Source organism: Vibrio sp. ZF57 (assembly GCF_001691235.1).
GTDB classification, from domain to species: domain Bacteria; phylum Pseudomonadota; class Gammaproteobacteria; order Enterobacterales; family Vibrionaceae; genus Vibrio; species Vibrio crassostreae_C.
On sequence record NZ_MAKD01000099.1, the window covers coordinates 1 to 57,671 of the forward strand.

At 44.8% G+C, this 57,671-nt stretch carries 44 protein-coding genes and 1 pseudogene (1 of these 45 running past the window's edge); 16 read left to right on the forward strand and 29 right to left on the reverse strand.

Features of this window, described 5'->3' with window-relative positions; translation table 11 throughout:
• The first annotated feature begins 194 nt into the window (after window positions 1-194).
• Window positions 195-1,178 carry a hypothetical protein gene (locus A6D97_RS15500; protein WP_065584740.1) on the forward strand — a complete coding sequence of 328 codons (984 nt, stop codon included), beginning with the start codon at window positions 195-197 and terminating at the stop codon, window positions 1,176-1,178.
• Between the two features lie 113 nt (window positions 1,179-1,291).
• On the opposite strand, the gene A6D97_RS15505 is transcribed toward A6D97_RS15500, so the two are convergent.
• Complete coding sequence (locus tag A6D97_RS15505) at window positions 1,292-2,485, reverse strand: benzoate/H(+) symporter BenE family transporter (protein WP_065584741.1); 1,194 nt, start codon at window positions 2,483-2,485, stop codon at window positions 1,292-1,294.
• 97 nt (window positions 2,486-2,582) lie between these two features.
• Between A6D97_RS15505 and A6D97_RS15510 the strand changes: the two genes are divergently transcribed.
• Entirely contained in the window at window positions 2,583-3,149 is a 567-nt protein-coding gene (locus A6D97_RS15510) for an XRE family transcriptional regulator (protein WP_065584742.1), read from the forward strand.
• A 113-nt stretch (window positions 3,150-3,262) separates the two neighbouring features.
• Here A6D97_RS15510 and A6D97_RS15515 read toward each other — a convergent pair whose 3' ends face one another.
• Complete coding sequence (locus A6D97_RS15515) at window positions 3,263-4,312, reverse strand: cysteine synthase A (protein ID WP_065584759.1); 1,050 nt, start codon at window positions 4,310-4,312, stop codon at window positions 3,263-3,265.
• A 217-nt stretch (window positions 4,313-4,529) separates the two neighbouring features.
• On the opposite strand from A6D97_RS15515, the gene A6D97_RS15520 reads away from it, so the two are divergent.
• Complete coding sequence (locus tag A6D97_RS15520; RefSeq protein WP_017062447.1) at window positions 4,530-4,697, forward strand: hypothetical protein; 168 nt, start codon at window positions 4,530-4,532, stop codon at window positions 4,695-4,697.
• Between the two features lie 428 nt (window positions 4,698-5,125).
• On the opposite strand, the gene A6D97_RS15525 is transcribed toward A6D97_RS15520, so the two are convergent.
• From A6D97_RS15525 to A6D97_RS15555, 7 genes and pseudogenes are all read right to left on the reverse strand, one after another.
• Entirely contained in the window at window positions 5,126-5,902 is a 777-nt protein-coding gene (locus tag A6D97_RS15525; RefSeq protein ID WP_065584743.1) for a hypothetical protein, read from the reverse strand.
• 338 nt (window positions 5,903-6,240) lie between these two features.
• Window positions 6,241-13,281, reverse strand: a complete 7,041-nt coding sequence (locus tag A6D97_RS15535) for an RHS repeat-associated core domain-containing protein (RefSeq protein WP_240492703.1) — start codon at window positions 13,279-13,281, stop codon at window positions 6,241-6,243.
• On the reverse strand, window positions 13,278-13,811 hold the full coding sequence (locus A6D97_RS15540) for a hypothetical protein (RefSeq protein ID WP_065584745.1): 534 nt from the start codon (window positions 13,809-13,811) through the stop codon (window positions 13,278-13,280). Before A6D97_RS15540 ends, A6D97_RS15535 begins: the two co-directional genes overlap by 4 nt.
• Window positions 13,812-13,834: 23 nt before the next feature.
• Window positions 13,835-15,340 carry an apolipoprotein N-acyltransferase gene (gene lnt, locus A6D97_RS15545; protein WP_065584746.1) on the reverse strand — a complete coding sequence of 502 codons (1,506 nt, stop codon included), beginning with the start codon at window positions 15,338-15,340 and terminating at the stop codon, window positions 13,835-13,837.
• Between the two features lie 555 nt (window positions 15,341-15,895).
• A pseudogene (ltrA, locus tag A6D97_RS15550) lies at window positions 15,896-17,418 on the reverse strand (group II intron reverse transcriptase/maturase).
• 234 nt (window positions 17,419-17,652) lie between these two features.
• Complete coding sequence (locus A6D97_RS22060) at window positions 17,653-17,796, reverse strand: hypothetical protein (protein ID WP_162497971.1); 144 nt, start codon at window positions 17,794-17,796, stop codon at window positions 17,653-17,655.
• A 258-nt stretch (window positions 17,797-18,054) separates the two neighbouring features.
• On the reverse strand, window positions 18,055-18,846 hold the full coding sequence (locus A6D97_RS15555) for an MBL fold metallo-hydrolase (protein WP_017068423.1): 792 nt from the start codon (window positions 18,844-18,846) through the stop codon (window positions 18,055-18,057).
• 114 nt (window positions 18,847-18,960) lie between these two features.
• On the opposite strand from A6D97_RS15555, the gene A6D97_RS15560 reads away from it, so the two are divergent.
• Window positions 18,961-19,926, forward strand: a complete 966-nt coding sequence (locus A6D97_RS15560) for a helix-turn-helix domain-containing protein (protein WP_065584747.1) — start codon at window positions 18,961-18,963, stop codon at window positions 19,924-19,926.
• 267 nt (window positions 19,927-20,193) lie between these two features.
• On the opposite strand, the gene A6D97_RS15565 is transcribed toward A6D97_RS15560, so the two are convergent.
• Complete coding sequence (locus tag A6D97_RS15565; protein ID WP_017064366.1) at window positions 20,194-21,387, reverse strand: acetate/propionate family kinase; 1,194 nt, start codon at window positions 21,385-21,387, stop codon at window positions 20,194-20,196.
• A 743-nt stretch (window positions 21,388-22,130) separates the two neighbouring features.
• Window positions 22,131-24,200, reverse strand: coding sequence for a DEAD/DEAH box helicase (locus tag A6D97_RS15570; protein WP_080582207.1), 2,070 nt, complete (start codon window positions 24,198-24,200; stop codon window positions 22,131-22,133).
• 309 nt (window positions 24,201-24,509) lie between these two features.
• Here A6D97_RS15570 and rnb point away from each other — a divergent pair, with 309 nt between their 5' ends.
• Both rnb and A6D97_RS15580 read left to right on the forward strand, forming a co-directional pair.
• Window positions 24,510-26,516, forward strand: coding sequence for an exoribonuclease II (gene rnb, locus A6D97_RS15575; RefSeq protein ID WP_065584748.1), 2,007 nt, complete (start codon window positions 24,510-24,512; stop codon window positions 26,514-26,516).
• Window positions 26,517-26,719: 203 nt separating this feature from the next.
• A complete protein-coding gene (locus A6D97_RS15580; RefSeq protein WP_017064362.1) occupies window positions 26,720-27,550 on the forward strand; it encodes an AraC family transcriptional regulator in 831 nt (276 codons plus the stop codon).
• 184 nt (window positions 27,551-27,734) lie between these two features.
• Here the strand turns inward: A6D97_RS15580 and A6D97_RS15585 are convergent, their stop codons facing one another.
• Entirely contained in the window at window positions 27,735-28,097 is a 363-nt protein-coding gene (locus A6D97_RS15585) for a DUF3024 domain-containing protein (RefSeq protein WP_017059495.1), read from the reverse strand.
• 264 nt (window positions 28,098-28,361) lie between these two features.
• Here A6D97_RS15585 and A6D97_RS15590 point away from each other — a divergent pair, with 264 nt between their 5' ends.
• A complete protein-coding gene (locus A6D97_RS15590) occupies window positions 28,362-29,177 on the forward strand; it encodes a phosphate ABC transporter substrate-binding protein (RefSeq protein ID WP_017068410.1) in 816 nt (271 codons plus the stop codon).
• 91 nt (window positions 29,178-29,268) lie between these two features.
• Here the strand turns inward: A6D97_RS15590 and A6D97_RS15595 are convergent, their stop codons facing one another.
• The 3 genes from A6D97_RS15595 to A6D97_RS15605 all read right to left on the reverse strand — a co-directional run bounded on the left by A6D97_RS15595 (window position 29,269) and on the right by A6D97_RS15605 (window position 34,590).
• Window positions 29,269-29,955: a MaoC family dehydratase gene (locus tag A6D97_RS15595; RefSeq protein ID WP_017059493.1), complete on the reverse strand. Its 687-nt coding sequence runs from the start codon at window positions 29,953-29,955 to the stop codon at window positions 29,269-29,271.
• Window positions 29,956-30,289: 334 nt separating this feature from the next.
• Entirely contained in the window at window positions 30,290-33,442 is a 3,153-nt protein-coding gene (locus tag A6D97_RS15600) for a multidrug efflux RND transporter permease subunit (RefSeq protein WP_065584749.1), read from the reverse strand.
• Between the two features lie 11 nt (window positions 33,443-33,453).
• Window positions 33,454-34,590: an efflux RND transporter periplasmic adaptor subunit gene (locus A6D97_RS15605; protein WP_065584750.1), complete on the reverse strand. Its 1,137-nt coding sequence runs from the start codon at window positions 34,588-34,590 to the stop codon at window positions 33,454-33,456.
• Between the two features lie 259 nt (window positions 34,591-34,849).
• Between A6D97_RS15605 and A6D97_RS15610 the strand changes: the two genes are divergently transcribed.
• On the forward strand, window positions 34,850-35,293 hold the full coding sequence (locus A6D97_RS15610; RefSeq protein WP_017059490.1) for a cytidine/deoxycytidylate deaminase family protein: 444 nt from the start codon (window positions 34,850-34,852) through the stop codon (window positions 35,291-35,293).
• Between the two features lie 86 nt (window positions 35,294-35,379).
• Here A6D97_RS15610 and A6D97_RS15615 read toward each other — a convergent pair whose 3' ends face one another.
• The 3 genes from A6D97_RS15615 to pepT all read right to left on the reverse strand — a co-directional run bounded on the left by A6D97_RS15615 (window position 35,380) and on the right by pepT (window position 38,119).
• The gene (locus A6D97_RS15615) at window positions 35,380-36,222 is read right to left on the reverse strand and encodes a mechanosensitive ion channel family protein (protein WP_065584751.1); all 843 of its coding nucleotides are present in this window, start codon (window positions 36,220-36,222) and stop codon (window positions 35,380-35,382) included.
• Between the two features lie 120 nt (window positions 36,223-36,342).
• Window positions 36,343-36,810: a DM13 domain-containing protein gene (locus A6D97_RS15620; protein WP_017064357.1), complete on the reverse strand. Its 468-nt coding sequence runs from the start codon at window positions 36,808-36,810 to the stop codon at window positions 36,343-36,345.
• Window positions 36,811-36,886: 76 nt separating this feature from the next.
• Complete coding sequence (gene pepT / locus A6D97_RS15625; protein ID WP_017059487.1) at window positions 36,887-38,119, reverse strand: peptidase T; 1,233 nt, start codon at window positions 38,117-38,119, stop codon at window positions 36,887-36,889.
• A gap of 348 nt (window positions 38,120-38,467) precedes the next feature.
• On the opposite strand from pepT, the gene A6D97_RS22065 reads away from it, so the two are divergent.
• From A6D97_RS22065 to A6D97_RS15635, 3 genes are all read left to right on the forward strand, one after another.
• Entirely contained in the window at window positions 38,468-38,614 is a 147-nt protein-coding gene (locus A6D97_RS22065; RefSeq protein WP_017059486.1) for a hypothetical protein, read from the forward strand.
• A gap of 372 nt (window positions 38,615-38,986) precedes the next feature.
• Window positions 38,987-40,039, forward strand: coding sequence for an aldo/keto reductase (locus A6D97_RS15630; protein ID WP_032545660.1), 1,053 nt, complete (start codon window positions 38,987-38,989; stop codon window positions 40,037-40,039).
• A gap of 175 nt (window positions 40,040-40,214) precedes the next feature.
• Complete coding sequence (locus tag A6D97_RS15635; protein ID WP_065584752.1) at window positions 40,215-40,949, forward strand: RNA methyltransferase; 735 nt, start codon at window positions 40,215-40,217, stop codon at window positions 40,947-40,949.
• A 96-nt stretch (window positions 40,950-41,045) separates the two neighbouring features.
• Here A6D97_RS15635 and fdxA read toward each other — a convergent pair whose 3' ends face one another.
• Entirely contained in the window at window positions 41,046-41,369 is a 324-nt protein-coding gene (gene fdxA, locus A6D97_RS15640; RefSeq protein WP_065584753.1) for a ferredoxin FdxA, read from the reverse strand.
• 253 nt (window positions 41,370-41,622) lie between these two features.
• Between fdxA and A6D97_RS15645 the strand changes: the two genes are divergently transcribed.
• The 4 genes from A6D97_RS15645 (at window position 41,623) to A6D97_RS15660 (ending at window position 45,876) form a co-directional block, all read left to right on the forward strand.
• Window positions 41,623-43,254, forward strand: a complete 1,632-nt coding sequence (locus A6D97_RS15645) for an NAD(P)/FAD-dependent oxidoreductase (protein ID WP_048606003.1) — start codon at window positions 41,623-41,625, stop codon at window positions 43,252-43,254.
• Window positions 43,255-43,450: 196 nt separating this feature from the next.
• On the forward strand, window positions 43,451-44,647 hold the full coding sequence (locus A6D97_RS15650) for a DEAD/DEAH box helicase (protein ID WP_065584754.1): 1,197 nt from the start codon (window positions 43,451-43,453) through the stop codon (window positions 44,645-44,647).
• A gap of 133 nt (window positions 44,648-44,780) precedes the next feature.
• A complete protein-coding gene (locus tag A6D97_RS15655) occupies window positions 44,781-45,182 on the forward strand; it encodes a PPC domain-containing DNA-binding protein (RefSeq protein ID WP_017059481.1) in 402 nt (133 codons plus the stop codon).
• A gap of 70 nt (window positions 45,183-45,252) precedes the next feature.
• Window positions 45,253-45,876, forward strand: a complete 624-nt coding sequence (locus A6D97_RS15660) for a 3'-5' exonuclease (RefSeq protein WP_017068401.1) — start codon at window positions 45,253-45,255, stop codon at window positions 45,874-45,876.
• Window positions 45,877-45,941: 65 nt separating this feature from the next.
• Here the strand turns inward: A6D97_RS15660 and A6D97_RS15665 are convergent, their stop codons facing one another.
• Window positions 45,942-46,778, reverse strand: coding sequence for a DUF6279 family lipoprotein (locus tag A6D97_RS15665; RefSeq protein WP_017071600.1), 837 nt, complete (start codon window positions 46,776-46,778; stop codon window positions 45,942-45,944).
• A gap of 303 nt (window positions 46,779-47,081) precedes the next feature.
• Between A6D97_RS15665 and A6D97_RS15670 the strand changes: the two genes are divergently transcribed.
• Window positions 47,082-47,255, forward strand: a complete 174-nt coding sequence (locus tag A6D97_RS15670; RefSeq protein ID WP_017064349.1) for a hypothetical protein — start codon at window positions 47,082-47,084, stop codon at window positions 47,253-47,255.
• A 140-nt stretch (window positions 47,256-47,395) separates the two neighbouring features.
• Here A6D97_RS15670 and dbpA read toward each other — a convergent pair whose 3' ends face one another.
• The 9 genes from dbpA to A6D97_RS15715 all read right to left on the reverse strand — a co-directional run.
• On the reverse strand, window positions 47,396-48,775 hold the full coding sequence (gene dbpA / locus A6D97_RS15675; RefSeq protein WP_017064348.1) for an ATP-dependent RNA helicase DbpA: 1,380 nt from the start codon (window positions 48,773-48,775) through the stop codon (window positions 47,396-47,398).
• Window positions 48,776-48,923: 148 nt separating this feature from the next.
• Window positions 48,924-49,832 carry an aldo/keto reductase family oxidoreductase gene (locus tag A6D97_RS15680; protein WP_017064347.1) on the reverse strand — a complete coding sequence of 303 codons (909 nt, stop codon included), beginning with the start codon at window positions 49,830-49,832 and terminating at the stop codon, window positions 48,924-48,926.
• 217 nt (window positions 49,833-50,049) lie between these two features.
• Window positions 50,050-50,637: a hypothetical protein gene (locus A6D97_RS15685; RefSeq protein WP_017071598.1), complete on the reverse strand. Its 588-nt coding sequence runs from the start codon at window positions 50,635-50,637 to the stop codon at window positions 50,050-50,052.
• Window positions 50,638-50,847: 210 nt separating this feature from the next.
• The gene (locus tag A6D97_RS15690; protein WP_065584755.1) at window positions 50,848-51,792 is read right to left on the reverse strand and encodes a substrate-binding domain-containing protein; all 945 of its coding nucleotides are present in this window, start codon (window positions 51,790-51,792) and stop codon (window positions 50,848-50,850) included.
• Window positions 51,792-52,430, reverse strand: coding sequence for an OmpA family protein (locus A6D97_RS15695; RefSeq protein ID WP_017059473.1), 639 nt, complete (start codon window positions 52,428-52,430; stop codon window positions 51,792-51,794). The genes A6D97_RS15690 and A6D97_RS15695 overlap by 1 nt, the downstream gene beginning before the upstream one ends.
• Window positions 52,430-53,743 carry a TolC family outer membrane protein gene (locus A6D97_RS15700; protein WP_065584756.1) on the reverse strand — a complete coding sequence of 438 codons (1,314 nt, stop codon included), beginning with the start codon at window positions 53,741-53,743 and terminating at the stop codon, window positions 52,430-52,432. Before A6D97_RS15700 ends, A6D97_RS15695 begins: the two co-directional genes overlap by 1 nt.
• A 34-nt stretch (window positions 53,744-53,777) precedes the next feature.
• Window positions 53,778-55,103 (reverse strand): HlyD family type I secretion periplasmic adaptor subunit, encoded by a 1,326-nt coding sequence (locus A6D97_RS15705; RefSeq protein WP_065584757.1) that lies wholly within the window; start codon window positions 55,101-55,103, stop codon window positions 53,778-53,780.
• A complete protein-coding gene (locus tag A6D97_RS15710; RefSeq protein WP_065584758.1) occupies window positions 55,096-57,255 on the reverse strand; it encodes a type I secretion system permease/ATPase in 2,160 nt (719 codons plus the stop codon). Before A6D97_RS15710 ends, A6D97_RS15705 begins: the two co-directional genes overlap by 8 nt.
• A 33-nt stretch (window positions 57,256-57,288) precedes the next feature.
• Window positions 57,289-57,671, reverse strand: part of the annotated coding region (locus tag A6D97_RS15715) for an RTX toxin (protein WP_240492704.1) (this coding region is incomplete at its 5' end). The annotated region continues 8,105 nt past the right edge of the window; 383 of its 8,488 annotated nt are in view.

A 57,671-nucleotide genomic window follows, 5' to 3' on the forward strand; every position in this document is an offset into this window, starting at 1 on the left:
TGAGGTGATGATATCACCTCTAACTAAGTGACCAAATTCAGCGTACCACTACATACTTAACTACTTAGCTACTTAGCTACTTAGCTACTTAGCTCGGATTTGTTTGAAGTAGCTTTGTTTTCAATTAACTTACTTGCACTTCGCTTATTTTGAACCACGCTTATTTAAATCAGCCCTTCTCGGATACCCAATCAATGCTCATCACAAAATATCAAGCCCTTGCCCTTTCATCAGTTGCTTTGCTCGTTTTAGGTTGCTCTCCATCATCAGATACACCCTCGGTCAGTAACATCAGTGATTACCATGGCTCAGCGAGTATTACTCAAGGGTTGGCGAACACCGTTGAATCGAATCTCTTTGAGTGTGCAAATGGACGTAGCCGAGTGGCGGGCGTCGGGGAAATTACGGACTCCGAAGGAAAGGTTTGGACGGTTCCAGCCAAGAACAACTTTGCGACAGGGCCAAAAGCCTTTGATCTTTATGAAGAGTGCTCAAACACCACGCCAAGTAGCCTAGCCGAAGTCGATCAAAGCTCTGTACCTGTAGCGATAGTGGATCAAGACGGTGAGGAAATAACAGGCTATATTTTTGCCGATAACTATTTCGAACTTTATATCAACGGCAAGTTAATCGCGGTAGACACCGTTCCTTTCACACCGTTTAACTCAAACATCGTCAAATTTAAGGTGAAGAAGCCTTACACGATTGCCGTGAAAGTGATTGATTGGGAAGAAAACCTAGGTCTTGGCAGCGAAGATAACCGCGGAAAGGCATACCACGCTGGTGATGGTGGCTTTATCGCGAGCTTTAGTGACGGAACCGTGACAGGACCAGACTGGCAAGCACAAACCTTTTATACCTCACCGATTTATGACCTGACTTGTTTGAGTGAAGTGGACGGGAAGCGTCTTTCTGAAAGTTGCACCACGGAAGGAACTGACCACGGTCAAGATGCCTACGCCGCTCATTGGGAAACACCAACCAACTGGATGAACCAAGAGTTCGATTCAACATCTTGGCCTCAAGCATCGGTATATTCAGAAGACGATATTGGCGTGAACAATAAAAAAGCGTACATGAACTTTATCGAAAAATTCAGTGGTGCTGGCGCAAGCTTTATCTGGTCGACAAATGTCGTTCTCGATAATGAAGTGCTACTGAGATACGAAGTTAAGTAGCTTTATTCCTTTGTAAGCAAGCCCAGTCACGAGTATGACTGGGCTTACTACTCAAACAACTTGCTGATGTTTCTAATTCACAGCGAACCTGATCCTAATCTTGAGTCGTTTGATTACGACGAAGTTTGCGAAGTCTTGCTTGCTCCACGTGACTTAGCTTTGTAATTGTGTAACCAGCAACAAAACAACCCGATGCACAAACCCCAAAATGCGCTACCGATTCCCAGTAAATTGGTGCCAGAAGCGGTGAATAAGAAAGTAAGCAGTGCGGGTTCTCTGTAGTGACTGTCTGCCATTGATACCGCAAGGCAATTCATCAAGGTGGGCATCACCGCTAAGCCAGCAACCGCAATGACAATCTCGGAGGGTACGGCGCTAAACAGCGACACAAATGACATCCCCATCACACCAGCTAACAAGTAAAACCCGCCCATACAGATCCCAGCCATATAACGTGTCTTGGGGTTACTATCCGCATTCGGGCCCATACAAATAGCGCCCGTAATCGCTGCAAGGTTATACGCAAAGCCACCAAACGGTGCGAAGATCAAACCTGTTACCCCGGTGGTGGTAATGATCTTCGATGAATCAACTTGGTATCCATTCGCTTTTAGAACCGCAAATCCCGGTAAGTTCTGTGAAGCCATCGTCACTATAAACAATGGGATACCAACACTAAACAACGAAAAGAACTCAAAATCGGGCGAAATGAACACTGGGGTCGTTAATCCCATAGTTACCTGACTAACATCGAGTTTGCCAAAACCCACACACATGACCAGTGCGATGATGAAAATGCTTGGGATCAGTAAATTTCCTAACCGCGCTTTCGCCAGAATAAATACAGCAAGCATGACCACTACGACTTGTGCCTCTTCCACTAGCGACGTGAACAAACCCAAACCGAATTGCAATAGAATCCCCGCGAGCATCGCAGAGGCAATCGATGTTGGGATCTGTTTTAGGACTTTCTCAAATATCCCCGCTAATCCAACTAACGTGATCAACATCGAACTGAACAAAAACACGGCTACAGCCTGATTCATTGTCAGCCCTTCAAGCGATGTGATTAACAACGCCGCTCCAGGCGTCGACCACGCTGTAACCACAGGCTTCTTGTAATGAAACGAGAGCAGTATTGTGGTTACGCCCATGCCAATTCCCAACGCCCAAAACCATGACGCCACTTGTTCTTCGGTTGCTCCAGCACTCATTGCCGCTTGGAAAATAATCGCCGCAGCGCTCGCATAACCAATGAAAACAGCGATAAAGCCGGTACTGACGTGAGAAAATTTTAGCTTAGTCATGTTAATCTCTTCTTGCGTGCGTTATAACGTCCATAGACCAAACCTAGCACTGTGCGCTATAACGCACAACTTATTTGTAAAAACTTTTAGAGAAAATATGCAAACAGAAATTAAAGTTGGTGTTAATTTGAAACGCCTTCGCCAACAAAAAGGCTGGAGCTTAGACAAAACAGCGAAAGCAACAGGCGTGAGTAAAGCAATGTTAGGACAAATTGAACGTGGAGAATCCAGCCCGACAGTCGCTAAGCTCTGGCAGATAGCTTCTGGATTCGAGGTGTCACTTTCGAGCTTTATCGCGGCTAGCCCAAACAGTGAACTGACGAGTTTATTCAGAGATGCAAACGAACTAAGGCATGAAGAATACAACATTGGCTTTTTCGTCAGTTTGTTGTTTCCTTTTGAGGAAGCACTAGGATTTGAAATATTCGAACTCACCCTAGCACCCGATTACCAGCATGAATCCGCCCCACATAACGCAGGCGTCACTGAGCACATCTTATGCATTTCAGGAGAGATGGCCGTGATGTTTGATGATGAGTGGCATACGTTACGCGCAGGACAAGCCGTTCGCTTCAATGCCAACCAGACCCATGCCTACAAAAATATCGGTGAAGGAAACGCCGTATTTCATAATGTGATTCACTACCCTAATAACAAGCAATAGTGCCGGTTCTGGCGCTAACAGATGTTTAGCTCTAACCGGATGCTTAACGCTAACGGATATTCAGCGCTAACGAAAGAGCTGGCAGACCACTGGCTGTTACTAACTTAAAGCGACTATACGTTGACGACCATACTGCCATCTTCGGCTTGATAACGAGCCCATAGTTGAGAGAGGTTTTCTTTATTAAGCTGTATCTCTTTTTCTTTCAGAAACGTTTCGTTGTGCAGCTTCGAATACGAGCGCTCAGCAAGGTCACAGCTAAATGTAACGATGGTTTTCCCTTTCCCCATTCTAGCCGCAGCGTATAGCGCACCTGCTACGTTCAACGACGAACTGCTTCCTAGAAGAATACCGTCATGTTCCGCAACAAGGCGGGATATCGTCACCAAATCCTGATCGGGAAGCGTGATGGCACGATTGATTTTTGCCTGCCTGAAATTTTCAACCGTTCGCATGATCCCTATGCCTTCCGTGAACGAACTTCCCGTTGATTGATAGTGTCCATTACGTAGAAACGAATAAATGCCGGACCCATTTGGGTCAACTAACCAAGTTTCGAGATTGGGTTGCTGCTCAGATAGATAGTGTGAGTTTCCGGCAATGGTTCCACCCGTCCCCACCACTGAAACTAGAGCATCAATATTCCCCTGTGTTTGCTGCCAGATCTCAGGTCCAGTATTTAAATAGTGCGCTCGATAATTACTGAGATTTTCAAACTGATCTGCCCACCAATAACTCTCATTTTCGACACCAATCCGCTTAGCTGTGTGGTAAAAATGTTCAGGGTTTGCAAAAGGACAAGGGTCGACCAATAACAGTTCAGCATTATAAAGCGAGATCATGCGCTCTTTCTCTTGTGCCTGCCCTTTTGGCATCACCACCAACATGTTGTAACCGAGGGATTTAGCGACCAGAGCAAGTCCTATTCCCGTATTACCAGCAGTACCTTCAACGATTGTCATTCCCGGCTTAAGCTTACCGGCTTCTATTGCATCCATAACCAACTGAAGTGCCGCTCTATCTTTAATCGAACCACCCGGGTTCTGGTGTTCGCACTTAATAAGAATCTCACAACCTGATATCTCTGAAAGACTGTTGATTCTAACAAGATCGGTATCGCCAATCAGTTCACTGAGATTGTTTGCAATATGGGCAGATGACATCGCGACTCCATTTATTTGTTGAGGATAAGTTTGTTCATCGATTGGGTTGTCGATGATCATAAGCGTAGCTCTGGGGTCTGCTTAGTCAAGAAGTGCCGGAATTGAAAAGACTCTCATTTTCCAAATAGCAATTATAATTAGGGGTGACCGATTAGATTGAGGGCAAAAAAATGTTTCTAAAAGAGAAAAAACCGGTGACCTCGTTGATGTAACTGAAATGACCAAATTAACCAACTTATTTCAAGACAGTATCGAAGGTCGGTTTCAAGCAGGCGAAGAACAGCAAGACCCTGAGATGTTTAAAAAGTCCGAACTGATGTTTATGTCAGGGGAAGAGTTACCTCGATGCTGGACAGATCCAAACTACCGCTCAGGGACTAAATAACCTTAGCGCTTCCAGATCACCCGATGAGTCGCAATTTAAGCTCTGTTCTAAAACTGTTTCACGATCGCCTTGTAGGCTATCCCCCTGTTAAAACATTCAGACGCATCTTTACTAGACACAAAAAGCGAGCCACTTGGGCTCGCTTTTGATTGTCTTTTTCTTGCTTAGACTTCAGTTCAGATTACAGAAGTTCTACCGACTGTTGAGCAATCACGAATTCTTCGTTGGTTGGCAAGCTATTATAATCGCACCTATTAACACGGGTTTGGACAATTATGATTTAGAGTATTAGCTTCAAGGCCAGACTAGCACGGGAATAAATCAAACCTTGGGGTGAGTTTTTATTCAAACAATAACGCCTCTCTCCTGTTAAATCATTCAACAAAGAGAAAGGCGTTAGATTACTAGACAGGTTCTCTATAACAAGACTAAAGCTCTATTTTGATCTTTCTTTTTTGAACAACATCAAGAGTTAATTGTCCATTGGTTTGCGATGGTAACGAGTCCTTGCTCGCTATAATATCCATCTCAAATATACAGCTATCAAAACCTTGAGTTAACTGTGCTTGCGTTTGACCAAACACTTCACTCAAGCTCTTATTGTAAGAGCCTGAATTAAGTAGATGCTCACCAGCGTTAATATCTGGTGACACAGTTCTGATATTGGTCTCAATACTATTTTTACAAGTTAGCGTTTCCACTAGGTAAGAGTATGTATGGTCTGCCTCAGGAGCCCATGATACATCTATCACTTCGCCTGCAAAGCTTGTCGTTAATGTAAAGGGTAACGGTAGTTCATTCACTGCCAGTGAACTTTGAACAACATCCCCTCTCAATAACTTTACAATGTACTCTGAGGCGCTTGCTGAAACATCTCCACCATAATAGTAAACACCTCCTTCCGCCGATGTTTCAGCTAACGAGAAGTTTAGGCTATCAACTTCAGCAACTAGCTGGTCACCGCCATTAATTGCAACATAGTTAAACGAACTATCTTGAACATATCCTTCGATTTCAGCCTCGGATGGGCTTGTTACCGATAATGCAAAGAACACTCGTAAATCAGAAGCTGCATAATCACTACTGTAACGAGTGACAGTATCCTCTGAGTTTGCAGAGGAAGAGCTACCGCCGCCGCTTCCTCCACCGCAACCTACAAGTAACGTTAACATCAGCGCACAGTATAATTTCTTAAAATGACCCACTTTTATTCTCCTTCAAAATAGGTCGTACTTTACGTGTACCAAACCAGTAGCCCAAGCACATTAAAGGAAACATTGCTAATGTCCGCCATAGGTTATTTAAACCGACTAACTGGAATAAATATACAATCCCAAAGAAATATAAAAACGATACAGCTATACACAAAGTGAAGTACGGATATTTATTGCGTACAGGCCTCAGCACTGGTGCGAATATGATCGTAATCGTATAGACAACACTTCCGAGAGCAGCCAAAAGATAATCACCTTTAAAAAAAAGAATCCCTACTCCACACCAAAGCACACTACATATAGCAGTTACATCCCATTTATCATCTCTGTTAGTCACATCTCACCACCGTATTACAACCGACTGACGCGGCATCGTTAATTGTCCCTACATTTTCTACAGTTTGCTTGATAACCGGAGCCCCAAAATACACGGTATCATCTATCATTCCAGCAGCCTTTCCTGCAGGACCAATCATCATACCAATAAAATTAGGCCAACTGGAGTCTAAACCCCATGCAGCCGTTGCCAAGTACCCCCCCGCAACAGGGTTCAATGCACCAACCCCAATCGACATCGTAGATAAAACATTCGCGCCGATTTGAGCGGTTTCTTCAGCTGTAGTTTCAAGATAATCAGACATTGGCTGTCCAGCTTCTTCCGCTAAATATGCATTTGCAGCATTTTTCTGAAATGTTTCTTTATCCACATATATACGCTGTCCTCGGTAATTTACCCAGCCCATCTCGTTATAAAGATAGATAGTAATCACACTCATAGCAGAACGCATCACTGCATCTCGACTATTCGCTCCGCTCGCAGCTGCCGCAATACCCGACACAATTATCATACCTCCAGCTTCCTGAAGCGTCAGCGTTTTATCACCGTCATGAACAATGCCACCGCCAAGCTTACCAATGACACCACTGATAAAGCCTTGCTTGAAGCTGCCACCTTGCAGCTCATGGAAGCCGCCTTGCACCACACCATGAGCGACGGGCAGAGCGGCGCCAAACGGACTTGTGCCACCCGCAGCACCATGAGCTACCCCATAGGTGACACCCGCAGACAGCCCTCCTAACACGCCAGCTTGCATCGAGTCACCAAAGTCACCTGTCGTGATATAAGTTGTAGTAAAAGAGGTACTAGCCCCTGAAGCCATCACTGCTCCTATAGTTTCTGTTCCAAAAACTCCAGCGGCTCCATACCCCATCGCGATAGCGCCAACCACCATCCCTGCCATTTGTATTGCCGGGTTTTCAAAGGTTTGACTCACCACAAAAAAGGCCATGGCCGCGGCCCACCACACCCAATGCCCCGTCGGGTCCGTATATTTTAACGGGTTGTTATAAACGTACGCGTAACGGTTGTAACTTTGGCTAAAGCTTGGTTCTGGTACGAACGTGTCCGCACTCAAGAATCGACCAATGGCTGGGTCGTAAAGTCGAGCGTTCATGTTGATAAGACCGCTGCTGTTACCGACATTTTCATGCCCAGTGAAACCGCGCATCTCAGCGTTGGTAAACATCGGTGTGGCTTGTAACTCTGCCGACGCTAAAAGCTCACCAAACGGCGTATAACCACGTTCTATTTGCACTTGCCCATTCGGGTCGGTGATTAAATCTGCCGTCCCTAACGCATCTCGATGGAAGTAAGCGGTTCGGTCAATTTGCTTTTCACTGCCAATTAACGTTTTCACGTGCTCAGCGACCGCCTGACTGTCTGCCATAAATCGGTGGCGCATCGCTGTTACAACCTTACCGTCCGCGTTGGTCGACACCTCTAACTGGTACTCAGGGCTGATGTAGTAGGTTGTGACACCATCAGACGTCTGTTTTACACGCTCTCGCTCACTGCCATACTCATACTGAGCAACCGCGCCATTGTCATTAATGTGCTTGGCCTTGTTAAACGAGTTCCAAGCGATGGTTCTTCCGCGACCTGAAACCATATTGCCGTTGGCATCATACGTGTAATCGCCAACCAATTGCCCGTTGGCATTAACATTAAACTGGCCTTGTCCGGTTTTATACGTCAAGTTTCCATACACATCATAACGGTAATCGCGTTCGACCTGAGCAACGCTGCGGTTATCGCTGTAGTGCCATTGTGTTAAACGGTCAAAATCATCGTACTGGTAGTACTCTTGTTGATTTCGGACAGCACTGACTTTGCGCAGAACGTTACCACGCTCATCGTAAGTATAATGAATGTCTCGAAGGTAGTTATCTCCCATTCCCGTCGTTATGCGTTGAACCGTTCCGCGAGAGCGGTCAATATCACGCCTTGTCAACATTCCATTACCAAAGAGTTCCCCACCAATTCGTCCAAAGTTATCACGACTGGTCGCTACCCAGACAATTTCCGCCGTATCATCGTCTAGACGTTGGTCCATTATCTCTTGAAGCTCTGCCTCCGCAACCACCAAATCATCGAGTTCATCGGTTAAGTTAGACAGTAAATCGGTTTCTTGTCTGGCTAACGCGGCATTTTGCTGAGCTTGCACAATCAATTCATTCGCGCGACGCTCTGCATTATCAGAGGCGGCTTGATAGTGGTTAGCCTGACTCTGCTTTTGGTTTGCCTGAGCACGCTGACGATTCGCAATCGCTTGATAGTGGTTTGCCCATTGATTATAAACTTGCGTTAAGTTAATACTGGCTTGAGCACCATTGAAGCAAAACTTATTGCCTTTCCACGTCGTACAGCGGTGAGTTTGAACCATCCATAATGGTACTTTAGCGGTAAAATACTCTTTCTTTTTACAATTTCCTTTCCAATCTTTCTTAGTACATCGGTCATATTTGTAATACGCGTAGCCATTTTGTGTTTTGTAGTTACTGAACACTCGATTACCAAAAGCTCGCCAGTAATATTGTGCGCTACGACGATAACTCGCGGCGCGGTTAGCATTAATATTGGCACTTCGAAATAACGAACTCGCGCTGGCGCTGAGTTTGTTGGCGGTATGTTGGTAACTATTACTTTTGGCAAACAACTGCGCTGCCGCTTGACGTAAACGCTCAGACTCTTCGATATAAAATTGCGCACTTTTCTCAAGCTCATAAGCCTGCATCTCGAGTTCAACAATGCGTTCTGAGGTGGCTTTTAACGCTTCCTCAATTTGCAGGTATTGGCTATCCCAAATATCAGAATAAGGGATACTCATTCGCTTAAGCAGACCATTCACATCGTAATCTTTATCTAAGTTCATCCCCGACGGGAAAGTCACCCGACTGAGACGACCTTCTTCATTGTACTCGTAGTAGGTCGTGTACTCTGAGCCATCAATGGATAGGGTCATCGATTGAGTGCGTCCCAACGCATCGTACGTATAACGACGTTGGCTACTGTCACTGCTGGAGGCATCCAGTCCGCCTTTCAACGATTGGTCATACTGCCATTGATTGATTTCATCTGGGCGAGTTTCATTGATTTTACGACCGAGTGCATCATAAGTGAACGTGGTGCGCTGTCCTTTCGCATTCTGTTGCCAAACCAGCTCCCCCCACGCGTTGTGACCATACGTCCAAGTGCCCATCGCAGGGTCAATCATCTTGGTTTTATAACCGAGCTGGTCATAACTCAGCTCCGTTATCAGCCCATTGGTATCGGTTTGTGTGAGGTTACCGACTGCATCATAGGTATAACGTAGGGTTGACTGACCATTTTCTACGATTTGGACCGTTTGTCCCAAACCATTGGTTTGCTCAACCTTCTCAAATGTACCGGGGCCCGTTATTGTTGCGGTTAAACCTTGATAGCGAGTGGTCGCAACAAGGTCACCGACATCTTCCGTTGGTTGAGTTTGAGCAGTAGGTCGACCTAGCGCGTCATAAGTAGTTTGTAACCAGTACGTCGCATCCCCTGCAAAATACCCCTCGAAATAAGGCACAGTTTCCCCAACGAGCTGCCCTTTAACATCGTAAGCCTTATCAACCATCACGGTCTTACCATCACCGTTCAATTGCTTGGTGCGTACTTCACGCCCCAACTTGTCAAAATACGTGGTCGATAAACCGCCCTGAGAGGTTTGCGTGGTCACCATGAAGACACTGCGGTCACCCAGCGTCAATCCGTGTTGGTCTAGGCCGGCATCGGCGCCATCGCTCCATTCATAAACTTGCTCAACCCAGTTACCATCGGGCAAAGTTTTCTTAATTTCTCGACAATAATCGTCATAAGTAAACCGGGTCATCAACCCATTCGCATCGGTGACGGTGTCGGGCAATCCACACGAGTTGTTATAAGTGGTCGTGACAAAGTGACCAAGGGCGTTGGTATGTTTCGTCACTCGACCTAAAGCATCGTACAGGGTCGTCGATTGACGCGTTTCACCACTGCCAGTCGTACGCTCTAAGGTGCGAAATCCGCTGGCATTGTAGTCAAATTGCGTCGTTAACGAGAGTGCATGTCCAGGCTCGACGGTTTGCTTAACCAAAGCCCCGGTATTTGCATCATAAGAAAAGGTCGTATTTCTCGTTTGAGAATCGTGACCATTGGATTTGGTCACAGATACATCACGAGGTTTTCCGATTAACCAACGCTGCGTATCATGCTGATAGCGTGTGCTCGTTTTTTCAACAAATCGTTCACCATTACCATCCTCGACCGTTCGTGTGATGGTATCGGGGAAATTAAGCGCATCGTAACCTTGATATTGCGTAACCGTATGGGTCAAAAGGTTTCCTGATGTATCCCAAGCTGATTGACGGCTTTCAATCATTTGTGGCCAAGACTGCCCAGCGATAGGAGACGTCACCTCACGATAGTCAAATTCACTTTGAGCAATCTTTTGGTTATTGATTCGCGTTTGTGTACGCTCAGCATAGGGTGTCCAATCACTGCTGTAGCCGGTCACGGTGGAGGTGAGAGTGTGGCTCGCTAAGTCTTTGGTTTGTATTTCCCCAAATCCGAGCAGGCCCTTATCAGGGTGAGCGTGATACCCTCTATAGAAGTACTCAGTACGGTTCATACCGCCTATGCCATTACTGCGCTTAAGTGCCTTGACCACTTTGAAGTTTGGCTCAAGTGCAATGAGCCCTGAAGGCGCTTGCGCCTCTTGGAACACAGAGGCATTTCCTGTTAATCCATACTCAAACTCACTTTTCACACCTAACCCTGACGTCACCGATTTAAGTAAAGCCAGCGGCTCGAACTCATAAGAGAGGCATGTCAATCCATCGATAGAGCGATAACAGTCACCGATTAAACCATCTCCATTGGCGTCGACGCCTTTTTTGAACGGTCCGTAAACGTTATTCACAGCCATAGAGTAAATCGTGGTTTTAATACCAAAGAGTTTTTTGATGTAATTTCCAGAGAATGACATCTTGTCTTTAAGCAAATCAAGGTCGGCATTTAACGTGGCTAACACGGTCGGCGAATTAAAATGCTTACCGTTGCCATAAGCACAATAAACGCGCTCTCCAGCGATATAGCACAAGTCAGGCAATCCATCGCTGTTTCGGTCAGACAGCATGATGGACGCTTCAACCTGTGATACGTTATTCTCATTACCGGTATCGATTCTAAAATGGTCTTGTCCTAGCGTTAACCATGTTTTAGCGGCATCAAAGCCTTGCCCTGTATTCTGGTGGCAAACAAAATCGTTTCCTTGTCGGTAACATAGCTCCGCCAATCCGTCACCGGTGACATCAACAAGGTTCATGGTACGTTGCAATTGCTCAACCACCTTGACGTCTTGCTCGTGGGTATTATTATTCGGTGATTGTGAGGCGGTGTTTTTTAACCCAACGGGCAATTGACTTGCCCATCGTTGAGCAGCTTGAAAAGAGAGTGTACTGCTGTCGGATTTTTGACCCAAAGCGCAATAAAAATGGCCATCAAGCTTCACGCCACACAAATCAGCAAAACCATCTTGGTTAATATCAATAAATTGGCTTTGTGGCAGATTCACAGGGTCGAAATCAATACTCCCAAGACCAAAGGAGATTGACTGATACGTTTTCTCTAACGGGTAACCTTGGTCCATTAAGACATAATCGGCGCTCAGTCCTCGCCCTGTATTGTTGGCGCACACCACTCGGTTGGATTCCACTCGGCAAACATCCGCCAAACCATCGTTATTCGCATCCAGCAGCCTTACTGCATCATCAATGGTGTAGTTTCGGCTCCAGTAGCGCCCTGAATCAAACGAGCGTCCTTGGTTATTTAACGCGCAGAAAAAACCGGTTTCATTAAATGCACACAAGTCTTGAAAGCTGTCTTCATTAATATCAAGTAAGCTCAACGACGCGTAATTTTGAGCCTCCTCCCATGCGCTGCCTTGAAAGTCGTGACTCCACTTCGTCGCGAAGGCGTAGTTCCCTTGTCCTTGGTTAATTCCGCAATAAAGTCCATCGTCAAGGTAACATATGTCACTGAGACCATCTCGGTTGATATCACCCGCAACAAACCCTTTAAATTCATCGAGAGAATACAGTGTTTTTTGCTCAGGCTCTCCCTCTGCATATGGGTTACTTTCCCATTCAAAAGTGTGCGCAGGCATGCAATCGCCACCAGAGCCGCACACTCGAAAACTCTCCATTCGACTGAATTCAATGCCTTGAGAATTGACTTCACCGTATGCAAATTCAATGCGGCGAAGCCCATGGCCATCGCGGTTAATTTGAATATGGTCGAGCTTTTTTCCCAGTGTCTGCTTGTGGCCAAAACGATAGGCAGTAAGCACGTCAGGGCGGTTCGTATAGTTAAAAGCAAGGTTCACGTCGGCATATTGAATATTATCGAGGTAGCGCTGACCTTGGTGGGTGCGATAGCGAAAGTCGATACCATTTTCAAATCGGTCGGATTGTCTCGAGATGAACCACTCAAGGCCATGGCCATCAATGGTTAATTGAGCATCCTCTCTTGAGCCATAACGCGTCACATACCCATCAGACGAATAAATCGTCCAGCTTTCTGGTCCAGAAGATAATTGACCGTTTGCGACAATCTTGGTCTGCCATCCCCCTTTCGTTCGATATTCACTCCCCCCTTGGCCTTCGCTACCAGACACTAAAAAGAGACGTTGACCGTCTAAGCAATACACATCGGTATCATCAAATCGCATCCCACTATTGATGCCATCGTCTTGTTCGTTACGACTACAGCGAGTAATGCTCGACAACCCGTTTAAGGTCATTCCAAGCCCTAACGGACCATTGGCAGAGCCTTGCTGATACTGAACTGATAACGCGGGAACTAAGTCGTTAACGCCACTAGGCAGTTGCAAATCGACTTGATACCCAGATTTGCCTTGAGAAACCAACGCGCGTCCACTGAGTTCACCAACCGAAGCGGCAACCGTCGGCAATGAGACGCCAACCAACATAAGTAATGAAGCGCCTGCTTTCATGATATTCATCATAACGATTCCTTATTGTTGCCGAGGTTATTGAATCTTTTTTCAATATCAATCAGGTCCGTTTCCACGTCGACCACTTGTTGTTTAATGGCTTGTATCTTAGGTGAGGCGGCGTCTGGTGTTAAAAGCGTAGGGTCATAATTCAACACAATCCCTTCACTCTCTAGCTCAGACAAAATGACACTGGCCCTTGCTAGAACCAACTCTGGAGACTCCTCCATTGATTGCGCTTCGGCCGTGTCTTGGTCTAATCTTACTTTTTCATCCACAATGTCTTGGTTGAGCGTCTTTAGCTCTGACAACATTTCAGCTTCAATGCGTTCACTTTGAGATTCAAATGTTTGCTGTGAAGCCACTTTTTGGTCACCCATCTCGCTAGCCGAGTGAGATTTTGAGCTCTGCTCTGAGTCTACTGGGGGCGCCGAATAACCGATGCGTTGAGTTTGAATTGAATTATCGTAATTGAGAGCAATGACGCCTACTCCGAGCGTAAGGGTGATAAGCACCCCAATCGTTAGCCAACGATATACCATGACGTATCCTTGTATTATCCGTATTATTGCGCTCTAAATAGGCGCTTCTGAGTGAGAGAGTTGGTGTTAATGGGATGTCTTCGATTGGCAAGATGAATGAGTAGAAGGACGCCACCAGAAAGCCACAATAGCCACAGGTGTCCGTACTGCGTGTAAAGCGTTTGGCGCTCATTCAAAGGCACCAATACATCCATAACCTGCGTTGCTTGGCTTTCCACCTGACGAAGAACGGCCCCATCAGGACCAATTAAACTGGTTTTTCCTTGATTGGTTGCATAGACGACCGACTTGCCGACTTCGGCCGCCCTGACCTGACTAAGTTTCAATAAGAATTGTTTCACCCAAGGGGTATGGGTCCATTCAACATCACTTAATAAAAAGGCGACGTTGCCAGCGTGTAATTTGGAAGTAAAAACATCGGAATAGAGCGCTTCATAGCACACCGCTAACACCGCTCGAAGCGAGCCAAACTCATGCTCTGGGATCGAGTTAGAGAGCACCTGAATATCGCCGCCTCGAGAAAGTGTCACTTGCTCAACCCAGTCGATGAACCAAGCGGGTCGATATTCACCAAAAGGCACTAATCGTTGTTTAAAGTAAATCGGTGAGGGGTGGTCACTTCGGTAAATCACATTCTGTAAATGTTGACCGTTTCTCGCTTGCCCGCCCCAAACCACCACAACGCCTTTCTGTTTCAGCTTGTCTAAACTGTCCTTCGCGAATGGCTGTATCTCTTCATAAGGCAAGGACATAGAGGATTCTGGCCACACAACGATATCAGCCTTAGGGGCTTTTAGAGACAGGGAGACATAACGTTGAATACGCTCAATAACATCGTTCTTAGAGAGTTTATGTGGACCTGTGAAGTTGCCATGTAAAATACGAACAGAAGTGTTCGATTGACTTTGCTCAGGGAGTTGGGGTAATAAGAGCGCCTGATTTACCACCCCAAAACTCATCAACATAATGACTAATAGGGGCAAAGATTTAAGACGACTTGATTTATTGCATATCAGCCAAGCAAACGAACTGGCCAGTAGGTAAACAAGGAAGCTACCACCCAATGCACCAATAACACTTAACCAACCGGAAAAGCCAACATCGAGTAACAAGAGCCCTGGATGTAACCAAGCAAAAGAAAAGACGGTGTGTTCTCTTAATATATCAAGAGACACCAAAACAAAAGGAAGTGCTATAAGCGTGCGAGAAGCTGTCAGGGTTGCTAAAAGCCAAGGAATAATGAGAAAACTGGATGATAGAAGTACGACCAACAAAGGCCAAAGTCCCCATCTAATCCAACTCGCATCCCCATACTCTTGAGCCAAATAACCATTTATCCAAAATAAGCTGGTCGTGTAATAAGCAACACCAAACAAAAACCAAAGTGCACTTTTAGAACGAACGGTTTTTAAGTTCACATGAACGACAAATGCCAACACAAAGGCCACCACCGAGACACCAACTCCGAAAGAATCGACCCGATAAGATACGGCACTCACAACACCAGCAATTATCCCTAACCACCACATAAATCAACTCAACCAATATAATAACCAACACCAATAAGTGAAATTAGTAACATATTCACAATGCATTTTATAAAGCATAATTTAAGTAAAATATAAAATTGGGATAACTGTCATGCCACCCAGATTAATGAGTAATTTATTGATAACTGGTTAGTAATTTCATCAATTCAATAAAGTCGTGGCTTCTAAAGTTAACAAGGTGGGAATGTTAATTAAATGTACGATAATATGAATGAGTAAAGACTCTATATCGCTGGGCACATGTGAACACATGAAACCTAATTTGTAGAGTGAAAATTTACCCATTCAAAAAGTGAATAAAAATGCAATAAATTTCGAGGTTGGAGGTTGAATTTTCTATCGATTTATTCGTCAACGAAAATGATAATGGGGCACTTTCGAGTTAGAAAGTGCCACGGGTAAAAATTCAATCCGAGAAGCTTTTGTCGAGTAGACGACACTTGTTACCAAGTGCCGCCCCTCTAAGAACCGTACGTGCAACTTTCACTGCATACGGCTCAAGCCTCCACTAAGGCATCATTGATACCCAGCAACTTATAACGCAGTCGGGACAGGCTCTTTCCAAGAGTTACGAGCTAGCCTTTTAGATTTTCTCTTCACCAAATATTCTTGGTATTGAGGGTCAAAAGGGGTCGCTGCATTCCTGATTTTTACGTGTCGCTCGATGGGCACTTTAGCTATTTGGAACAGATTGAAGTGACAGTCCATGTCCATGATTTTCTGCCAACCGTGAAATTGCCACTGGCCTTTACGATTGAGAAAATACTTATGAACAACCCAGTCTTTGGACTTGGTTGGATGACGTCTAACTGCCCAGTGCCATAACGCTTGGAATAGTTTGTGGCCGACATACCCGAATACTTGTTTAGCAACACAGTGGCGATAGTAATTCGCCCACCCTCTAAGTTTCGGATTTATCAACTTGATAAGATCGTTAACAGGGATGGTTGCGTGCTTTTTAATAAGTTCACGTAGATTTCTAAGGAATAACAGCGTGTTAGATTTGCTCGGTTTAATGAGCAATTTCCCTTTGTACTTCCTGTGATTGAAACCCAGAAAGTCAAAGCCATCATCAATATGAGTGACCTTCGTTTTCTCTTCGGAGAGGGTTAACCCTCTTTCTGCCAGAAAGTCAGCAATCAACGGTTTGATATCGTTCACTAGCACTTCCTTTGAAGAGCAGGTGACCACGAAATCATCCGCATAACCAATAAAGTTGGCCCTAGCACCCATTTTCAGAGCTGTAGATTTTATTTGTTGCTCTATTCCCGCGAGAGTCATTAGCATCAAGGTTGGAGATATTATTCCACCTTGAGGTGTACCCTCATCGGTATCATAGAACAGACCCTTATCCACATAGCCAGACTGTAACCATTGCTCTAACATACGTTTATCTACCGTGATATTGTCCATAAGCCATTGATGCCCGATTTTGTCGAAGCAAGCCTTAATATCTCCCTCAAGAACCCATTTCGCTGATCGCTTTAGAGCCAAACATTTGAAACACTGACTGACGGCGTCAGCCGTACTGCGATTTGGCCTAAACCCATAGCTATTGAGGTCGGCAAGCGTTTCGGACACTGGTTCTAATGCTAGAAGGTGGAGGGCTTGTTGCGCTCTATCAATCATGCATGGAATACCCAATGGCCTGAGCTTACCGTTCTTTTTGGGGATGTAGATACGTTTGAGTGGTTTTGCAGAGTAAGCCTTGCGGCTCAGTTGATTGACTGCTTTCATACGGCGTACATCTGTGTTCCAGGTGACACCGTCTATTCCAGACGTTTTATACCAATTAAAGTAAAAATGTGATCTAATTAAGATTGATGAATTATTGTGCTGCCTTTATTCTGAGAGACTCGCTTAACCGCAAGAAGCTTGGCTGAGCGAGAATGAGTCAAGAGCCACTGTAAGGACTTCACCTTACCGTATTTCTTTTCTCTCGTTGCTTTTGCGATACGCATTTGAAGCTTCAATACGTGTGCTTCAACGGATTTCCAGTCGATGGACTGCCATTGAGCGCCGTCAGAAGATGCACTAATCTCTTTCGAGATCACCATTTGCTTTTCTCCTTGAATAAAGTTCTTCAAATTCTCTCGCAATGGGAGACCAGTCGGAAGTGGGCTCACTTTCGTGATCAGACATAAGTCTGTATCTGCATCATTACAATGCAGCTTTCGCTTTTTCCGACCTCCTATACCTGCATCACTATCGGCCACAAAGGCTTTCCCAAAGGGAGTGATACAGGCTTACCCTGTTCCGTATGTTACGTAAAATGTCAGCTTAGATGCCCACTATAGTGCGGAGAGTACGGCGACCACGAAAAAGTACTGTCCAACCTCTTTCCAACTCTCATTGCCTTTTGGCCACAGCGTATTAACCACTTCCGCTGCTTCATCATATAACGCACCTTGAATGGATTCACATACGTTCATCATACTGACTACCTAGCACTTACCCGAATTGTGGTTTTCAGGAGGAACGTCCTCTCACGATTCTTTTCCCACTCAGCCCAACGGCCAAGTTTCGTTACATTGTCCGAGCCGCTGCTTTATTCAGGCTCGTAGGTTCATCTGGTGATACAGATGGTTCACTCGTTAAGCGGTGAACAACGCTTCATACGACCTCAGGTCGCACGGACAGAAATCATTTAGACTATTTACTTAAATCGGGAGTCACCGGATTAGTTCAGGTATCTAAAACTCCAAGGTCTCACCATCAGCAGGAATAAGGACTTTATCTGACAAACCGTTTTTATCAATTGCTTCTTTAAGAATTGGTCGAGTCACTGCACAGTGATTGAGTGCCTCCATATGGTTCGCAACCACCTTATTAGGGGAAAGGCGAATAAACTCCATGACCTCATCAATAGACATCAATAACGGTTGACCAACGTCCATACGAGCACGACCTGCCGCGACTACTGTGATATCAGGTTTCAACTCAGTCAACGCTCGTTTTACATCATCGGTTAGAACTGTATCACCGCTAATGTAAATAGAAGGCTCATTGGGGAGCTCCAAGAAAAATCCAACACCATTAGCCATTACCTTGTGAATCCATCCATGGCCGTGCAAAGCCGGAACCGCGGTGAGCTTTCCGTCTAGAAAGTCGATAGTTTGCCAGTCTTCAATTCCCCAATTTACCGTTAAGTCATATTTTTCTAGGTAAGCCTTATCTTTGGCTGGTGTCGCAACTGGGATATTACGACTTGTTAAAAACGTCTCACCTGCCGGATCTAGGTGATCTCCATGTTGTAATGCCTTGATACCAAGTGTTTGACTGTGAGTAATTAAGGTATGAGTAACCTTGTTTAGTAGCTCATCGGCATTACTTGGCATCTCAACGGTTGGATTTTTCGCGGCCTTAGCCTTAATGACTGAAAACGGAGGCATAGAGCCTTTTTTCCCCAACATAGGATCAATAAGGATAAATTTTTCGCCAGATTCAATAATAAATGTTGCGCTACGTAGGTGGTGGATCTTCATAATGCCTCTCTAAACTCACTAACAAGCCATGTTCTCTATGAGATTTAGTATGCTTCTTTCTAGTTTCTTGTGATACTGTCTTGAAAGTCAACATTCGCGCAAATCGAGACACTTGTGAACAAATCAACCGAGCTAATTAAAATTACGATGGTAGCCTTTGAAGGCATCAGTGCTTTTCATCTCTCTGTGCCTTGTCTGGTGTTTCAAGATATCTTTTTCGGTCAGCCGGTTCGGTTTGACTTGAGGATCTGTTGCGAAAACAGCTTGCAGTTTGAAACAAGCTCTGGATTTGGTGTGGTGCTCGATAGAGATTTGAGCGCTATTAAAGAGGCGGATATTGTGATTGTTCCAAGCTGGCCAAATGACCTGCCAGAGCCAAGTGAGCGACTTATAGAGGCGCTAATAGAGCATCATGGGAAAGGTAAGCTACTAGTAGGACTCTGCCTCGGGTCTTATGTACTTGCATGTGCTGGCGTTCTCGATGGAAAACGTGCCACAAGCCATTGGGCGTTTTCCGAACAATTTCAGCAGCAATTTCCTAAGGTGGATTTTGACCCAAACCCTCTATTTGTTGAACATGAGACTATCATTACCTCTGCTGGAGTAGCTGCTTCACTCGATTGTTGTCTACATATAGTGCGCCGTTTGTGTGGTAGTGAGCTTGCGAATGATCTCGCACGTAAGATGGTGACTGCGCCATCTCGTACTGGTGGACAGCAGCAATACATACCAGCACCAGTCAACATAAAACCTCTTACAGAGACAAGTATTAGCCTTGTGATTGAGCTGGTGGAGCAGAGCCTTAATCAGTGTCACTCACTAGATGAAGTCGCTGAGCGCTGTGCGATGAGTAAACGTACCTTCACACGCCAGTTTAAATCCACCTATGGCTGTACATTTGGTGAATGGCTGCAAAACCGACGTTTGGTGCTTAGCCAACGTCTATTAGAAACCACGAAACTATCGATACCTCAAGTTGCAGAGCAAGCGGGTTTTGGCTCTGACAGTGTATTCAGAAAGCACTTTAAATCGGCTTTTCATGTATCGCCGATTCAGTGGCGCACTACATTCAAGCAATAGTCTTAATTTCATTGAGGGCGATGGGGCTAGATCGTCGCATCTATTACTTTTTGTATCTGAAACCTTGCAAGTTCAATTCTAGGCGTTTTTGGGGCATCACAAGCCAGCCCTAACATCACTAGTTTGAAGCTACAAAATGATTTGCCGAAATCAATAGAATGAGTTTTGACTATCTCGCTATAAGGCCACTTAGCGATGGTCTATCCAACATATAAGATCAAAAAAGCGAGCACTAAGCTCGCTTTTAACTATCTGTTTTTGAAAAAATTACAGCAGTTCAACCGACTGCTGGGCGATCACGAATTCTTCGTTGGTTGGGATAACCATTGCTACTGCGTCTAACATTTCAGACTTAGCGATGATCCCTTCAGCACCAAAGCGAGCAGATTCGTTACCTGCTACATCTTCAACGAAACCTAGAATCTTAAGGTTGTTTAGGATTTCACGACGAATTGGTAGAGAGTTCTCACCGATACCACCAGTGAAGATGATACCGTCTAAAGAATCTAGCGTTGCTAGGTAAGAAGCAACGTATTTCGCTACGCGGTAAGTAAACACCTCAAACGCAAGCTTAGCGCCTTCGTGGCCCTCTTCCATTGCTTCTAAGATGCCACGAGCATCGCTCGTAAGACCAGACACGCCAAGGAAGCCAGACTCCTTGTTTAGAGAGTTAAATACTTGCTCTTGTGACCAGCCTTTCTTAAGTAGGTATTCGATGATGCCTGGGTCTAGGTCACCACAACGTGTGCCCATCATTAGGCCTGAAAGTGGTGTGAAGCCCATAGAAGTATCAACACTGTTACCATCTTTAATAGCACATACAGATGCGCCGTTACCTAGGTGAACAGAGATGAAGCTCGATTTTTCGATTGGCTTGTTAACCATCTTCGCAGCTTCACGGCTAACGAAGTAGTGGCTAGTGCCGTGGAAACCGTAGCGACGTACGCCGAAGTCTGTGTATAGCTCTTTTGCGATTGCACCAGTGAATGCACGTTGAGGCATTGTTTGGTGGAAAGCAGTATCAAATACAGCGAACTGAGGTAGAGAAGGGAAAGCTTCAATTGCAGCACGGATACCGATAGCACCTGCTGGGTTATGAAGTGGAGCTAGGTCAGATAGGCTTTCAATTTCGTTCGTTACTTCTTCAGTAATGCGAACCGTTTGAGTGAACTTCTCACCGCCGTGAACGATACGGTGACCGATAGCCACGATATCAGCCGTGAAGCCTAGGTCTTCCATCAGGCCAACCAATTTGCCAATGGCAATTTTGTGGTGGTTATCTTCACCTTGAATGGCAATTTCAGTTTTCTCGCCTTGGAATTTCCAGCTCATACGAGCATCTTCAAGACCAAAACACTCCCCTAGGCCACTTAATACTGCTTCACCAGAAACAGAATCGATTACAGCAAATTTTAGGGATGAACTACCCGAGTTAATAACCAGAACAAACGAATTAGACATTGGATATGGATCCTGTTTCAGTACGAATTGGATGAAGTGTTTACTTCAATTTTAGTTAAGTCCATTATTCAATAATTTTTGAATCTTTCAACTTTTGTTTTGAAAAAATCACTAAATGAACACAATTAAGTTGATCTTGGTCATTAAATTATTTATTTCGAGAGCAGAATTAAAAAATAGTTGAATAAGAAAATTAATGAACAGGTGACGCAAACGAGTGCTCACGTTATTTTTAACTTGATTCAGTTAATTAAAGCGACTCGAACAAATGCAGGTGATCCGCTTGAAAAACAACCACCCTTCCCTTTCGTCTGCTTATCATTACCGATAACTTTTTGCTCGATTTCTCAATTGCTCAGTGTTTGCATCAAAAAGCTCACTGAAGTTGAGAATAGTGATCTGATCTTATTTTGATTGCCTTTGAGCACAACTCTACGAATAGATGCACTGTAACGACGCTTAGATAGCCTTCACTCTTTGTTTCAGCATCTTGTAGCACGTTCTTTTGGTATAGGCTTAGAACGCGATACAGCTAAGTTTTGGCACTAACATTCGTTCTAGGCGCGATGCTTAGTTTCATGGACGAAGCATAGTTACAGGAACGAAGCTTGATTAAAGTAAGTTATCTACGAATATCGAGCCGACCAAAGCTTAAGTTCAAATAGCAGGCACAAAAAAGCCGAGCATTACGCTCGGCTTTTAAATTCAGTGTCTAGACCTAAAGCGTCTAAGCGACAGGTTGATTAACCTTCGTTGCGCTCTGGACGACGACCACGGTTACCACCGCCATTGCCGTTACCATGGCCACGTTCGCCACGGAAGTTACCACGGTGATCGCCACCACGGTTACGGTCGAAACGACGTTCGCCATCACGTCCGCCAGCAGAGTTACCATCGCGAGCACCATCACGGTTGCCACGGTATCCACCACGACCGCCTTCACGGTTACCACCTTCGCGGTTGCCGCCTTCACGGTTACCACGGTAGCCTCCACCATCACGACCGCCACGGTTGCCACCACGGTTGCCATCACGACCGCCGCCGCCACGACGAGGCTCACGGAAGTCATTGAAATCAACAACTACAGCGCCAGCTTCTTTTTGACGAATGCGAAGTTTGCTTAGCTTACCAGCAGTTTCAGAGTTCATTGCTTTTGGCAGTTGAACGTAAGTAGAACCTTGGTCTAGCTTGATAGCACCGATAGAACCTTTAGTTAGGCCAAGTTCGTTTGCTAGTGCGCCAACGATGTCTTTAACCTGAACGCCTTGCTCACGGCCAACTTGTAGTTGGTAAGTATCCCAATCTTGAGTATTGAAGTTGCGACCACCACCGTCACGGCCGTTGTCACGATCTTCACGACGCTCTTTGCGACGGTTCTTATCACGCTCAATAGCAGCGATCATTGGGTCTTCGCCAACGTAGAATAGTGGGCTCTTACCTTGCTGACGCTTAAGAAGCATTGCAGCTAGAGTAGCAGCATCAACTTCTAGAGACTCTTGAAGAGTAGAGATAAGACCTGCAAAGTTTTCTAGTGCTTTGCTTTCTTTCTCAGTTTCAAGTTCAGCGCCAAGCTTAGCAACACGTGCAGCAGCAACTTGGTCACGTAGAGGAAGTTGGATTTCTTCCATTTGAGACTTAGTTACACGCTCGATTGTGCGAAGCATGCGAATTTGGTTAGTGCGAACTAGTAGGATCGCTTTACCTTTACGTCCAGCACGGCCAGTACGACCAATACGGTGGATGTAAGATTCAACATCGAATGGGATGTCGTAGTTGAATACGTGAGTGATACGTGGAACATCAAGACCACGAGCTACAACGTCAGTTGCAACTAGGATGTCGATAACACCTTGTTTGATGTGATCAACAGTACGCTCACGTAGAGACTGAGGAATATCACCGTGCAGTGCAGCAGCTTTGAAGCCACGTGCAGATAGCCAATCAGCTAGACGCTCAGTGTCTTGACGAGTACGTACGAATACGATTGACGCGTCAGTTTCTTCAGTTTCTAGAAGACGAGACATTGCTTCGTCTTTTTCTACGCCTTTAACAACCCAGAAGTTCTGCGCTACTTTATCAACTGTGTGGTTAGTACCAGCAACGTCAACTTTAGCCGGGTTACGTAGGTAACGGTCAACAATAGTCTTAACCATTGGAGGCATAGTTGCAGAGAAAAGTACACGTTGTGCAGATTCTGGAGCTTGCTCTAGGATCCAAGTAACGTCATCTACGAAGCCCATTTTCAGCATTTCATCTGCTTCATCAAGAACAAATGTGTGTGCTTCATCTAGGTGTAGACGGTCACGAGTTAGTAAGTCTTTAACACGACCTGGAGTACCAACAACAATGTGAGCACCGCGGCTTAGAGCACGCATTTGGTCAACAATTGAAGCACCACCGTAGATTTCAATAACTTTAAGACCTTTGATATCACGGCCAAGGTTTTTGATTTCCGCAGCAACTTGAATCGCTAGCTCACGAGTAGGAGCCATGATGATTGCTTGTGGTTTGTGTTGGTTCAGGTTGATTTTGTTAAGTAAAGGCAGAGAGAATGCTGCTGTTTTACCAGTACCAGTCTGTGCTTTACCTAGTGCGTCACGGCCTTCAAGAAGAAGAGGAATAGCTGCTGCTTGGATTGGAGTCGGAGAAACGAAACCCATGCTATCAAGAGCTGAAAGAATGTTATCGTTTAGGGCTAATTCATTAAATTGAATTACAGATTCGGACATTGGGATCCCACTATATATAAGTAAACAAAAGGTCCCGGGAGCTCTATCAATTCCAATACTGATCCAATCAGATACTGATTCCATTCAGAGTTACGAAGCAGTAATAAAACACTTCAAGCCATTAGGGACGTCTAAGGGAGGCGGATTATTCCCTAAATGCATAAAAAAATCCAGAAAAAATTGAAATACATCACATATTTTTCGCTTTTACATCAATACTGGTTATCATATCGTCAAAACTTGATGAATATCTCGTCACAGCACCCATCTCCTAGCAAATTGACCTAGTTAAATAAGAGGGCAATTAATTAACGCTCACTTCGCCTTTAAGTAGTAATCAAGCCTCGCAATGATTATAGTGTGCTCAATTGTCCTCGATAGATAAAAGTCAAAATGTTTCAAGATAATCCTCTACTCGCTCAGCTCAAGCAGCAAATCCAAGAAACCCTCCCTAAAAAGGAAGGTACCATCAAAGCCACTGAAAAAGGTTTTGGTTTTCTCGAAGTTGATAGCAAAACAAGCTTCTTTATCCCGCCTCCGTACATGAAGAAATGTGTGCACGGTGACAAGGTGATTGCCATCATTCGCACAGAGAAAGAGCGCGAAGTAGCAGAGCCTGAGGAATTGGTTGAACAAGGTCTTACTCGCTTTATTGCACGAGTTAAGCTTTTCAAAGGCCGATTGAACGTTGTTCCTGATCACCCGCAGCTCAAAAAACTGCAACTTAAAGCGAAAGCAATGAAGGGTCTAAACCCTGAAACGCTTAAAGAAGGTGACTGGGTTGTTGCTCATATCGTTCAACACCCATTAAAAGATGACAATGGTTTCTTGGCTCAGATCTCTGAGAAAATCACAGACGCTGACGACAAGATTGCACCTTGGTGGGTAACGCTGGCACAAAACGATCTACCAAACAGCGAGCCTGAAGGCATCGACAACTGGCTAATCAACGATGACGCCGATCTTGAACGTGTAGACATGACGCACGTCCCTTTTGTGACTATCGATGGCGAAAGCACAAAAGATATGGATGACGCGCTTTACGCGAAGAAGAAAGAGAACGGTGATTTTGAACTGACTATCGCAATTGCTGATCCAACGGCTTACATCTCTCCAGATGATGCGATGGATAAAGTGGCACGCGAGCGCGGTTTCACTATCTACCTTCCTGGTCGCAACATCCCAATGTTGCCTCGTGATCTTGCTGACAACCTATGTTCACTGATCGAGAACGAAGTTCGTCCTGCACTTTGCTGCACAGTAACGGTATCTAAAGATGGCGTTATCGGTGATGACATTAACTTCTTCGCTGCAAACATCAAATCTCATGCTCGTCTTGCTTACGACAACGTATCAGACTGGCTAGAAACAGGTGCATCAGAGAAATGGCAACCATCAGAAGAGATTGCTGCAATTGTTTCTGATCTTCACCAATTTGCTCAAGCACGTTCAGCATGGCGCTCAGCAAACGCTGTTGTGTTCCCAGATCGCCCTGACTACCGCTTTGAACTGAGCGAAGATAACGATGTTGTCGCTATCCACGCTGACATGCGTCGTAGCGCAAACAAGCTGGTTGAAGAATCAATGATCAGCGCGAACATCTGTGCGGGCCGAGTACTAAAAGAGAGCTTCAACCAAGGTGTGTTTAACTGCCATTCTGGTTTCAAGGCTGAGAAAATCTCCGACGTTCTTGAACTGGTAAACCCGCAAGCGGAAACGCCGTTCACTGAAGAGCAAATCATTTCTCTAGAAGGTTTTGCTACTCTACGTCGTTGGTTAGGTTCTTTAGATAACAGCTACTACGACAACCGTATTCGTAAATTCCAAGCGTATAGCGAGATCAGCAATGAGCCTGCACCGCACTACGCGATGGGATTAGATATTTACGCAACTTGGACTTCTCCAATTCGTAAATATGGCGACATGATTAACCACCGTATGCTTAAAGCACACATCTTAGGTAAAGCGCCAATTCAAACACCAGATGAAACTATCGGTGATGAACTTGCCCTGCACCGCCGTCACCACGGCATGGCTGAGCGTAATGTTGGCGATTGGTTGTATGCTCGCACTCTAGCCAATGCTCCAGCAGAAGAAACTCGTTTCCAAGCTGAGATTTTCGATATTAACCGTGCAGGTATGCGTGTACGTTTACTTGAAAATGGTGCTGCTGCATTTATCCCTGGATCTCTCATTCTTAATAATAAAGAAAGAATAGAGTGCAACGGTGATATGGGTACTGTATCTATCGATAAAGAAATGGTATACAAACTGGGAGACGTTTTAGAAGTAGTTCTCTCTGAAGTTAATCAGGAAAACCGTAACTTAGTAGCAAAACCTACTCAAGTATTTGCGGACTTGCCTAGCGAGCCTGAAACGACAAACGAAACCGAAGCTTAAAGGCTTTAACAGCTACAGCTTTCAAGGTTACGGCTTTCAAGGTTACGGCTTTCAAGGTCAAAGCTATCAAGGTCAAAAGCTTCAAAGGTTCACTTCTAAAGGCGCTAATTATTAGCGCCTTTTTTGTAAATGTCTCATGCTTAAACAATACTTAAAAAAAACAATCAATAAGCAATCAATTTACAACGTCAAAGAAGCTCACTATGTCATCAATCACAGTTACTCAGTTCAGAAACTTCATTCCCAGGAGACGAGAACGTTATCCTGCCTCTAAAAACGGTATCTTTATAGTGTCGAAAGGCAGCATTTCTTTTGTGTTGCCCAATGGTACTCAAGCCTCGTTGCAAGCGGGAGATTTCACCCTTTACAATTCTGGTCAGATTAAAGACATCACGGTTAACACTGAAAATGGCGAATTCAGCGCAACCTGCTTAGATTTTGATTTGGCTATCTTTCAAAAGTTCATTAATCAGTTCAGCGATTTAGAGTCCGCTCGAATCCCAGACAAGTACATTAAGTTCAATCAAACGGATACTGAGCTCTGTCAGTTGAAAGATCTCATCATGTCACTGGCCAACTCTTCTTCTCAGAATGACTACGCACTCACTCAATTAGGCTTAAGTTTGCTGTCTTTGATGGTGGAACAGTACCCAGCTCTATTGGCTATTATTGCTCGAGCTTCAAGGTTAACCGTGACCCAAAGAGTCATTCATTACATCGAGCAAAACATTGAAAACAATATCTCTTTGGATACGCTCGCCAGTTACATGGGAATGTCACCGGCTACGCTTAAACGTCGCTTATCGGCTGAAGATCTGTCGTTCTCAAACTTATTAAAGATAAAACGTATTGCTCATGCAGCCACTCAGCTAAGAACATCGGATAAGTCGATCACTCAAATCGCGTATGAGTCAGGCTTTAAAAGTGCCGCTCACTTCAGCACGGCCTTTAAAACGTATCACGGAAAAACACCAAAAGACTTCCGATCGCTAGTGGCACAAGCACAACTGCAGAGCGTAAAGCCGCAAGTTTAAAGAAACAAAGCGATAGATTGATGTGGACGTCTTAGTTGGGAACTGGTGTAAACCAAGTGGCTTCAATATTAAGCCACTTGGGTGTGGGATGAGATGATTTGGCTTTGGGATTCAGTGGTTGAGTTTTGATACTCATTGATTCAGCTTTGCGAGCAGGCCACCAGCAAACGTGAAAACAGAGTGACTATGACCAGAAGTACGATTTAGGGTCTTTTTCTATTTCCGCCAAAATAGCATCAAGATCCTTCGATTTAGGAAGGTACGGATACGGCCCCCAATTCACAGAGTCGGTTTCGACATCCCCTTCAAGCGGCACCATCACTAACCAACAAGACAGCGACTCATCAAAAGTCACGCAGACGATCTCGTTTGTATAATCACTGTGAGATGAGTCGAGTAGATAATGCGCCTGAGAAAACAGCACACCACCCTCACACTCTTCATATAGGGATTTGCCTAGCTCCACAGGTAAACTGCGATTACGAGAAGTACAGAGCCTTTCAGCCCCAATTAAAAGACGATTCAGTTCTATATGAATGACGGACATAACACCCCTTGTAACTTCATAGAAACTTCATAGAAACTTCTAAGTAGTGAATTCCTCTACTTAGCTTAGGACTCAACAAACATTTTAGCGAACAAGCGTAATCAAAATACCTGCCCTGCTCCCAGAAACGAATCTTGCTTTCGGAAACCCAGAAAGCAACGACTCATCAAGCGAACAGCTATACATCGAGAGTATGGAATTTCACAAAAGTGTCATATAACCGACCTATCATATGCGACAAATGTTATTAACTAGGAGTTGTTTATGTTACGAGTCGCGCTTGCCTCTCTTTTATCCTTAGCCCTGTCTTCTCATGCTGCTTTAGCACAAGAAACCACTATTTCGGGCTCCACTTCAGTATCACGAGTGATGGATGTATTAGCTGAGGAGTACAACAAGACTCACCCTGATAACTATATTGCGGTTCAGGGCATTGGTTCTACAGCAGGTATTACCATGGTTAATAAAGGTGTCTCTGACATCGGTATGAGCTCGCGTTATTTAACCGACCGCGAACAAGACGAGAAGTTGAAGGTATTTCCAATTGCCTTTGACGGCCTAGCTGTAGTAACTAACCGCTCAAACGCTGTAAGCAACGTTACACGTGAGCAGCTGTTCGATATCTACAAAGGCAAAATCACGAACTGGAAAGCTGTGGGTGGCGCAGATCAGCCTATCGCAGTTGTCACTCGCGAAGCGTCTTCTGGCTCACGCTATAGCTTCGAAAGCTTGCTTGGTTTAACGAAGATCATTAATGACCGTCTAGTGTCTGACATCAACCCAAATAACTTGGTTGTAAACAGCAACAGCATGGTTAAAACGATTGTTAACCATAACCCACACGCGATTGGTTTTATCTCTGTTGGTTCAATCGACCGTTCGATTAAAGCAATTACATTTGAAGGCGTAGAGCCAACATCTAAGAACATTGCTAACCACAGCTATGAATTGGCTCGCCCATTCTTGTTGCTGCACAAGACAGACTCAGTTTCTGACGAGAGCAAAGACTTCATCAAGTTCGTGAAGTCAAAGCAAGGGCAAGAACTTATCGAAGAGTACGGCTACACTCGCATTAAATAAGTGGGATAGTTTTATCTAATGTAAACAAAAAGAGAGAGCACTATGCTCTCTCTTTTTTTGAATCTTTATAAATCGCTTCTTTACAAACCACTTAGAAGTGAAGTTGAATCACTGAAACGATCACAGCGCCAGGACGACGAATACCTTCGATTTCGACGCGAATTTCGCGTTCAATCTCTAGGCCTTTCTTAATTGGCGTTACTTTTGTTAGCGTACTTTTAGCACGAACATTACTGCCCGATTTAACAGGGTATGGGAAACGTACTTGGTTAAGACCAATGTTTACGACCATCTTCGCTGTTGGGAATTGAGACTTGTCAGGGTCAACACTGTCAGTCAATCGAGGAAGCAGAGATAAAGTTAAAAAACCATGTGCGATGGTTGTTTTGAACGGAGAGTCTGTTTCCGCTTTTTCAGGCTCAGTGTGAATCCACTGCATATCTTCAGTAACAAGGCCGAACTGGTTAATACGGTCTTGACTTACATTGATCCAGTCGCCAGTATGGATGACTTCACCGATCTGTTGATTAAGCTCATCAAACACAAGTTGTGCTTCTGGCTTAAGTACGATCGGCTGTTCCACCGGCATCTCTGGTGCATCTTCATTGACAGCAGGTTTGTGGTGATCACGAACCCACGCAAAGAAATGGCTATTTTGCGTACGATTAAGAAAGTCGCCCCAGTAATCTCTAAGAGCTGGAGACATCCATTGCATAAACTCTGAGTGTTGCGAAGACATGCTATCGCCTCGGTGTTTAAATAAATCAATGACTTTCATAAGAACCTCAATGCACAAAAAATTTCAATATAACTTCGTAATTTTGAAACACTTCACACTATTGTGCAAATGTTTTCGAGCATACAACCGTTAGCTGAACCTTGTTAAAATCATATTAAACATATACTTACCAATAAAACATCATTTTATTACAAAACCCAAATTAGAGTGTTAGCTCTATCACATGACAAACATTTGTTTATATAAAAGGCGTTTTTATTCATAAGTGGAATAAAAAAAGGCTTAGCGCAATGCTAAACCTTAGTTTTTACAAGGAATTAGTTTTCCGAGGGTTGGTCTTGTAAGAGACGAATCTTACAAGACACTCAATCCTCTATTCGTCATCAAGCGGAACCAGCTTGGTATTACCACCGTGTGCTTTCTCACGCTTACGTTGCACGAATGCGTAGAAGCCAGGGATTAGGAACGTACCCGCCAGTAATACACATAACAGGCCGCCGATCAGTGAAATACCCAGAGAGTTCTGACTCACGTGACCTGCGCCCGCAGCAAAGATAAGCGGGAAGATACCTAAGATGAACGACCAAGACGTCATGTTCACAGCACGGAAACGCAGTGTACCGCCCTTCACCGCTGCATCTTCAATCGGTGCGTCTTTCTCTTCACGCTCTACCTTTGCGAATTCCACAATCAAGATTGCGTTCTTCGCGGCCAAGGCTATCAAGAGAACCAAACCTATTTGTGCATAAAGGTTCAGCGGAGTGCCCGTTAGATTCAATGCCAAGAAGGAGCCTAAGGTTGCGACAGGTACCACGAGGATAATCGCAATCGGAATTGTCCAACTCTCGTATTGAGCCACCATAAACAGGTAGATGAAGATCAGAGCCAGTGCGAAAGCAAAGATCGCTTGGTTACCTGCTAGTACTTCTTGGTAAGCCATGCCTGTCCATTCGTACTGATACCCCTGAGGCAATACTTCTGCAGCTACGCGTTCCATTGCCGCAATCGCATCACCACTTGAGTAACCTTCTGCAGGTTGACCTTGAATCACGGCACTGCGGTACATGTTGTAACGCCATGCTACATCTGGTTCGAAGATCTGGTCGTAAGTCACCAATGTGCTTAACGGGATCATCTCGCCATTAGACGAACGAACGTGGAATCGTTGTAGGTCATCCATGCTGCTACGGTGTTCACTGTCAGCTTGCATGGTTACGCGGAAGTTTTTACCAAACATGGTGAAATCATTCACGTACAGAGAACCTAAGTTACCTTGTAGTGTTTGGAAGATTTCCGACAACGGAATACCAAGTTGCTGCGCTTTCTCACGGTCAATGTCGACATAGTAGTGCGGTACATTGGCACGGAAGGTACTGAATGTATGTGAAATCTCGGGCTGTTTAGCGGCCTCTGCAATCACATCATTCATAACCATCGCTAGATCAGTTCGGCTACGACCTAATGTATCTTCAAGAACGAATTCAAAACCAGACGCTGCACCCATACCCGGTACTGCTGGAGGCCCCATCGCAAACACGACAGCTTGAGGAAGTTCAGTCGCAGCACGACCATTAATACGCTGTGAGATAGCCTGAGCAGAGTGTTGACCATCCAGTGCATTACGCATGTCCCAATCGTGAAGCTTGATGAACATTGACGCACCATTCGACGCAGAAGCGCCCGTCATAAATGCGTAGCCGTTAACCAGTGTTACGCCATCAACACCCGGCTCTTGTTCAACCATTTCAAGCAGCTGCTTAGTCACTTCTTCGGTTCGAGACAAGGATGCCGCGTCAGGAAGCTGAACGTTAACCAGCAAAATGCCTTTATCTTCTTGAGGTACAAACGCCGTAGACGTTGTCTTCGCAAAATAAGTCACAGCCGCCAAAGCCACAAAGAAGAAAGTGAACAGCAGAACGCCTTTCTTAACTAAGAAGCCAGCCACTTGACCGTATTTGTTAGTAACAGACTCTAGACCACGGTTAAATGCTTGGTACCAACGCGCCGTGTTACCACCACCCTGCTTAAGAACCAGTGAACACAATGCAGGTGATAGCGTTAATGCGTTAATTGAAGAGATAACAACCGCGATACAGATAGTCAGAGCGAACTGACGGTACATGATGCCAGTAATACCAGGAAGCATTGCAACAGGGATGAATACCGCAAGTAGAACCAAGGTCGACGTAATGATCGGCCCCGTTACTTCTTTCATCGCAATAAGCGTGGCTTTACGCGGTGAAATGGTTGGGTCTTTAGCCATTGTGGTATCAACGTTCTCGATAACCAAGATCGCATCATCTACTACGATACCAATCGCTAGTATCAAACCAAACAGGGTTACCGTGTTGATGGTGAAACCCGTCATCTGCATGATGGCAAACGTACCAATCAAAGATACCGGAATCGCAACTACAGGAATCAAGGTTGCACGCGCACTACCCAAGAACAGGTACGTTACCGCAATAACCAGCAAGATGGCTTCGATTAAGGTCTTTACTACCCCTTTGATCGACTCAGCAACAAACAGTGTAGTGTCGTAACTTGCTTCATACGCCACGCCTTCTGGGAAGTTCTTGCTTAAGGTTTCCAGCATCGCCATCACAGCTTTGCCACTTTCCAGCGCGTTAGCGTCTGATTGAAGTGACAGCGTTACGATCGACGCATCTTGACCACGGTATTTACCATTACCGTCGTAGAACTTTTTACCAAGCTCAACACGTGCAATGTCTTTTAAGTAAACCGTTGAACCGTCTTGAGTTGCACGAAGAACAACATTTTCAAACTCATCAGCTGTTTCTAATCGGCCTTTTGTTACCAAGTTGAACTGCACTTCTTGTGCGTTGTTATAAGGTGCAGCACCAATACGGCCTGCAGCAACTTGAACGTTCTGCTCTGCCAACGCGCGATTCACGTCTGAAGTGGTGATATTGAGGTTAGCCATTTTCTCAGGATCTAACCAAACACGCATCGCGTATTCACCACCACCCAACACGTTAACTTCACTGATGCCCTTCACACGAGCCAGTTGGTCTTTAATGTTTAGGTTAACGTAGTTGATCAAGAATTGATCGTCGTACTCACCGTTTGGCGAATAGAAGTTCAATACCATCAAAAGGTCTGGTGAACGCTTTTTAACGGTGACACCCACCATTCGAACTTCTTGCGGAAGCTTCGATTCGATTTGAGCAACTCGGTTCTGAACGTTGACCTGAGCCATATCTGGGTCAGTACCAACATCAAAGGTCACATTAAGGTTGTATGAACCATCGTTAGCGCTTTTAGAAGACATGTAGATCATATCTTCAACGCCGTTAACCGACGTTTCTATGGGGTCGGCTATCGCCTGTTCCACCACTTCAGCACTTGCGCCCGTGTAGAATGCCGACACACTGACCGACGGTGGACTAATTTTTGGATATTCAGCCACTGGCAAGATAGCGAGAGAAATCGCACCCGCCAGCGTTAAGATTATGGATATAACAAGGGCGAACTTAGGCCTTTGAATAAAGAAACGACTTAACATAAATAGTCCCCTTACTCAGCTTGTTCAGCAGAAGCTTGAATACGAACAGACATACCATTACGTACACGCTGTAGGCCTTGAGTGATGACTGCGTCGTTTTTCTCTAATCCAGAATGAACAATCACACCACCTTCAACCTGACGACCCATTTCGATGTTTCTGCGCTCAGCAACGGGTTCGGCTTCTCCTTCAACTAATACCATCACGAAGTCGCCTTCGAGGTCGGTTTGCACTGCACGACGAGGAATAGTCACAACATCAATAGGTTGTTTTTCACGTAGATCAACGCGAACGTGTTGGCCTGGAAGTAGTTGCTGATTCGGGTTATCAGCAATCGCACGCATCGCGATCGTACCAGTATTAAGGTTGATACGGTTGCCCAAGAAGTCAAGCTGACCTAGATGTTCGAACGCTTCACCGTTCTCAAGCATGATCTGAACTTCAACACCTGCAGAGTCGCTGCTGCCATCGCCTTCGATGCGGTCCATACCCAGCTCAATACGCTCACGCTCACTGATGCTGAACGATGCATGGATTGGGTCTAGGCTAACCAAAGTTGTCAGAACACCTGAAGACGGTGAAACTAGGTCACCTTTACTTACTTTAGTGTCACTGATTCTTCCAGAGAAAGGCGCGATAATTTTGGTGTGAGAAAGTTGGACATTCGCGGCGTTTAACTGAGCTTGGCTTGCTTCTAACTGTGCTTGAGAACCTAATAGGTTTGCCGTTAATGCATCAAATTCAGATTGAGAAATACTGCCCTTAGGAAGTAGGTTCTTACCACGATTGAAATCAAGTTCGGCTTTTTTAAGGTTGGCATTCGCTTGAGCAACAGCCGCTTTCGCGCTTGCTACTTCTGCTTCAAACGAAGAAGGTTCAATCGAATAAAGCAATTGACCCTTTTCAACCATTTGGCCTTCTTTGAAATGGCGGCTTTGCAGGTAGCCAGAAACTTGTGCAGTAATTGCCGTGTCTTCAACGGCTTCAATACGACCGATGTACGACTTACTTTGTTGGTGAGAAACGACGCTAACATCCTGTACAGCTACGAGAGGTAAAGGCGCTTGCTTGGCATTCTGAGCATCTTGCCCACATCCAGCAAGAATAAGAGAGCTTGCAAGAGCCGTAAGGATTAACTTTTTACGCATGGTTATACCGTCACTTATGAGAAATTGAACAGCATAAAAGTTACGTAACACAATTGCTTCAAATGTCCGAGGAATATCAATTATAACTGGCCAAAGTGTATCAATATGTTAATTGAAACCAAGTGCTTATAAAGTGATTACAAACACGCTACAATTCCTAAGTAAATCAATCTCTCAGCTTTTGTTCTCTATGGATATTGTCTAACATAATGTATTGTCAGACAGATAAGCATTCACATTTAATTGTTAAGGAATTCTCATGATTTCAAAATGGGCTAAACGTTTCTATCAAATGGCGGAATTGGTCGGTTCTTGGAGTAAAGATCCTTCAACTCAAGTCGGCGCCGTAATCACTAAGCACAACCGCATTGTTTCTGTTGGTTTTAATGGCTACCCACATGGCGTGTCTGATAGTGCGGATACTGATGACAGAGAGATGAAGTACCTCAAGACACTTCACGCTGAAGAAAATGCGATCTTATTCGCCAAGCGTGATTTGGACAGCTGTGAAATCTGGGTGACTCACTTCCCTTGCCCAAACTGCGCAGCGAAAATCATCCAAACCGGTATTTCTGCGGTTCACTGCCCAGAGCAAAGTGAAGACTTTCTTTCTCGCTGGGGAGACAAAATCAAAGTGAGCCAAGATATGTTTGAACAAGCAGGCGTAAAAGTCGATTGGTTGCCACTGGCTGACCTAGATTAAACGAACAGATAGTTAGAACAAAAAAGCCGAGAGTCGATATTATCGCTCTCGGCTTTCTTTTGTTTGGGGCTCAGCGGACTGCAGGATTAAGCACTGACAGGAAATGCTTCAGCGTATGCTTCCATGAAATCTTTACGAATCTCTTGCTCTAGATGAACCGCCTTCTCGGTTGGACAGAAAATCATAAAATGGACTTCTTGCTCACCTGTCGAACTGCTTGTGATATGGATGTGAGGCTCAGAACCCGGAAGGTCAACACCAGCGTGCTTTTCGATCACACCGTTGTAACGGCGAGCAACATCGATAAACTCTTCGCAATGCTCTTCAATTTTCACAATAAGACCCGACAGCATAGGGTATAGGTTTACAAAGTCTTTCACCGTCACAAAAAAGTTATGATAAACATAACGCTTCATGAAGTTGAGGTTCTTAACCGGATAAGTGAAGAACATGCTATTAGGCAGCGTGGCTGTCTTGCCAGTGAAGTGATATTGCCCATGATACAAATCGATTTCTTGAATCACGGTCGCCATCAGATTGTGCTCAATCACTTCACCGCTGATTTTACCCACTTCGATCCAGTCGCCGATTCTAAATGAACGAGAACTCGCACGCTGAATAGAACCGGTGAAACACAAAATGATCTCTTTTGAAGCCACTACTATCGCAACAGCAATGGCCGTGACAGATAGCGCAAACTCGCTGATTTCGGATTTCCACAGCACAAATAACGTCGCAACAATAATCGCGAATGTGCCGTTTTTGGTTCGTGACATCCAGTTACGTTGGTCTTCACTAAGGAAAGCAACATCACCTCTTATTTGAGATAAGGTGATTCGGCGAATGATTAAAATAATAGTGATAATCAACGCACTAAAAATAAACTTATGAGCGAGTAGAAAATCAATTACTTGCCACACTTTTTCCATTACTTATTCCTTAGCATTACAACGACGAGCTTTACAACGATTAGCGGAGACTTCGCTATGAAAAAGCGCTCAAAAATAGAGCGCTTTTTTACGTGCCTAAATCAGCTATTGGTAAGGCTATCATTTTATCTTGGCAGAAGTAATAAATTGGCCAAAAGTTTCACACCAAATCACAACCGTATTAAATCGATTAAGATCAGTACCTTCGGGAAGCTCAACCATAAAGCGGTCGAATGTTTTCACATCTCCGACTCTCAATAACTCGTTCTTGCTGTCATTGAAAGCGTGCTCGGTTTCAATGAACTTAGGCGAGAGATAAACCTTGTAATCAGGTCCCGGCGCCAATTCACCTTCAAAAGCGATCGCACTTTCGGATACTGAGACGATGCCTTCTCCCCAGTGCAAGAAGTCACTGTCTTGTCGATCTTTAGTGAACTCGCCCGTGTAGATAGCCTGCTCACTGATCGCTTCAACAGAACTTGAGGAAGGAGAATCAGGCTCAATCAAGATAGGCAATGCGTAAACACCTAGCCCAAAACCAACAGCACCCACGGCTAAGTGGGTGCAAAGTAAAACTAACTTTTTCATCGCGTACTCCCTTATGCTTAAAGAGAGTATTATTGAATACTCTCAAAAATACAAAGAGATATAACGCTCTGATGTTCTATTTTTGGTAATGCGTTGCTGTACGTTGTGACAGTTCAACAATCACTTTTACCGCTTGCTCCATGCCTTGAATGGTAATGAACTCATGAATACCGTGGAAGTTGTAACCGCCAGTAAAGATATTCGGACATGGTAGCCCCATGAAAGATAAGCGAGCACCGTCTGTACCACCTCGGATTGGTTTAACCATTGGCTCGACATTGCACTCAATCATCGCCTGCTTGGCCAATTCAATAATATGTTGATGCGGTTCAACCATCTCTTTCATGTTGAAGTAGCTATCGGTTAGCACCAGCTCAACACGGCCTTTCTCAAGGCGCTCATTCAGCTCATCGACTTTCTGCTGCATGAATGCTTTACGCGCTTCTACACCCTCACGTTCAAAATCACGGATGATGTATCCCAGTTCAGAGCGAGCCACACCCATTTCCGCCGATTTCAGGTGGTAGAAGCCTTCATAACCTTCTGTGCACTCTGGTGTTTCTTGCGCAGGCATCATCAATTGGAATTGCGCTGCAATGTTCATCGAGTTCACCATTTTATCTTTTGCGGTGCCCGGGTGAACGTTCACGCCATGACAGATAACATCGGCGCTCGTGGCATTGAAGTTCTCAAATTCCAACTCCCCTACTGGGCCACCATCGATGGTGTACGCCCACTCGGCGCCAAATTTTTCAACGTCAAACAGGTTCGCACCGCGACCAATCTCTTCATCCGGCGTGAAACCAATGCAGATGTCGCCGTGTTTGATGTCTGGATTCGCTTTCAGGTAAGCAATTGCACTGATGATTTCAGCGATGCCCGCTTTGTTGTCGGCACCAAGCAGAGTTGTGCCGTCAGTCGTAATCAGGTCGTGACCATGTAAAGAATCAAGATCTGGATACTGGCTTGGGTTCAAACTCTCGCCACTTTCCCCTAATTCAATCGTTCCACCTCGGTAATCTTTAATCACTTGTGGTTTCACGTTGGCGCCTGATGCGTCAGGAGCGGTATCCATGTGCGCCACAAAGCCAATCGCAGGCACATCGTAATCGACATTCGACGGCAGTTTCGCCATCAAGTATCCATTGTCATCTAAAGACACATCAACTAAGTCTAATGCCACCAATTCTAACTTTAAGGCTTCAGCAAAGGTAATTTGACCCGGTGAACTTGGGCATTGCTGATTAGAAGGATCGGATTTGGTATCAAAAGTAACGTAATTCAGAAAACGTTCTACAAGCTTTTCCATAATTCATCTCACCATGGATTAAGTAATTGATTTACTGACTTAATTATTATGTCGATAAGTGATACATCGTTAAATAAATACGAGCACAGAGTCAGTAGCGAGGGTTTTCATCTTACGCCCCTGACCATGTATGTAATTGCTCTAAATCATTATTGTGCGAAATTAGATGCGCTTCCTATACTTGAAAACAGAGGGTTTCGTCAGTTCAACATTGCATACGGATGATAAGAGATCGCTTTGTACGCATTCTACGCCCTCCGCTCTCAGCCTAACAAAAGTACAAAGTGGATGATGATCACAATTTATCCTTGATGCAGAATCTGTCATACGTTACACGGAGACACAGTTATGACGATTAATAAATATTTCATTTTCTCTCCTCAAGCCTCTGAGGAAACGCTTCGACCAGTATTAACTGAGAAAGAAGTTCAAAGGCAGGAAGCTCTAAGACAGGCGCAGATCCAGGGTGGATTAGACACAAACGCGACCTCGTAACTCAATGAATACCTAGCACTATTAAGACCCCTATAAAAAAGCTCTACGCTCTATCCGGTAGAGCTTTTTTTATTTTTGATCTGTTCTCCTCTCCCCCACTCCCAAACAAGCTGAACATTAAACCTTCGCTCATTGCTTGTTGTTCTTCACTTCTCGATCACCAATTGGCTCATAGTTTCTCGCGAATGTATTTTCACGCATTGCACACACTAGCTTGCAGCGCTGAGAAATGACTCACTAAACTCCCCGATGCCATACCTTGTCGTGTCATTTTGTGCTAATAATTCATATTCGTTTTCATTCCTCACTCGCCCTCTTTTCAAAACTATAATGCGAGTACCAGAGAACCTAACCACAGGAACCCCGAATTCAATGGAATATTCAAAGCTAGGAAGTAGTCAAATTCCCGTTTCCCGTATCTGTCTTGGCAGCATGACTTGGGGGCTACAAAATACGCAGCAGCAAGCCGACCAACAGATCGAATACGCATTAAGCCAAGGTATTAACTTTATCGATACTGCAGAGATGTACGCGGTTCCACCTTCTCCAGATACCTACGGAAAAACAGAAGCGATCATTGGTAACTGGTTATCGCGTAACCCACAGCGTCGACAAGAGTTGATCATTGCGAGCAAAATTGCCGGGCCAGGGCTTCCTTGGGTTCGAGATGGCGGCCCGATAACGGGTGAAGCGGTGATCGCAGCCGTTGACGCATCATTAAAACGCCTACAAACAGACTATATCGACCTTTACCAACTTCATTGGCCAAATCGTACAACGCCTCACTTTGGTAAGCATTTCCCGAATCACATTCGATTCAGTGATATTGACCGAAAGCAGCATGAAGCTGAGATGTTGGAAATCCTACAAGCACTGGCAAGCTGCATTAAGGCGGGGAAAATTCGCCATGTCGGGCTTTCAGATGATTCTACTTGGGGCATTAACACTTACCTCAAGCTGAGTGAAAAACACGATTTGCCACGTATGGTTTCGATTCAGAATGAATTTAGCCTACTGCACGCAAAAGACTGGCCATATCTGATTGAGAACTGTGTGCATGAAGATGTAGCTTACCTGCCATGGTCACCTTTAGCTGCAGGCATGTTGAGTGGAAAGTACATTGATGGCGCAAGACCGGAAGGCAGCCGTTGGACTTACATGCAACGTAAAGGCATTTTCCGTGACACTGAATCTGCCAACGAAGCGGTTAAAGGCTATGTTGAAGTAGCAAACGCTCATGGATTTACTCCGAGCCAACTGGCATTGGCATGGTGTAATCAAGTTGATGGGGTGACGTCCACCATCATCGGTGCAACGACCATGGAGCAATTAAAAGAGAACGTAGCCGCTTTTAGTAAACCGCTATCAGAAGAGATCCTGACTGATATCAACACAGTATTTAAACGCTATCCTGCTCCGTATTAGGCTGTCAGTTCAGCTTAACTTAGGTGAGTAAATCCCATAAGAGCGCGCTATTTAGTGCGCTTTTCTTTTTTAAGTGAGTTGCTTTTGCTTTTTATGTAGATCGCATTGAGTCATCACGCTTTTGGTTCGCTAACCTTTGCTCTATAATGCGCGGGCTTATATCTAGGATAAAAACATGATTTCAAAAAACCAATTAAAACTCCTTCGTGCTTTGGGCCAAAAGAAACAACGTAAAGCCCACGGCCTGTTTCTAGTTCAAGGTGAAAAGAACGTTCTTGAGCTGTTCAATAGTGACTTAGTGGTGAAGAATGTCTTTGCTACCGCTGATTTCTTATCTGAAAATCATGCTTCACTGATTGAGTTTGATTGTGTTGAAGCCTCGCTGGATGATCTAACCAAAGCAAGTACTTTGGTGAGTAACAATGCCGCGATTGCAGTTGTTGAGATCCCAACGTTTGAACTACCAGAAGCAACAGGACTTATGATTGCGCTTGATGGCGTTTCAGACCCTGGCAACCTAGGTACGATTATTCGCGTAGCAGACTGGTATGGCATCAAGCATATCGTTGCGAGCAGTGATTGCGCAGACCCATACAACCCTAAAACTATCAGCGCGACTATGGGCAGCTTTGGCCGAGTACACGTAAGTCAAACTGACTTACCAGCTTACTTAGAGCAAGCGAATCTACCGGTTTACGGTGCATTTTTGGAAGGCGAAAGTGTTCATAAGACTGACTTCACTGCAAATGGCATTTTGCTGATGGGCAGCGAGTCTCACGGTATTCGTGAACACGCCGCTAAATACGTGACAGATAAGATTACGATTCCAGCATTCGGTGGCGCAGAGTCTTTGAACGTTGCAATGGCGACTGGCATCATTCTCGACAACATGCGTCGTCAGCACAGCTAGACCTCTAAGCTAACTAGCTAATCGACAGTGTTCAGATATTAAAAAAGGCGTATTGATTAAATCAGTACGCCTTTTTATTTGAGTTCTTTTCAACAATTACTTTTCTAGCATTGCCAACTTATCACACACACCATTCCACTTTTCAGCGTCATCCATTGGTGCTTTTACTTCCGTTTGCACAGGCCAAATCTCAGCGAGCTCTGCGTTCACTTCGATGAAGATCTTTTGATCTTCTGGCAGTTCGTCTTCTTGGAAGATCGCTTGAGCATCACATTCAGGTACACATAAACCACAATCGATACATTCGATCGGGTTAATTACCATGAAGTTTGGGCCTTCATGGAACGCATCTGCGGGACACACTGCCACACAGTCTGTGTATTTACATTGAATACAATTATCGCCTACGACAAATGCCATGATGCTCTGCTCTATAAGTTAGTCAAAATTGAAGAATGGGGATAATACTCATCCCAAAGCAAAATTCAACATCATACGGCTCTAATATCGTGTCTATTTGCTCCATGTTTCCAAATTAGTATGACAGATAAATCAATTTCTCGTAAAATGCGCGCCATTGTGAGCTTATCGCTTCTTTGAACATCAGCGTTTCCATCAAACTCTGTATTAAGAAACGATCTAGCTAAGACACCTATAAAAACGAGACATCGAAATGATACGTTTAACCGAAATTAAACTCCCACTAGACCATGAAGAGTCTGCTATTCAAGACGCTATTGAAGCGAAACTTGGTATTAACTCTGATCAGGTACTCTCTTTTAATATCTTTAAACGTGGCTACGATGCTCGTAAGAAATCAAAGATCTTACTTATCTACACGCTTGACGTTCTCGTTGAAAACGAAGCTGAGTTGTTAGAACAATTCATTAGCGACCCGCACGTAAAAGTGACTCCTGATATGGAGTACAAGTTTGTTGCTAAAGCGGTTGAGAACCAAACTGAGCGCCCTGTGGTTATCGGTTTTGGCCCATGTGGTCTATTCGCTGGCCTAGTGCTTGCTCAAATGGGTTTCAACCCAATCATCGTTGAGCGTGGTAAAGAAGTTCGTGAGCGTACGAAAGATACCTTTGGTTTCTGGCGTAAGCGTACGCTGAACACAGAATCAAACGTACAGTTTGGTGAAGGCGGCGCAGGTACTTTCTCTGACGGTAAGCTGTACAGCCAAGTTAAAGATCCAAAGCACTACGGCCGTAAAGTAATTGAAGAGTTCGTTGCTGCGGGTGCACCAGAAGAAATTCTATACGTAAGTAAGCCGCACATCGGTACCTTTAAACTGGTTACCATGATCGAAAAGATGCGCGCTTCTATCATTGAACTTGGTGGCGAAATCCGTTTCAGCACTCGTGTTGACGACGTTCATATGGAAGATGGTCAAATCACTGGCCTAACGCTTTCTAACGGTGAAGAGATCAAATCTCGTCACGTGGTATTGGCTGTTGGCCACAGTGCTCGTGACACGTTTGAAATGCTGTACGATCGTGGCGTTTACATGGAAGCGAAGCCTTTCTCTGTTGGTTTCCGTATCGAACACAAGCAATCGATGATCGATGAAGCTCGTTTCGGTAAGAACGCAGGCAACCCAATCCTAGGTGCTGCGGACTACAAACTCGTTCACCACTGTAAGAATGGCCGCACTGTATACAGCTTCTGTATGTGCCCAGGTGGTACTGTGGTTGCTGCAACGTCTGAAGAAGGCCGCGTAGTAACGAACGGCATGAGCCAATACTCTCGTGCAGAACGTAACGCAAACAGCGCGATCGTTGTAGGTATCGACCCAGAGCGTGATTACCCAGGTGACGCACTGGCTGGTATCCGTTTACAACGTGAACTAGAAAGCGGCGCTTATGTTCTTGGTGGTGAAAACTACGATGCACCAGCTCAAAAAATCGGTGACTTCTTGAAAGGTCGCGATCCAAGTGCAATCGGTGAAGTACAACCGTCATTCACGCCGGGTATCCACCTGACTGATATTTCAAAAGCGCTGCCTGATTTTGCTATCGAAGCGATTCGTGAAGCAATCCCAGCGTTCGAGAAGAAGATCAAAGGTTTCTCTACGCCAGACGGCCTACTTACCGGTGTTGAGACACGTACGTCTTCTCCTGTATGCATCAAACGTGGCAAAGACTTCCAAAGCATCAACCTTAAGGGCTTCTTCCCGGCTGGTGAAGGTGCAGGCTACGCAGGCGGTATCCTGTCTGCTGGTATCGACGGCATTAAGGCCGCAGAAGCGCTAGCACTATCAATGGTAGAGCAGAACCAAGCCGAGAAGATTGAGATCGCTTAAACGCTTTCGATAAACCCAAGCTAAATAGCGAACACCCAAAACTGAAAATCCAGTGTCTTGTCGACACTGGATTTTTTTATGTGCATGTGACTAGCGGTACACAAGCAACATGGTAGAATGCCGCCATTAATCTTATCCTTGTATAAGATTGTTGAACCTTTCCATCGCTATTTAGCCAAATCATACCGAGAAACTTATGCCATTTTCCAAGCTTGGATTAAGCTCACCTATTGTTAAAGCCGTTGCAAAACAAGGCTATGAAAAGCCAACCTCTATTCAAGAAAAAGCAATTCCGATTGTGCTTTCTGGTAAGAACCTTATTGCTGCTGCACAAACAGGTACAGGTAAAACTGCGAGCTTTGTTCTCCCTATCTTAGAAATGCTAAGTAAAGGTGAAACACAACGTAAAAAACGCATTCGTGCTGTTATTCTGACACCAACTCGTGAGCTTGCGATTCAGGTTGAACAGAACATTACTAAGTACGCGAAATTCCTAAACCTAACATCATTAGCGATGTACGGTGGCGTATCTTACCAACACCAGAAAGACCGCTTGATCGAAGGTGTCGATATTCTTGTGGCAACACCAGGTCGTTTGATCGACATGTACGGACAACGTGCCGTTCACTTTGATGAAGTGGAAGTTCTGGTTCTAGATGAAGCTGACCGCATGCTAGACATGGGTTTCATTGAAGACATCAACAAGATCATCGCGCGTCTACCACAAGACATCCAAAATCTACTGTTCTCAGCAACGCTTTCAACGCCAGTGCGCGCGCTAGCGAAAAGTGCTATCAGCGAAGCGGAAGAGATTTCGATTGCCAAGACAGATGCGTCTAAAGCGAACATTGAGCAATGGTTAGTTACCGTAGATAAAGACCGTAAGTCAGCACTATTGAGCCACATGATTACCGAAGGCAACTGGGACCAAGCGCTTATCTTTATCGAAACCAAGCACGGCGCTGCTAAGTTGGTTGCTCAACTTGAGAAACGTGGTATTCAAGCGGAAGCTTTCCATAGTGGACGTAGCCAAGCGATTCGTGAAAAAATCTTGGCTGACTTCAAGAAAGGTCGTCTAAAGTACTTAGTCGCGACGGGTGTTGCTGCTCGTGGTATCGATATCGACAACCTAAGCCGCGTAGTAAACTACGACATGCCTTTCCCAGCGGACGACTATGTTCACCGTATTGGTCGTACAGGCCGTGCTGATGCGTCTGGCGAAGCGATATCTTTCCTATCGAAAGATAACTTCAAAAACCTGTGCATTATTGAAAAGCGTCTGGGTCACTTGATTGAACGTCGCGTTGTTGAAGGTTTCGAACCACGCAAAGAAGTGCCAATCTCAGTATTGAACTTCGTTCCTAAGAAGAAAAGAGAACAGCAACAAGACTAAGTAATTTCAGCGACAGAAAATGCAAAGTTGCATTAACCAAAAGAAAAGTCGCGTTAGCCAAAATGAAAATAAAACGAAGCCCTATGTGGCTTCGTTTTGTTCTTTGAAATACATATAACGTTGAGGCAATAAGATGATCACTCCTATCGCAACGAGATTAACCCGCGGCCAAGACCTAAAGCTAGAGATCCAGAGGCTAGTGACAGCGCACAATATCTCCGCGGGCTCTATTGCGTCTTGTGTCGGATGTGTTTCTCAACTCAATATTCGCTTAGCTAATGCCAACAACACCAAGCTAGTTCAAGCTCCGTTCGAAATAGTCTCGGTGATGGCAACGCTAACCCCAAACCACCAGCATATTCATATCTCCGTTGCTGATGAGAATGGCAATGTAATTGGTGGGCATTTGCTTGAAGGGACGATTATCGCGACCACGGCTGAATTGATTGTTCACCGCTACGATACCTTGACCTTCAACAGAGAGCATGACGATTCGACGGGTTACACTGAACTTACTATCAGCAATAGCAAATAACTGATTTACCCATAGCAACACCAAACGCCCCATACAAAGCGATACTACCAAACAGCAATTAGGAAACACGATGGCTCCAAACTCCGCAGATTCCGTTATCGTTCTCGATTTCGAGACCACAGGCTTATCACCAAATATGGGCGACCGAGCGATTGAGATCGGTGCGGTTAAACTCGTTAACGGCGAAGTCGTCGACACCTTCCAGCAGCTCATGAACCCGGGATTTCGTGTGAGTGGATTCATTGAAGGTTATACCGGAATCAGTAACCGTATGTTAAGCACAGCGGCCAGTTGTAGTGAAGTGATGGATGAGTTTGCAGACTTCATTCAAGACAGCCAACTTGTCGCTCACAATGCCTCATTTGATAAGCGCTTTCTTGATGCGGAATTAGATAATATTGGTCGCGATTACAATGGACAGTTCGCTTGCTCAATGTTGATAGCTCGTCGTCTAATCCAAGACGCACCAACTCATAAGCTAGGCGACCTTGTGCGTTTCAAAAATATCGACAACGACGGTACTTTCCACAGAGCGTTAGCCGATTCAGAAATGACAGCAAGGTTGTGGTTATTGATGATTGATGAATTGCAAAGTGATCACGGCATTCAACAGCCAAGCTTTCAACTGATGCAGAAAATATCTAGGACAGCCAAAGGTTCGATTCCAAAACTACTTATGAGCAACAGGGGTTAGGTTCCGAAATTCAGTTTGATGAAAGGCTAGCTCGATAATGACCGTTAGCCTTTAAAAAGAACGCTCTACTCTTGCAATGACTCCAACGTTCCTTTGAGGCTTTCTAACTCATTCATAAAATACGCCCACTGCTTGTTACTGCTGGTCGCGGCCATATCTACTAAAAACTTGGCTGATGTTTCCATATTTTGGTTAAGCTGCGGCTCAAGTTCAGCAGGATAATAAGCTTCATTGTTTAAAAGCAACTTCATAATAATTGGCTGAGCAATATGTAGGTCGCTCTTCTTTGCCATCAGCGTCGTTAGCTCTTGATAGATGTTGTTTTGATATTGTCGCCAACTGCTATTGGTATTTACCCACTCTTTAGACCAAGCCAAAATAATCTGTTTTTGTTCTTTCGATACTGAACCTAACCACCGTTCTGCACGCTCTTCTATTCTGTTTCGGTATCGCTCTCTCGAATCGTCATCGTTCAACGACAACCTTTCTTCATAATAGTCTTGCTGCTTTTCACGAAAGTTCTTTAAAAACTCCCTGTCTTGCTTAGGGCTAAGCTGCATACTCAAGGCGTAAATATCTGGAGCGAACTTATTGACGATTGTGCGAATATGCTCTTTCGTTTGTTCACTTTGGCCCACAATAAAAGCGGGATTCATATCCGACCGATCTACGTTTTGAATCGCTTCTAATTGCGAGATGTACAGAGGTAGCTGAGTTTCTTTATGCCATTTTTGTAATATATCTAATCGCTCTTCAAGCTCTGATTCTTGGCTATTTGAGAGGGAAACAAAATCTTCTATATAGCTAACGACAAACCAACCTATATTGTTATAGGCGAACTTGGTCCCGCACCCAGTAAATAGAAAACAGATCACTAAAACTAACCACCGGCACTTTCTCATTCTACCCTCTCACGACATTCAACAAAGCCACAAACCGATTAACTCATCCCTTTAAGGTTAGCCCAGTTTTTATAACGCTAATTCTAGCTCTTATAAAAGTAGTCTTAATAAACAGTGGCCGTAAAAACTTTGAGATAAATTGAGACCCAAACTTGCTAATCTAGCTATTTAGGCAAATGATTAAACTAAAAATAATTAATGGCAGTGATGTAACTTGATTTTATTACTCATTTGACGTGATACGAGCCCTATAAATGAGTTGGGTTGACGTATTTAAAATGATTGATATTTGGGAGGGAAGCTATGGCCGCTATTCCTGATCATCCAAGCGATTTAGAATATGAGCTTTGTTATTTTGACGATGGTTCAATAACCACAATCACGATATTGGTTCACAATCGACAAGAAGCGATGACTTGGTATCTTAGCGAAGGAAAGCATATCAACGATCTTTATTCGATAAGACCCGATGAATAATGCTTTGGTATAGAGGACTAGGTCGATAAACCTAAGATAAGAAACTTGAGTGGCATTTTGTGGAACACCCTTTACTGCAATGCCATTAATTAGCAATGTCGTTAATTAGACATATCGCAGCAAAGGGATTCAGTCTCGAATTACTTCAGGATTCGGGCGCGGAATTGACGACCCTTCATTTTACCTGATTCGATTTTGTTCAGTGCTTTTTTAGCCACAGATCTTTCTACCGCTACGTAAGCACGCATTGCAAACAGATTGATCTTACCTACTGATTTACCATCAATGCCGCCTTGGCCCGTCAGTGCGCCAAGAATATCACCAGCACGAAGCTTAGCTTTCTTACCGCCATCAATTTGGATGGTAACCATGTTTGAGTAGTACGGCTTAGCAATTGGTTTTGCTGGCAGTTCAGATGGCTCGATTGGCATGTCCATGTACTCATCAATTTGAGCAACACGGTACATCTCTTTTTCGCTAAAGAAGCTGATCGCTACGCCTTTGCTTCCTGCACGGCCAGTACGACCAATACGGTGTACGTGAACTTCAGGGTCGCGAGACAATTCAAAGTTGAACACAGCATCTAGGTTATCAACATCAAGACCGCGAGCCGCAACGTCTGTCGCCACTAGAATCGAGATGGTTTTGTTTGAGAACTGAACCAAAGCTTGGTCACGTTCACGCTGTTCCATGTCACCATGAAGTTCGATAACACTGAAACCGCGGTGGCTTAGCTCATCGTTTACGTTCTGCACTTCTTTCTTAGTGTTACAGAACACAACCGCAGACTCCGGTTGGTGATGAAGTAACAGCAACTCTAGAGCGTCATCACGAGCTTCAGAACCTTCTAACTTGTAGAAGTGTTGTTGGATGCTTGAGTGATCGTGTGTTGATTCAACCTTCACCATTTCTGGATTGCGCATAATGCGGTCTGCAACAGATTTGATCTGTTTAGGGAAAGTCGCACTGAATAGCAGAGTTTGGCGTTCTTTTGGCGCCGCTTCAATCACAGCATCCAAAGCGTCTTGGAAACCCATCTCTAGCATGCGATCCGCTTCATCTAACACAAGTGTGTTCAGCTCAGACAGGTCAATGCGGCCTTTCTCTAGGTGATCAAGAATACGACCAGGTGTGCCCACAAGAATGTGTGCGCCATGCTCTAGTGAACCAATCTGTGGGCCCATTGGCATACCGCCACATAGTGTCAGCACTTTAATGTTGTGAATACCACGAGCAAGAGTACGAATCTCTTTTGCTACTTGGTCTGCAAGCTCACGAGTCGGACATAACACTAAAGACTGAACACGGAAACGCTTAACGCGTAGGTTCTGCAGCACGCCTAAACCGAAAGCAGCTGTTTTACCTGAACCCGTTTTACCCTGACCGATAACGTCCTTGCCATTTAGGATAGTAGGAAGACTTAACGCTTGGATCGGCGTCATTTCAGTATAACCAAGAGAATCTAACGTATTTAGAAGCTCTGGTTTAAGGGCGATTGAAGAGAATTTTGAAGTGCTCAATGGAAATATCCAACTGGTGAAAAACAGAGTGCATTATGAGTGTTTTTGAAAATTATTCCACCTTAATCACAGTTTTGGAGAAACATGTTAGGCGAACACAAAAAAGCCAGCTTACTTAGCTGGCTTTGACTTCTATACGAATTGCTTTCTATGGCACACCGTGACCTTTAGATGCCACCCATACGCGATACCACTGTTCGCGCGTCAGCTCGATTTTCAGTGCATCAACGGCCGTCTTCACACGCTCAATCTTACCAGAACCAATAATTGCAATTGGACTAGATGGTAAACGACGAACCCAAGCGTAAATCACTTGATCAATGCTGTCTGCACCGACTTCTTGACGAATCGCCTCTAGCTCATCACGAACGCGAACCGCTTGCGCTGAATCACCACTGAAGATGCTACCACCACCGAGACAAGACCACGCCATCGGGCGAATGCGGTTCATCTGCAGTTGATCTAGCGTGCCATCATGAGCCACTTCGAAGTTCAATGGGTTGATTTCAACTTGGTTGGTCACTAACGGCTTACCGAGTCGAGATTGAAGCAGTTCGAACTGACGCGGTGAAAAGTTAGAAACACCGAAGTGCTTAACTTTACCTACTTTGTGTAGCTCTGCGAACGCTTCTGCTACTTCATCGGCATCCATTAACACGTCAGGGCGGTGAATCAACAATACATCGATATCGTTAACACCTAAGTGCTCTAATGAGTTATTTACTGATTGGTAAATATGCTGCGCGCTGGTGTCATAGTGATTGATCTTACGATCTGGAGTGTGGTCACCACATAGGTTGATATCGCACTTGGTGACGATTTGAATATCATCACGAAGGCTTGGTTCAAGCGCTAACGCCTCACCAAACAACTTTTCACATTGGTAGTTACCGTAAATATCCGCGTGATCAACAGTTGTGATGCCAAGATCAATATGTTGCTTCAGGAAAGTCAGGCGTTGTTGCGGGGTCATGCCCCACTCTGCTGTACGCCAGTATCCTTGCACCAGCTCAGAAAGTTCTGGGCCTTGTGGCGCTATCGTTACTCTTGCAACCATGGGTTGTCTCCTTTATCAATACTGAACGTATCCTAAGCTCGTTTTACCGAAGGCTCAACGTATAACAAATGGCAAAGCTAAACGCTTATTAAAAATGTGAGAGCCGCAGAAAAACGAACACTTAAATGAATTATAACTTGCTGTCTGCCCGCGAGCCGTTCTCCTGAAAGGCTTGTTTAGCCTAATAAATAAGGAAACTATCTATAAATTTGAGCAATTAAAAACGATTAAGTTCAACCGTTAAGTTGTCACCATCACTCTGTAACTGAATCCAAGGAGAAGTAGAGCTAGAAGAAGATAAGCTAGGCACATTCCACACACTCAGTTGCTCTGCTGAACCGTGAGGCGCGTTGATAAATTCGACCAGCTGTTTATCCACCTTATCGAAACCAACACCTTCATTTCGAGCTTGTTCGAGTTGAGCTGTAACATCGAATTCATCTTCACCAATACGAATTGAACTGAGAGCAAAGCCATCTTGGCGAAGGTATGCCTGAAGCTTTGTGTAACTTAGGTCCGAATATGGCAGGTTTAAGCGAACCGTTTCGACACTTGAGTCCCCCAACTCCAGTTCAACATACACATCCAGGTCGTAATATTGGGTTAAGTCACTGCACAACAAAGTACCTTCGATCTCACCACAATCCATCAACTCGATATCATTAATATAGTTTTGAGAATTCGGCAGACTTGGGCTGCTGTTAAATACTGTTCTTAGCCACCAGCTTTCGGTTGCTTGCGCTGAAAATGAAATAGCATTGAGGGACAGCATTAGAGGCAAGATTAGAACTTGAAAGATTTTCATCGACTGGGCTTATTTAGCGCTATATGAAGTGTCCATTATACGTGACCAAACGACAAACAACTGCTCGAGTCGCAAATTTTAGGCGAAAAAAAACGGGCATACATGCCCGCTAGATAATTTCATCACCGAATAACGTAATCCGTCACGTTGAGAACCATTACGAAAGAGAGAATATCACTCTCCCACAACAGTTACAACATAACATACCCATTACTTGTAGCCACCTTCAATCGCAGGCTCTTCAAGCGACAATCTCACTTTGTTACGTTGAATAGCTTCTGGCGGTAAACTGATGAAGCCGTATTGGTTCAACACGCCTTGATGATCTTGTGACAAGGTAAGCCCAACAAAGAACTCCTCTTGTTCCGTAAAGCCTTTGCGATGCGCTGGAATATTCAAGTACATGTAATAAACCGTTGCTAACGGGTAACGACCAGAGAGGATCGTTTCTTTGTTTAGGTCGTAGTTCACACCTAGGTTATCAACCACGCTCAACCATTTCACATCAGAGATCTGATCTGAGTAAACGGTGTAACCAATGGCGGCATCTTCGTCTTCAATCTTATTAATCAGATCAGGTAAATCCGCTAAGAACTGAGTATGGGCATATTCTCCTTCTGTTCCACATTCGACCCAACTTGAAAAGGTAGTATGGCCTTTCAGGTTGTGATCAATGGCAAAGGGCAAAATATGAGTATCTAGGCTTTCACCGTTACGAATATCACTACTTGCTGACCATTTTGGATGTTTAGGATCGTTAGAACAACCAAACACATCAATTAATTCAGCGACGGTGATTGATGTCGCAGGGTTATTTTCATTGGCTAGAATCGCAATCACGTCAGCGGTAAACATCAGCTCTGTTGGCCTATAACCGTAACGCATATCAAACCTTGCCATCTCTTTGTCAGTCCACTTTTTGGAAGTGATACCAACACGCGAGCGCTGCATGATCATCTGTTCTGGGACGCTGTCACTCAACAAGATTTCTAAGTCGATCTCTTGGCTCTTAAGCAGATTTTCTACAAGCCCCTGCATATTCGGCTCAATCGCGACCAAACCAATGTCACTGGCATCATTCGCAAATGTCGATACAGAGAACAACGCAGGTACAGCAGCAAGCAGCAAGCCCGATTTATTAGCTAGACATTTCATTACTGGCCTCCTACTGGATCAATCGACGTTTTAGACTCAACATCGCTATTACTATCGAGCTGCATTTCTGAAGTGAAGATGTTCCAAGATGGGTTCACTTCCATGCTTTCTGTTTTAATCACCGCGATCGTTCTACGCTTACGCTTGTGAAGATGCTGAGTTAAGCTGGTTATCTGAGTAAACTCTTGTTCAAAGATTCGCTCACCATTGATGCCTCTATCAATCAATGCGTCTCGAATCACGCCCGTTCTTTTCTTGGCCAATGCTTTGTTATACACGTTTGTACCTTCAGCACTGGTATCTCCGACCAAGGTAACCGAAGCATCAGGCTGCTCTCCTAGTAAACGCACCAACTCATTTAATACAGCGGTATGATCAGGTTTAAGGTCATACTTATCAAAATCAAATGCCACACTTAATACTTCAACGTCTTCGACAATTTTCCAATTGGCACACCCTTTAATGTCTACCGTTACACCTTCTGGCGTATCGGCACATAGATCTCGCTGGTTAATCACACCATCTCGGTCATTATCCGCTAAGTCATCAATTTGGTGGCGTGTCATTGTCGTATCAGGCGTTTCTGCACATCCCATTAGCAAGATAGAGCTAAGTAGCGCTAGTTTAAAATATCTCATTACTTATTCTCCCCTTGCCACTCTTCTGGATGTTCAATCCTCAACGCATACGTCAACATACCCATCGCATTTAACACTCGATAAGCCGCTAACGTTTGATCATATTCAGTGCTGATGAAGTTTCTTCGAGCCAAAAACACTTCTACTTTTGCATCCAGTACATCAAGAAGGCTTCGTCTGCCAACATTGAATTGCTGGATATAGCCAAGCTCTGCAATTTTCGCTGCATCAACATTCTGTTGAAGTAAGGATTTTTGCTGCTCAAGCATTTTGTAAGCGTTCCAAGCCAGTTGTGTACCTTCTCGAACCTCACGCTCTGTTCGTAATCGGATCGCCCTTGCCTCTTCCACTCGCCAAGCTGACGATTCAACCCTGGAGTCGGTAGAGAAGCCATTAAACAGGTCATAATCCATCGTCAACATGATACGTGCATCTTCATCGACACCGCCTGGAGGGTTAGATACGTTGTCATTCTTGTTCGCATGAAGCTCAAGTTTTAGCTCTGGGTAGTAATCCCCCTTCTCACGGCGCATCTCTTTACGAGCGGCATCAATATCAAGCAAAGAAGCTTGGATTTCAGGGTGATTCTCGACAGCCTGTTCAAGCGCGACCTGTGCTGAACTTGGTAACAAAGCATAATCAAAACGTGGATAAACCAAGTTCACAGCAGGCTTGCCGACTAAACGTAGGTACTGAGTTTGTAAATCAAACAGGTTGTTTTGAGCAGCGATTAGTGAAGATTGCGCCGTCGCAACACGGGCGGAGATTTGAGCCAGATCCGAGTTGCTACTCAAGCCTTTGCTCTTTTTATCTTGGATATCTTGATAGATCTCTTGGTGCTCTTTTACATTACGCTTAGACAGTTCAAGTAGCGTCTCTGCCTTGAGGATATCGAGGTAATTTCTCACCACATCTAACGATACGTTTTCAGCTCGCGAAATCAGAGTTAGACGCTCAGCTTCCGCTTCGAACGTCAGTCGGTCGACATTCGAGGTCGTTTTAAAACCATCGAATAGTAACTGGGATACTTTAACGCCAATTTCCGTTCTCGTTAGGCCTCTATCATCGCTATCGAGTTTGCTGCCACTGTTGTAGCGTGTCTCTTCATAGCCTGCTGCCGCGTACAAGTTCACTTGTGGCATATACAAACCACTCGCAGCGTCTCCGTCTCTGACCACCGATTGGTATCGGGAGTATTGCGCCAATATCTCTGGGCTATAGTCGATGGCAAAGGCCACGGACTCTTCTAATGAAGCTGCTTGAGACAGCCCACTCATTAGCAAGCAAGAAGAGAGTAAGAATTTTGAATGCATTACACTTCCTTTTATATTTATGCTTTAACCCACTTCATCGTTCACGAAGTGAGTTTTCCTTAGCTCGTAAAATAGGTTTTAACCAATAACTCAATACTGTTTTCTCTCCGGTTAATATATCGACCGCGACTTGCATCCCTGGGATAATGCTAAAGGCAGAGTTTTGTTGCTGGTCTTCGTTTAACTGAATATGGGCACGATAATAGGCGTTTCCGTCTTCCGTTTGTAAGGCGTCGGCACTCACGTAAATCACCTCGCCTTTAAGTCCGCCATAAATGACGAAATCGTAGGCCGTGAATTTCACTGTTGCACCTAACCCGTTATGAACAAACGCAATATCTTGCGGAGAGATTCTCGCTTCAACAATCAGGTCACTGTTTGATGGAATGATCTCAATGATCGGCTCGCCGGGACGAACTACACCACCAATGGTACGCACAAAGATCTCTTTGACTGTGCCATCAACGGGCGCGACAATTTCAGTACGCTTGAGTTGGTCGGCAATCGCCTGCTGGCTTTCGTTCAGCTGCGCTATCTTGCTCGCCACTTCATTCAACTGGCCTTGCACTTTGGTACGAAAATCTAAAGCGATACTTCGATGATCCGCTATCGACTCTGAGTAGGCAGCTATCTGTTTCTGAGCCGCCACTTTCGAGCTGGCAATATCACCTTTCAGTTTGACCACATCACGGTTCAACTTCAGTAGTTCAACTTCAGCAACAGCACCACTCGCCACCACGTCTTTGAGCATGTTGCGTTCACGAATCACAATCTCGAGGCTGCTTTCAAGAGTCTGAATATTATTGAGCGTATCGACACGTGCTTGGTCTTGTTGCTCAATGCGAAGTGCCGCCTCTTCCAGTTCCGATTTCAACTGACCTAAACGTTCTCGATAGTTGGCTTTGGCGTTCATTAATGCCGGATGGCTCGATACATCGATGACAATATCTTGTGGCACCAAGACAACTCGTTCAAACCACTGTTTTGCATCGTTATTTAAAACAACGGTCGACAGCTCTGCTTTCAATCTTAATTGTTGGGCCAGTAAGGTATCCGCTTGTTGAGCCGACTCTAAAAAAGCCGCTTTAAAACGAGTGTCTTCGAGCTTAGCCAAGGGCTGTCCTTTCACTACTGATTGACCTTGTCGCACCATGATCTCTTGAACTAGACCGCCTTCTAAGCTCTGAATGGTTTGTACAGAAAGGCTAGGAACGACTTTGCCCTCGCCGATAACCACTTCTTCTAATGTTGCCCACGTAGCCCAACCGATAATTGATACAATGAGTAGAGCACTCAACCAAATCAGCTTTCGAGAGCGGAATGCTAAGTGGTTGTTGGTCCATTGAATATCATTACTCATGACGACCTCCCTTCACCACAGATACCGTCTTAAACCGGCTCGTACCTTTAGGTACACTTTTCTTCTGTAAAGAGAGAATTTCTTTAGGTTCACCTTCTGCCACGATTTGACCTTTATCCAATACAACAACACGATCACACATCATCAAGAATGAAGACTTATGGGAGCTGATTAGCATTGAGGTTTCTCTCGGCATACTTTGAAGTGCATTAAAGAACTGAATCTCGGCCTGATTATCTAGCGCGCTGGTGGGCTCATCCATGATCAATAACTTTGGACAACGATACAGAGCTCTCGCAATGGCAACGGCTTGGCGCTGACCACCAGAAAGTAACCGACCACCCTCACCGACAGGTGTTTCAAGGCCATTGCTTAGGCGCCCCATGTAACCATTCAAACCCGACTGTTGAAGAGCTTGTCTTAGCTTTTCTTCATCAACGTTGGTCGCACCAAGCGTAACGTTGTCGTAAACACTGCCAAAAATAAGATTAGTGGTTTGCCCTACCCAACCCATGCCACTACGCAGAACGCTGGTTGGCCATAATTGCCCATCGATTTCTTGATAGAAAGCTTGTCCTGTTGTTGGCAAATACTGGCGCGCAACAATCGATAGTAGAGTTGTTTTACCCGCGCCTGCCGCACCGACAAGACCAACTCGCTCACCCGGTTTGATCTCTAGGGAAATCTCCTTTAATGCAGGGCTTTGAGTCTCTGGATAAGTAAACGTCACTTCATCTAACCTAACCCCACCATCAAAGTCTCCTTTGTCGATAACTTGGTGTTTGGACTCTTCCTGAGGTAGCTCCATAATCTGATTCAGCCCTTCAACGGCCGAACGTGTTTGCTGGAACCTCAGCAATAGAAGAGAAAGCTGGTTCACCGAACTTGCAGCGCGCCCACTCAACATCACAACGGCTATCAAACCACCCATACTCAGCAAGCCTTCAGAGATCTGATACACGCCGAAGATGATCAGAGTGATGGTAACGATCTGCTGACTGGACTGAATAGAGTGCGTCACGATATTGGAGTAATGACGAGATTGAGTCTGCCATTGAGAGAGCGACGAAATCGTCTGTTCCCAACGCTTCTGGGTAATACCCTCAGCATTGTTTTGCTTGATATCCGGAAGGGTTGTTAAGCAATCAAACAGCTGGGCTTGTCTTTGTGTCGACAAACGTGCGGTTTCATCGAATGTTTTCTCGACTTTACCTTTCATCGCAATGCTCAGCACAATCAATACCAGCATAATTGCGACTGGGATAAACATCATTGCACCACCAAGCCAACCGATAAGGAACAGGAACAGCAAGGTAAATGGCAGGTCGACTAAAGTAACCAAAGAAATAGAAGTGAAGAAATCTTTAACACTATCGAAATCTTGAAGCTGTCTGGCAAATGCGCCTACCGACTGAGGTCGATTTTCCAGCTTCATACCAAGGACTTTAGAGAACAGTTGAGAAGACAACTTGTTATCAATATAGCGCCCAGCCATGTCAGTCACAGAGCTTCGTGAGCTTCTCAACACCCAATCAAAAATAACGACAATACCAACGCCTGCCGCCAACACCCAAAGCGTGTTAAACGCTTGGTTTGGTACAACACGGTCGTACACATTCATGGTAAAAAGAGGAACTACTAGCGCGAGCAAGTTGATCAAGAATGAAGCGATAAACAGGTCTCGATACCAAGGTTTCACTTCCTTGACGACACGCCATAACCAACGGGTGTTGGACTTATTCTCGCTACGTTCATGGGATTGAACACGCGCATCATCAAGCGCTTGAGCACCCACTTGCCACACATACGATTCCACTTGAGCAACCAAGTCTTTTAACGATGTTTCTTGGCTTGAGTTGTTTTCACAATCCAATACTTGAAAGTCGCCACCGGAGCCTTGAGTGACGACAACGGGACTCCCTGTCGCGGAATTAACAGCAACAACGGGGAACTGACATTGAGTCAGTAATTCTTTTTTAACGTGGCTCAGCGTTAACCCCGATTTCTCAATCGCTCTTGGAAAAAGGGATTCATTGAGCCTGCCTTCATTTAAAGGTAGGCCAGACACTATTTTGGAAGGGTGACTGCGAACATTAAAATGCTCACACAACCACTCAACACAAGCTAGCCAGCTGTCTTTTTGTTCTACCAATCTAAACTTCCTTTTATAGACTGTACATCTAACTTACAGCGTTAAATTATTGTCTTCTATCATTTTTTGTAAAATTTGTGCTTCTAATGCACTGCTACTGTCACCTTGATACAGATCGTCGTACGTGACATCAGCTAGCAAGATGTTTTGTTGAACGTCTTCGTCACCATTAGGTTTAATAGAAATGGTCACACCTTCACCAGATTCTTCTAAATCTAGATATTGTGTTGCCCCTAGCCCTGTATTAAGCCCTAGGCTTCCCAAAATACCCGAGAGGTCAATTGCATCAGTGTCTGGAGACGCATCAAAATCTTGAATCACATCGTAGCTTGGTGCTTCTGCACTCCCTAAGCCTGAAGATGCGAACACAAAATTGTCAGAGCCTGTACCGCCAATCAACAGATCGTTATCATCTG

Bases quoted from the DNA above. Each gene is read 5' to 3' on its own strand.
- A6D97_RS15500 (WP_065584740.1), top strand. From the start codon at position 195: ATGCTCATCACAAAATATCAAGCCCTTGCCCTTTCATCAGTTGCTTTG.
- A6D97_RS15505 (WP_065584741.1), bottom strand. From the start codon at position 2,485: ATGACTAAGCTAAAATTTTCTCACGTCAGTACCGGCTTTATCGCTGTT.
- A6D97_RS15510 (WP_065584742.1), top strand. From the start codon at position 2,583: ATGCAAACAGAAATTAAAGTTGGTGTTAATTTGAAACGCCTTCGCCAA.
- A6D97_RS15515 (WP_065584759.1), bottom strand. From the start codon at position 4,312: ATGTCATCTGCCCATATTGCAAACAATCTCAGTGAACTGATTGGCGAT.
- A6D97_RS15520 (WP_017062447.1), top strand. From the start codon at position 4,530: ATGACCAAATTAACCAACTTATTTCAAGACAGTATCGAAGGTCGGTTT.
- A6D97_RS15535 (WP_240492703.1), bottom strand. From the start codon at position 13,281: ATGATGAATATCATGAAAGCAGGCGCTTCATTACTTATGTTGGTTGGC.
- A6D97_RS15540 (WP_065584745.1), bottom strand. From the start codon at position 13,811: ATGGTATATCGTTGGCTAACGATTGGGGTGCTTATCACCCTTACGCTC.
- lnt (WP_065584746.1), bottom strand. From the start codon at position 15,340: ATGTGGTGGTTAGGGATAATTGCTGGTGTTGTGAGTGCCGTATCTTAT.
- A6D97_RS22060 (WP_162497971.1), bottom strand. From the start codon at position 17,796: ATGATGAACGTATGTGAATCCATTCAAGGTGCGTTATATGATGAAGCA.
- A6D97_RS15555 (WP_017068423.1), bottom strand. From the start codon at position 18,846: ATGAAGATCCACCACCTACGTAGCGCAACATTTATTATTGAATCTGGC.
- A6D97_RS15565 (WP_017064366.1), bottom strand. From the start codon at position 21,387: ATGTCTAATTCGTTTGTTCTGGTTATTAACTCGGGTAGTTCATCCCTA.
- A6D97_RS15570 (WP_080582207.1), bottom strand. From the start codon at position 24,200: ATGGAATCAGTATCTGATTGGATCAGTATTGGAATTGATAGAGCTCCC.
- rnb (WP_065584748.1), top strand. From the start codon at position 24,510: ATGTTTCAAGATAATCCTCTACTCGCTCAGCTCAAGCAGCAAATCCAA.
- A6D97_RS15580 (WP_017064362.1), top strand. From the start codon at position 26,720: ATGTCATCAATCACAGTTACTCAGTTCAGAAACTTCATTCCCAGGAGA.
- A6D97_RS15585 (WP_017059495.1), bottom strand. From the start codon at position 28,097: ATGTCCGTCATTCATATAGAACTGAATCGTCTTTTAATTGGGGCTGAA.
- A6D97_RS15590 (WP_017068410.1), top strand. From the start codon at position 28,362: ATGTTACGAGTCGCGCTTGCCTCTCTTTTATCCTTAGCCCTGTCTTCT.
- A6D97_RS15595 (WP_017059493.1), bottom strand. From the start codon at position 29,955: ATGAAAGTCATTGATTTATTTAAACACCGAGGCGATAGCATGTCTTCG.
- A6D97_RS15600 (WP_065584749.1), bottom strand. From the start codon at position 33,442: ATGTTAAGTCGTTTCTTTATTCAAAGGCCTAAGTTCGCCCTTGTTATA.
- A6D97_RS15605 (WP_065584750.1), bottom strand. From the start codon at position 34,590: ATGCGTAAAAAGTTAATCCTTACGGCTCTTGCAAGCTCTCTTATTCTT.
- A6D97_RS15610 (WP_017059490.1), top strand. From the start codon at position 34,850: ATGATTTCAAAATGGGCTAAACGTTTCTATCAAATGGCGGAATTGGTC.
- A6D97_RS15615 (WP_065584751.1), bottom strand. From the start codon at position 36,222: ATGGAAAAAGTGTGGCAAGTAATTGATTTTCTACTCGCTCATAAGTTT.
- A6D97_RS15620 (WP_017064357.1), bottom strand. From the start codon at position 36,810: ATGAAAAAGTTAGTTTTACTTTGCACCCACTTAGCCGTGGGTGCTGTT.
- pepT (WP_017059487.1), bottom strand. From the start codon at position 38,119: ATGGAAAAGCTTGTAGAACGTTTTCTGAATTACGTTACTTTTGATACC.
- A6D97_RS22065 (WP_017059486.1), top strand. From the start codon at position 38,468: ATGACGATTAATAAATATTTCATTTTCTCTCCTCAAGCCTCTGAGGAA.
- A6D97_RS15630 (WP_032545660.1), top strand. From the start codon at position 38,987: ATGGAATATTCAAAGCTAGGAAGTAGTCAAATTCCCGTTTCCCGTATC.
- A6D97_RS15635 (WP_065584752.1), top strand. From the start codon at position 40,215: ATGATTTCAAAAAACCAATTAAAACTCCTTCGTGCTTTGGGCCAAAAG.
- fdxA (WP_065584753.1), bottom strand. From the start codon at position 41,369: ATGGCATTTGTCGTAGGCGATAATTGTATTCAATGTAAATACACAGAC.
- A6D97_RS15645 (WP_048606003.1), top strand. From the start codon at position 41,623: ATGATACGTTTAACCGAAATTAAACTCCCACTAGACCATGAAGAGTCT.
- A6D97_RS15650 (WP_065584754.1), top strand. From the start codon at position 43,451: ATGCCATTTTCCAAGCTTGGATTAAGCTCACCTATTGTTAAAGCCGTT.
- A6D97_RS15655 (WP_017059481.1), top strand. From the start codon at position 44,781: ATGATCACTCCTATCGCAACGAGATTAACCCGCGGCCAAGACCTAAAG.
- A6D97_RS15660 (WP_017068401.1), top strand. From the start codon at position 45,253: ATGGCTCCAAACTCCGCAGATTCCGTTATCGTTCTCGATTTCGAGACC.
- A6D97_RS15665 (WP_017071600.1), bottom strand. From the start codon at position 46,778: ATGAGAAAGTGCCGGTGGTTAGTTTTAGTGATCTGTTTTCTATTTACT.
- A6D97_RS15670 (WP_017064349.1), top strand. From the start codon at position 47,082: ATGGCCGCTATTCCTGATCATCCAAGCGATTTAGAATATGAGCTTTGT.
- A6D97_RS15680 (WP_017064347.1), bottom strand. From the start codon at position 49,832: ATGGTTGCAAGAGTAACGATAGCGCCACAAGGCCCAGAACTTTCTGAG.
- A6D97_RS15685 (WP_017071598.1), bottom strand. From the start codon at position 50,637: ATGAAAATCTTTCAAGTTCTAATCTTGCCTCTAATGCTGTCCCTCAAT.
- A6D97_RS15690 (WP_065584755.1), bottom strand. From the start codon at position 51,792: ATGAAATGTCTAGCTAATAAATCGGGCTTGCTGCTTGCTGCTGTACCT.
- A6D97_RS15695 (WP_017059473.1), bottom strand. From the start codon at position 52,430: ATGAGATATTTTAAACTAGCGCTACTTAGCTCTATCTTGCTAATGGGA.
- A6D97_RS15700 (WP_065584756.1), bottom strand. From the start codon at position 53,743: ATGCATTCAAAATTCTTACTCTCTTCTTGCTTGCTAATGAGTGGGCTG.
- A6D97_RS15705 (WP_065584757.1), bottom strand. From the start codon at position 55,103: ATGAGTAATGATATTCAATGGACCAACAACCACTTAGCATTCCGCTCT.